We start from the raw sequence: 57,671 nt of genomic DNA on the forward strand, positions 1-57,671 counted from the left end.
ATATAGAACACATTCTTCTTACGACCGGCGCTACGTCTATACACAGTTCGGCGAAAGCAGTTGTTCCGTCCCGTATGACGTTCGAGTCGGAAGATCTGGAGGGGATGAACGAGCCTACGATGGAGACTTCCAAGGAAAACGTGGAAGCGCTCGTCCGTCGATTGCAGGATATGTAAAACTAAAAAGGAGAACTGCACAGTTCTCCTTTTTAGTTTATATTGTCCCGAACCTTACTTAGCTTCAGACGCTAATTTGTTCAAAATTTCATCGTTTTTTGTGATCTGGCTGTTTTTAGGCATTTTGCTTCTTGAGCCTAACTCGATATTACGGCCTAACTTTAAAAACTGTACTTCAACACGTGAAACAGTTTTATTTCTTCTATCTTTTCTTTTTAAACGTGTAACTCCCATTGTGATGTCTTTTTATTTGTCTATAAAACGAGGTCGGAAGCGGATTCGAACCGCTGTAGGAGGTTTTGCAGACCTCAGCCTAGCCACTCGGCCATCCGACCCATTATTCCCCGAAGGGAATGCAAAAATAAAATTTACTTTTGACATTTACAATAAAATTAAAAGGTAAAAAATAAAAAGTGAGCGTATTCTATTTAAGACGCTGATTCATAGTTAAATAGTACATTTTTGGATGAAGTTCGATTTTTTGGTCTAGATATTGTATCAAGGATAGTGGAAACAAATAAATACGATATGAAAAAGATTTTACTTTCATTAGGAGCTGCTGTGTTACTTGCAACGGGAGCACAAGCGCAGAGCGGTCTTGGTTACGGTATTAAAGCCGGTGTGAATTTCCCGTCTTACAGCTACGGAAATTCGAGTGACCTGTCTGATACAAAATCGACGACAAATTTTCATGTAACAGGATATCTGGACGCGCCTGTCACATCAAATTTTTACATTCAGCCTGGCGTATCCTTACAAGGAAAAGGGGCGAAGTTGATCGAATCGGATGCATTGGGCGGTTCTGAGGTTTCGCAAAATACAATGTGGTTGGAAGTTCCCGTTAACTTTGTCGGTAAGTTTCCAGCGGGAAGCGGTAACTTTTTTGTCGGTGCTGGCCCATACATAGGGTTCGGTTTGAGCGGAAAGAATAAGTATTCTGTGAGAGAGGGAAGCAACGTAACCGAGCGCGAGTTCAAGTTTGGTAAGGACGAAACGTTAAAAGGCACTGACTTCGGCGTTAACTTCCTGGCCGGATATAAGCTTGGGAATGGTCTTTTGATCAATGCAGGTTATGGGTTGGGGCTTACTAACATTGCTGGAGATGCTAACGGATGGTCGGACAACATCAAAAATAGAGTTTGGACCGTCGGCATTGGTTTTGAGCTGTAGCAGATACGATTTTTATTAAAATTAAAGGCTGCCGGTATTCCGGCAGCCTTTAATTTTTTAAAACTGAAATTCTATCACACTTTGATTTCTACTTCAACGCCTGAAGGCAATTCAAGTTTCATCAACGCGTCAACTGTTTTCGAGTTAGAAGAATAGATGTCTAATAACCTCTTGTACGCACACAGTTGGAACTGCTCGCGAGCTTTCTTGTTAACGTGTGGTGAACGTAAAACGGTATAGATCTTTTTCTCAGTAGGCAATGGAATAGGACCACTGACAACTGCACCTGTAGGTTTTACGGTTTTTACGATTTTTTCAGCAGACTTGTCGACCAAGTTGTAATCGTAAGATTTCAATTTAATTCTGATTCTTTGGCTCATGTTATATGATTTTAATAACCTCTGGTTAGAGCTATTTGCAACCAGAGGTCGGGTTAATTTTTAAAAATTATTCTACGGAACCTCTAACTCTACCTTTAGATTTAGCGATTACGTCGTCTGCTACGTTACGTGGAGCTTCTGCATAGTGATCAAATTCCATTGTAGACGTTGCACGACCTGAAGTGATTGTCCGTAATTGTGTTACGTAACCGAACATTTCAGAAAGTGGAACCAATGCTTTGATTACTTGTGCACCGTTACGTGAGTCCAAACCTTGCATTTGTCCACGACGACGGTTCAAGTCGCCCATAACATCACCCATGTTTTCTTCTGGAGTCAATACCTCAACTTTCATGATCGGCTCCATCAATACAGGCGAACATTTCGGCAATGCTTCACGGTAAGCCATTTTAGCCGCCAATTCGAACGACAATGAATCGGAGTCGACAGCGTGGAATGAACCATCGATCAAACGCACTTTCATGCCTGATAATGGATATCCGGCAAGGACACCGTTATTCATCGAAGACTCAAAGCCCTTCTGTACAGATGGAATGTATTCCTTTGGAATAGCTCCACCGACGATCTCGTTAACGAATTGAAGAGGCGACTTAACTACATCCCAGTCTTCGTCAACCGGAGAAACAACCACTTTGATATCTGCGAACTTACCGCGACCACCAGACTGTTTCTTGTACACTTCGCGGTGTTCAGTAGTACCGTTGATAGACTCTTTGTAAGCAACCTGTGGAGCACCTTGGTTAACTTCCACTTTAAACTCGCGTTTCAAGCGGTCGATCAAGATTTCCAAGTGAAGCTCACCCATACCGGAGATAACGGTCTGACCAGTTTCGTCATCTGACTTAACGACAAAAGTAGGGTCCTCTTCGGCCAATTTACCCAAGGCGATACCTAATTTATCAACGTCAGCTTGTGTTTTAGGTTCGATAGCTAAACCGATAACGGGCTCAGGGAATACCATTGACTCAAGAACGATAGGCGCTTTCTCGTCACATAGGGTATCACCTGTTTTGATGTCTTTGAAACCTACAACTGCACCAATGTCTCCTGCCTCAATCTGAGGGATAGGATTTTGTTTATTCGCGTGCATTTGGAAGATACGGGAAATACGCTCTTTATTTCCTGAACGGGTGTTCAATACATAAGAACCGGCTTCCAGTTTACCGGAATACGCGCGGATGAAACACAAGCGACCTACGAATGGGTCGGTTGCAATTTTGAAGCCTAATGCTGCAAACGGTTCGTCTACAGATGGTTTACGTGAAATTTCCTCGCCGGTGTTTGGATTTGTACCTTTTACAGCCTCTTGATCCAACGGTGAAGGCAATAGCTCCATCACAAGATCCAACATCGTCTGCACACCTTTGTTTTTGAAAGAGGAACCACATACCATAGGAACGATAGCGTTGTCCAATACAGCTTTACGTAAAGCGTCAAGGATTTCTCTTTCTGTCAATGAGTTCGGATCATCGAAGAATTTCTCCATTAATGACTCGTCGTACCCAGCAACGGCTTCCAATAGCTTTTCACGGTATTCGGCAACTTCGTCAACCATGTCGTCAGGGATTGGAACTTCAGTGAAGGTCATTCCTTTATCGTGTTCGTTCCAAACGATACCACGGTTATTGATCAAGTCGACAACACCTTTGAAAGAATCTTCTGCTCCGATAGGCAATTGCAATGCTACGGCGTCCGATCCTAACATATCTTTTACTTGCTTAACAACTTTTAGGAAATCAGCACCGGAACGGTCCATCTTGTTGACGAAACCGATACGGGGAACTTTGTAGTTGTCTGCCAAGCGCCAGTTTGTTTCTGACTGCGGTTCTACGCCGTCAACGGCCGAGAACAAAAATACCAACCCGTCAAGTACACGCAAAGAACGGTTTACTTCTACGGTGAAGTCAACGTGTCCCGGAGTGTCGATAACGTTGACTTGATATTTTTTACCACGGTAGTTCCAGAATACAGTTGTCGCAGCAGAGGTGATCGTGATACCACGTTCAGCTTCTTGCTCCATCCAGTCCATGGTTGAAGCACCTTCGTGTACCTCACCGATTTTGTGGTTTACTCCTGAGTAGTAAAGGATACGCTCAGTCGTCGTAGTTTTACCAGCATCGATGTGTGCGGCGATACCGATATTTCTTACTAATCTTAAATCTTTTGCCATAATATTTTATGCAGTTTGCCTTAAAAGCTTGTTTTTGTGCAATGTTGTTTGAAAGAAATAAGTACACCGACCACGATAGGGAAAGAAATTTCCTTTATCGGCAGTCGGTGTAGTCCTATTTGCTTCGTTGTGTTCAAAATTAGAATCTGAAGTGTGAGAACGCTTTGTTAGCTTCAGCCATCTTATGCGTATCTTCTTTCTTCTTCACTGCGGCACCTTCTCCCTTTGAAGCTGAAATGATTTCTCCTGCTAGTTTCTCAAACATGTTCTTTTCTCCACGTTTGCGGGCATAAGAGATTAACCATTTCATACCTAAAGCGATTTTACGCTCTGGACGAACTTCCATAGGAACCTGGAAGTTAGCACCACCTACACGGCGAGATTTAACTTCTACAGCAGGCATAACGTTGTTCAGCGCTTTTTTCCAAGTCTCTAAACCGTTCTCTTGTGTCTTTTGTTCTACCAACTCTACGGCGTCGTAAAAAATAGAGTACGCGATAGATTTTTTACCATCGACCATCATATTGTTTACGAAACGCGTTACCTGAACATCATTAAACTTTGGATCAGGTAAAATGATTCTCTTTTTTGGTTTTGCTTTTCTCATTTTCTTTCCCTCCGTTTAATTATTTCTTTTTACCTTTTGCAGGAGCAGCAGCTTGTCCTGGTTTAGGGCGTTTGGTTCCGTATTTAGAACGACGTTGGTTACGTCCTGCAACACCTGATGTATCCAAAGCTCCACGAATGATGTGGTAACGAACTCCTGGTAAGTCTTTCACACGACCACCGCGGATTAACACGATAGAGTGTTCCTGTAAGTTGTGGCCTTCACCCGGAATGTAGGCATTCACCTCTTTACCGTTTGTTAAGCGTACACGAGCCACTTTACGCATTGCTGAGTTTGGTTTTTTAGGGGTAGTAGTGTATACACGAGTACACACGCCTCTTCGCTGTGGACATGAGTCCAACGCTGGAGATTTACTCTTATCTTCCAGAGCTACTCTACCTTTTCTAACTAATTGTTGAATAGTAGGCATTTACCTGATTTTGTTTTTTTTAATTTGTTTAAAATTAATTTTTAAGTCCGCAAAGATAAGTATAAAAAAATGAACTGTAAAGAGTTGGATGTTAAATTTTTTTTATTCCGTATCTTTGCGGAAAATATAACATAGTGCGTATATGAACTTAACATTGACAGAGGATAACAAGCTAAAAAAGATCATTGTGGTGGGCGATCGGGTCTTGGTTAAGCCTATCGCTGGCGATGAACGTACAGAAAGCGGTCTGTACCTGCCGCCCGGCGTGCAGGAAAAGGAAAAGGTGCAGCGGGGATATGTCATCAAAACAGGGCCGGGGTATGTTATGCCGGCGGTTTCCGACGAGAGTGAAGACTGGAAGCCGCGGGAAGAACAGGTTAAATATATACCGCTGCAGGCGCGGGAGGGCGATCTGGCACTTTTTCAGGCCGGCATGGCAACCGAACTGCAGTATGGGGGTGAAAAGTACTATATTATGCCTCATCAGGCCATCTTGATGCTGGAAAGGGAAGAAGAGATATAGACGGCGCTGCGGCCGCCGTTTCCCCAGAAAAGTACGTAAAAGAAAGCTGATCCCTGGAAGGACGATAAGGTGCAGACCGAAGGGGCGGTTATGTCCCACTGCGCATGCGAATACACCGGCGTGCGCAGTGGGACAAACCTAATCGCGATCATCTATTTTAAGGAACGGCTTTTCCTGTTTAGAAGGCTCCTGCGTGTGGCGGCTTATGATAACAATGTGAAATCAATCTGTCTTTTCTCCAGGTCTACCTTTTTTACCTTGATTTGAACCTCGTCTCCAAGCTGATATTTCTTCTTCTTACGTTGTCCTATGATCGCATAGTTTTTCTCATCCAGTGTGTAGAAGTCGTCCGTAATATCCCGTAGCCGTACCATCCCTTCACATTTGTTTTGTTCTATTTCGACGTACATGCCCCATTCGGTGACGCCCGATACGATACCTGTGTATTCTACGCCGATCTGCTCCTGTAGGAATTCGGCTTGTTTGTATTTGATGGAGGCTCTTTCTGCCTCTGCGGCCTTTTTCTCCATTTGGGACGAGTGTTCTGCCATCTTTTCGTAGTGTTCGGCGTTAATTTTCTGACCTCCGTCGAGATAAAATTGTAGGAGGCGGTGCACCATCACATCCGGATAACGGCGGATAGGAGACGTGAAATGCGTATAATAGTCGAATGCCAGTCCATAATGGCTGGTGCTTTTTGTGGTGTAGATCGCTTTGGCCATGGATCGTACAGCGAGTGAGGTGAGTAGGTTCTGCTCCTTGCTGCCTTCAATCTTCGTCATCAATGCATTGAGTGATTTTGCTGTTTCCTTGTCGGTCTTGATGGATAGTTTGTGTCCAAAGCGGGATGCGAACTGAGAGAAAGTCGTTAAGGTCTCGGGGTTTGGTGTGTCGTGGAAGCGGTAGACAAATGTAAGTTTATTTTTTCCACGTCCCTGTTTTCCGATGTATTCAGCAACCTTCCGGTTGGCGAGCAGCATGAAGTCTTCAATCAGTTTATGTGCATCCTTTCTTACTTTGGTATACACGCCCAAAGGCTTACCATTTTCATCGAGGTGGAATTTAACCTCTTCACTCTCGAAACTGATTGCGCCATTTTTGAACTTCCGTTCGCGGAGAATGTATGCGAGCTCATTCAGTTTTAACAGGGCTTCCACGTGATCTCCCTCTCGGTTTTCTAAAACGTCCTGAGCTTCCTCATAAGTGAAGCGTCGGTCTGAGTTGATTATCGTTCTGCCGAACCATTGGTCAAGCACGTTGGCTTTATTGTCCATTTCGAAGACGGCTGAGAAGCACAATTTGTCTTCGTTCGGACGTAATGAGCAGACACCGTTGGATAGTCTCTCCGGAAGCATGGGTATAACGCGGTCCACCAGATATACGGACGTTCCCCGCTCGTATGCTTCCTTGTCCAGCAAAGAGTCCGGTGTCACATAATGAGAGACGTCGGCGATGTGCACGCCGATTTCGTAGTTTCCGTTGTCCAGCTGCTGGAAAGATATAGCGTCATCAAAGTCTTTGGCGTCGAAAGGGTCTATTGTAAATGTCAGGATGTCACGGAAGTCCCGCCTTTTGCTGATTTCCTCTGCGGGGATTTTGTCGGGGATGGCATTCGCTTCGTCTTCGACTTCTTTCGGGAACGAAAGTGGGAATCCGAAATCCGCAAGGATGGCGTTCATTTCGGTATTGTTCTCTCCCTTTTTGCCGAGAATGTCTTTTACGGTACCTATCGGGTTTTTTGCATTCTTTGGCCACTCGGTGATTGACACAACTACTTTCTCTCCGTTTTTAGCTCCGTTCAGGTTGTCGAGCGGAATGAAGATGTCGTGTATCATCTTTCGGTCGTCGGCCAAAAAGAAGGCGTAGGATTTGGAGATGTCTATGGTTCCTGTAAAATCCGTTTTGGCCCGCTGTACAATTTCGACAACTTCTCCTTCTCGTTTACGTCCTTTTTTTCGTTCGTATACGTGCACTTTTACGATGTCGTTGTGCAGCGCTTGCCGGAGCTTCCGTGGGGCTATATAGATGTCGGTTTCGAATTCGTCGTCAGGAACAACATAAGCGGAACCATCGGCGGTCATGTCTACTTTGCCTGTGATGTATACGTTAAGTTGGCGGAGCTTAAACTTTCCGCGTTCCACCTGCAGGAACTTGCCGGATTTAGATTCGTCTGTAAGAATGTCGGCTATGGCCACTTTGGAGTCCGCATCTGTTAGGTTCAGTTTCGCCGCCACCTGTTTGTAGTTTAATGGGGCGTTTTTGGATTTCTCAAATATGTCGACGATAAGCTGTGTTAATACGTCTTTGTAGGGATTTTCTTTTCGTTGTTTCATGTGTGTTCGTTTAACTTCCGGCGGCCGTATGGAGGACTGTATTAGCACATAAAAAATGTACAGGTCTTCCTGGCGGTCTAAAGAGGAGGGGAGCCAATGGTGCACCGCGCATCGGGTAACACCCTCCATATATAATTAACTAAGATACTAAAAAAATGTTCGATTCTGGCAGAAATCAACCCTTGCTCAGGTTATAAATGTAAATGGTCTATTTTTTATTTATTTTAGCTATTTTATTTATCTCATATACATTGATATATATTATTTATAGCTAAAATAGTATGAGGGGAAAAGGGGATTTAAAGTCCCAACGGTGCCATTTGGGCTTGTTTCGTTCTTTATGCTAAAATTATAAATATGTATCTTATGTTTTGTTTACTGTTGTTAATTTATTAATTATCAGATTTTTCTTTTTTTAAAGCTAAAATATGTATCGATTTTTGTATTGTTTTTTAGCGGGGTGAAATGCCAAAAAAAACGCTTCCTTGTGGGAAGCGTCGGGATGTAGATATCTTTAACGTATACCGCTTATTTTTGTGCCTTCTGGCAATGGGCGCATAGGCCAACAGCGTTAAGTGCGATGGCATGCAGTGTAAAATCAGGCGGTAGCCCGATCTTTGGCAAACTCACCTCATCGAGGCAATAGACGCTATTGCATACCGAGCAGATAAAATGTACGTGTTGATCGTGGTGATGATTTTCCGTACAGTCTGCCGTACAGATGGCATAGGTCGCCGTCCCATGCAAGTCGAAGATTTTGTGCACTATTCCCTTTTCCTCGAAACTCGAAAGTATCCTGTATAAAGTCACCCTGTCAATATCCTTTCCGACAATTTTCTCTAAATCCGGTTGGGATATGGCTGCATCTTTTTGCGTTATCTCTGTTAAAACACGCAGTCTGTGCGGCGTGACTTTTAGTCCGTTCTCCCGAAGTAGCTTACCGAAATCTCGGCTTTTCTGTAAAGTTTCGCTTACCATGATAGATGTAAAATTACGGAAAATTTAACAAAACTTCGAATTGGCAGGAAGCCTCTTTCTAGTAGCTACGTCCGGCGATCACTTCCACGGCGGCATAAAAAAACTCCTTAGCGATGAAGCTAAGGAGCGTTATTTACGTTCGGATTCTTTAGATTCCTATTTGCCCGCGGCCTTCGCGTGGTCGGCCAGGAATTGGGCAAGTCCGCTGTCAGTTAACGGATGTTTCAGCAAAGATAATATAGCCGATAGCGGACCTGTCATCACATCTGCTCCGATCTTGGCACAGCCTAAAATGTGGGCACTGTGACGAACGGATGCCGCCAAAATCTCTGTTTTAAACCCGTAATTGTCGTAAATCAAGCGGATTTCCTCGATCAGTCCGAGTCCGTCAACCGAGATGTCATCCAAACGGCCGATAAATGGAGACACATACGTTGCGCCAGCTTTCGCCGCCAACAGAGCTTGACCTGCCGAGAAGACGAGCGTGCAATTTGTCTTGATACCTTTTTGGCTAAAGTATTTAATAGCTTTTACGCCGTCTTTAACCATTGGAACTTTCACGACGATCCGTGGATGAAGCGCAGCCAGTGCTTCTCCTTCTTTTATAATGCCTTCGTAATCCGTCGAGATAACTTCGGCGCTCACATCTCCATCTACAATTTCGCAGATCGCTTTGTAATGGTTCAATACATTTTCGTCGCCGCTGATCCCCTCTTTAGCCATTAAACTGGGGTTAGTCGTAACGCCGTCGAGAACGCCTAGATCTTGTGCTTCTTTGATTTGAGCTAGGTTTGCTGTATCAATAAAAAATTTCATGTTTGATAGGGTGCTATATGGTAATTTAAAAAGATTTCTAAAACATAACATAGTTATTTCCGTTACAAAAGTAGCTATATTATTTTTATAAGTGAACTCGTAGTGCATTATAAGCGCTCAAATTGTTAGACGGTACGGCACGATCCGTGGGAGCGTGCTCGACGCGCTCGGTCCGATGACAACCATTGTTACAGCTTGTAATTCTGGAGCTTATATTTTTACGGAGCAGAATGAGGCAGGTCCACGGTAAGTGACATACGGACAGGTATGTATTGCGGGGAGTAAAAGTGTTCATTCATTAGGTTTATCATTGATAATCATATGGGATATTCGTTACTTTTGTTGTGGCAATCATTCGTGGTCTGCCCTTTTCATAAGTTCAATGGTCGGTTCAACCACGGATGTTTTATTCTTATCGAGTCTGATCAAAACATTTTGTCTTCCTGATGGATATATTCAGATCCCTTTCTTACCCCAACTTTCGTCTGCATGTCATCGGCCAGTCGATCTCGCTGTTGGGTACCTGGATGCAGAGGGTCGCGATTAGCTGGCTGGTCTATGAGATGACGGGATCGGTCTTCTGGCTTGGCTTTGTACAGTTCATCTCGCTCTTACCATCCTTGGTGCTTTCTCCTTTTATTGGGTCGTTTGTTGATCGCCATAAAAAATATAAGCTGGTTTTGGCTACGCAGATAGGGTTAATGATTCAGGCGGGTATTTTAACGTTAGTAGTCGGTCTAAGGTGGGAGAGCGTTCTGCTGCTTTCCCTTTTAGGGTTCCTCCAGGGTATAATTAACGCATTCGACGTGCTGGGGCGGCAGTCTTTACTCGTCTCGTTGGTAGACAAAAAAAGTGATCTTCCGAATGCCATCGCGCTCAATTCATCGATATTCAATGCCGCTAGAATGGTGGGGCCGGCAATCGGCGGCATCTTGTTAACAGCCTATGGTGAATTTGTCTGTTTTGGGGTGAATTTTATCAGTTTCATTCCTGTAATAATATGTCTTCTGTTGATGCGGGTAAAGGAGGACCGAGCTAAGCTGACGAAGGAGAGTAATTGGGATGGGCTTGTAGAAGGTTTTAGTTACCTACGGAGATCTCCTCATATTGCTTCGTTGGTGATTGTCCTTAGTTTTTCCAGTCTATTGGTGATCCCCTATACATCGCTGCTACCGGCCGTTGCGAAAGATCTTTTCTCGGGCGATGAATCTACGTTTTCCTGGTTCGAAAGCGCTGCGGGCCTTGGCGCGATGATCGGAGCTATTAACATGGCCAGCATTAAAACCGGACAAAATCTACGTTATCGGGTTTTGTTTTCAGCGTTTATGATGGGGGCGTCGCTGGTGCTGTTAGCGTATGCGCACTTCCTTCCTTCGGCGTTGCTGTTCACTGCAATGGTCTCCTTCTCCATGATGATGCAAAACTCGTCGATCAATACCTACATCCAGACGCATGCCGTTCCCAGCTATAGGGCGCGGGCTATGAGCTATTACGTGACGGCATTTCAGGGTGTAGCGCCGATAGGGGCCTTATTAACCGGTGCTTTAGCAGAGTCTATTGGTCTAAAAGCCACGCTGTATACCATGGGCGGATTGGGAATAGCAATCGCGCTTAGCTTCTATACGTACCTGCGGCTGCATATACACCGTCGTCTATTTAAGTTTTAGTGGTCTGTCCCGTAGGGTGAGGCTTTGTTTCCTATAGTCTATCCGTGCTCCAAAGGTATGGAGAATATCGCCGCCTAGCACGCCGACTACCGGTGCCAACTGCATCTGCTCATACGCATAGTTGATTGAGCTTAGGTCCAATACAGCAACAGGGTAATTCTGTCGTTGCCAACGTCCGATCTTTAACAGCGGAATATCTAATATGAAGCTCTGCATAGAATTGGTGCCGAGCCCGCTGGAGAGGATGTCGGTGCTTTGAAACTGTTCTTCGGGAATCCCGGCGTTTAGTAAGGTGTTTTTGTCGAGTACCGTTTTCGAGGCCCCTGTATCGACGACCATCTTAAAGTCGCGATCAAACAGGTTGGCCTCAATCAGGATGTGGTAACCATCACCTTGTAGGTTTAATACGTCAAAAGATATTTTTTGCATGGGTTCAAAGATAAGATAAACCCATGCAAAAAGTAGGCGCTAAATGATATTGCTGTCATTCAGCACTTGGTTCATATTGCGTACGGCTGCCGCACTGTTTTTGAAGAGCTCCTTTTCCTCATCCGACAACTCCAACGGTACAATACGATCCCATCCGTTCCTGTTGATGACAACGGGAACGCCAATATTGATGTCTTCTTCTCCGTATTCTCCTTCGAGATATATAGAGGCGGTAAATAGCTTGTTCTGGTCGCGGACGATGCTCTCCACCATCGCTGCTGCTGCCGCGCCGGGGGCGTACCACGCCGACGTTCCGATTAGGGCCGTCAACGTTGCGCCGCCCACCATTGTTTTTTTAACGACTTCCTGCTGTTCTTCTTCTGTCAGAAAATGAGCTACCGGGATACTGTTCCACGTGGCGTGCTTGATGAGCGGAATCATGGTGGTATCGCCGTGCCCGCCGATCACGATGGCTTGGAGATCGTTCGCCGACGCGTTAAGCTTCTGGGCAAGCTGATACTTAAAACGGGCCGAATCCAGCGCTCCGCCCATGCCAATGATGCGGTTTTTCGGGAGGCCGCTGGTTTTGAGTGTGAGGTAGGTCATGGTGTCCATCGGGTTGGAAACGATCAAAATAATGATGTCCGGAGAATACCTGATGAGATTTTCCACTACCGATTTCACAATGCCGGCGTTTGTACCTATTAACTCTTCGCGCGTCATTCCGGGTTTTCTGGGAATTCCAGAAGTAATGACCGCCACTGCTGAACCTGCGGTTTGTATATAGTCGTTCGTAACGCCTTTCACCGACGATTCGAAGCCCAGTAAAGCTGCGGTTTGCATCATGTCCTGCGCTTTCCCTTCAGCAACGCCTTCTTTGATGTCCAACAAAACGATTTCTTCCGCAATGTTTCTACGTACGAGGTTGTCTGCCGTAGTGGCGCCAACCGCGCCTGCACCGATGATCGTTATTTTCATATGTAAACAGTTATTAGGGTGTATGTATTGTATTCATTGGAAAAAATAAGCTTACTCGTTAGTTTCGGATAAAAGAACGGATGTTGTGTAGACGCCGACGGCCTACTCTCACTGTCAAGCATAACGTTGCAAATACAACGGAGCTGTGCCATTACCTTCTGCGGCTGAAAGCCAGCTTTCATAGAGGAAATATACTAAAAACTTATGGCAATAATGTTTTTAATGGTAAGATGTTTGTCATTTGTTCGAATTTGCAGCAGGGCTCGCATTGCAAGCCAACACTGTTTTGGGAAAGGTTCATTAGGTGGTAGCTTTTGAGGTGCTGGTAATGGGGCGGATGGTGGATGGCCCAGCCGTTTGCTGCGTCTTTCGACCGCGCCGGCTGGACGTCGTCGGAAGATGAAGAAACAGCCCGGCTGGGCCCGAACTTACGCTGGACTAGAATGGATAGCCGATAGCGAGGTTAAATACGAGATTGTTTCTACGCCAATCGCCGTCGCGGATATCGATGTACTTGAATACCCAGCGGTCGCCCGGTGCCCGGTAGGGGACCCGTAGCGGGGTGGCAAGGTCGGTACGCACCACCAGAAAATCCAGATCGACGCGCAGCCCCAAACCGGCACCAACGGCCAGCTCTTTGTAGAAATCTTTTGTCAGCCTGCCCCCGGGTTTGTTTTCGTCTCTCCGCTGTAGCCATACGTTCCCTGCATCTATGAAAGCCGCCCAGTGGAACATTCCGGATATCTGAGCGCGGTATTCGGTATTCAGCTCCAGTTTAAAGTCTCCGGTCTGATCCGCAAAGAAATTATTCTCGCCGATGTTCTCAGGGATAGTTGTGCCCGGCCCTACGGCGCGCGCGCGGAAAGCACGCAGACCGTTCGGTCCACCCGAAAAATATTGCTTCAGGTAGGGAAGGGACCGTGAATTTCCGTATGAGTAGCTCGTTCCAATCATCACGCGGGAGGCCAACTGGGAGGTGGATGACAGTTTCATGTAGTGACGGAAGTCGGCTTCTGCCTTTACGAACTGCGCATACGCGGTGCCGAATAATTTCTTAATATTATCGTCTTTATAGTTTGCTCCTTGGATGAGCCCGAGAACGTTTCCTGACGTATTTAGTCCTGTTTTTACAAAGAACGTATGCGTCCGTGCAGACTCCATGGTGTTGGTGAAGGTGTAGGAATAGTTAGGCCCGAATGAAAACTGAGGATCCACAATATGTCTTAATGTAGGAACGGTATCCATCTGCGCGCGATAGTCGTCGGAAATATTACGGGGCTGCACATAGATAATTTCCGCCACGGCCAGGTCGTGCTGCTTTTGTTCGTTCTCCTTCCAGTTGTACCCATAATTCATCGTCAAGGAGTTTAAGGTATATGCATTTCTTCTGTTCAGGAACTCATAGCCTACTTTTGCGTACGTCTTAGGGATGAAACGGCGTGAAGGCGCCCATTTATATGGTGATAATAGCCGCGGCCAAACGATACCCACCTCCGCCCCGTAGCGAATGTAGCTTGAGTTCAGATTGACGTTGCCTCCGGTTTGCGTTTCGTATCCTCCAAAGACAGATAGGTTTAATGTTTCGAACCCTCTAAAGGCATTACGTAATGTCCAGCTTACGTTGGCCTCTGTTCCATTGTAAACCGAGGCTGTCTTCCCTAATACTTCGAAGCGTATGGACTTTCGCTGCATTGGCGTAAGGTAGTAGTAAACATCCATAGTGTTCGCCGAGTCGGGGTTGTCCACGAAGTTGTTTTTCACAAACTTAAACGCGTTCAGATTGACCAGGTGACTGATGGTCATATTATGATCCGTCCGATTGTACGTGTCTCCTCTATGAAAAAAGATGTGGTTTGCGAGGACAGGCTTCCGGTAGGTGTTCGCGGGGTCGATGATATAGTAGTTATCCCTGAACAGCTGCGACGCCCGTGGCCTGGTCGTTCGGAATCCTTCTGACGTTTGCGTATAGTTTGGGTAAATGAATATATTTCCTATCTTTTGCGGAGATCTGGCTTTTTCGGCAGTTTCGGGTTTGACGGTTACATACATATCCACTTTGTCATTTCCTTTTGTACTGTCGACCTCCACGAGAATGTTGTCCGGTGAAAAATAATAGTATCCCTTGTTTTTCAGGTCGTTATCAATCCGATCCCGTTCGTTAAGGATAACATCGAGGTTATAGTTGCTTCCGATTTTGAGCAGTGTACTATCCTTGGTACTAAGAATGTCGCGGCCCAGGCTGCTGCTGGAGTCTACTTCGAAGTCTACTTTGGCGATGCGATAGATATTTCCGGGAAATGCATTATAATTTACTTCTGCAAACTTGCCATCGATGATGGTGTCGGACGTTACATAGGCATGAAAAAAGCCGAGGTTTTCCATGCGGTTGCGTAGGAGGTTTTCGTTATACTCGCGGTTTACATCTTCGAGCAGTACGGGTTCCTCGCCCCGCTTTTTCAGCCAGTTTTTTACAGCGCTATTCGTGCTATCTGGCCCGCCGCCCATATTCCATAGACCTAATTTGATGCGCATCCCGAGGAACTTCTTATTGGGTTTGGGCGTCAGCATGGTTTCGAGGTGATCCTCGAATGCTTCTTTTCGTTCCTTTGGAATACTGTCTTTGTGGATAATGACATTTCCGCCGTTGTATAGCTTTTCGTCTTCGGCCAGATATTTGGTCGGGTTACAGGCGGCCATGGCGACAATCAATAGGCCAGCCAATATAGGTTGCCGGTTAGTCTTCATAGCCACTCCTTTCTTCTTCATCATCTTCTCTTTGGACGGTCGGTGTCGCATCTAATTTACTTTTTGTAGAATCGTTTTTATCTCGTTCTTCCTGCTGTTGCTGGTTGGTTTTGAGTTCTTCTTCGCGGATATATCTAACGGAATCCTGCGTGTTGTTTTGCGTGCTGTCTGCATCCCTGCTTCGTTGTTCCTGTTCTTCACGTTGCCGTTCTTCCATGCGCTTGCGGAATTCAGGGCTGTGTCTCATAAGGCTGTCGCGAATTACGAGGCGCACACTATCGCGGTAGGCCGAGTCGGTTTCCATTCTTTCCACGTCGAAGCGACGGCGGAAACCTCTGCTGTCGGTATTATAGTATTGCTCGAGGGCTCGTGAGCTCATGAACAGCTCCTTGAACCTGTCGTAGCTCATGTTGATGATAAAACCTATCCCCGTTTCCACGAACTGTCCCTGAAGTGTCGCCTGGTATTGATTTTTCCGATAGACGCGGGCGAAGTACCTACCATCTTTAGATAACTGATATTCGAGCGAGATGTCTCCCGCGATGTTTGTCGCTTTTTCGCCCGGTCTTGTATTTCCTTCCACTTCAAAGTTGGAGCCGATTGTAACTTTCAGGCGGTCATCAAAGAGCATTTTCGAGACGCCCACGTTCAGGTCGGTTCTCGTCTGGGCATTTCCTGTAAGATAGTCCTCCTCCGATTGTAGGTTGAAGTCTAGTTCCACGCCCTTTATAAGGTCGGAGGCCAGGTTATTAAGCTGGCTGGTTAGAAACGAGCTCACGGTGCTGCGTGCCAAACCTTCTGCTCCTCCGCCACCGGAAAGGCTCTCGAATGGGTTGGAGGACATGAACCGTCCAAGGGCGATTAGGGAGAATACCTGTTTGTTCAGTTCTGCTGGGTCTGACCGGATATTTGCCAGAGCGATATTCACTTTGCTTACGACATCTTGTGAGGCAATGGCGTTGTTTTCATCTAGATCGATGTCAAAATTGATCTCCGGTTTGAAAAGCTCGCCCGTGAGGATCAGCTTCACATCAAAAGGAATACGCTGTTTGTACGGATTCTGGCTTTCCGAGCCGATTTGAGATTGTACAAGCTCTAACGTAGAAAACCGGTTTCTATAGATAGCCGTAATGTCGAGTCGGGCGTCCAGCGGATCGCCGTTCCACGTGATGGTGCTTCCTTTCTGGAAGATAAAAGGTCTTGAGATCGGGCCTAGGGAAAACGTATAATCTCCTTTTTCCACGGTGAACGTGCCCGACATGGTTATCTTGTCGCTGGCGTCGATCGTCGTGTTCAGTTCGGCTATCCCCTGAATATTTAGAGCGTCCTGCGTTCCTTCGTCGAGCACGACTCTAAATTTGGCGTCCCGATCTGTGGATAGGTTGAGTGCGATGTCGTAACCGGAGAGTTTGGTCGCTGTAGTCATGGAATCCAGGCGAGCAAAAACGTTAGCACGGGCGGTGTCGCTTCTGTTGACAAATTTAACGACGCCGTCGCGCTGGGCTATGCCAGGGTCGTCGTTGGGAACGATAAATACGAAGTCTGTTTTGTCATTCGCTTTTACGCTTCCGTCAACCCGCGGATTATCGAGGTTGCCCGTGATACGCAGGTTCGACGTCAGATAAAGTTTGCCAAAAAACAGGTCGTTATCCTCCCTGGTCGAGTTGACTGCGGCGAAATCATCCATGTTCAGGTTGAGGTTGAAGTCAAAATCGGTATAAGTTGCCGTCCGTATGGATCCGTTAAGCCGCGTGGTGTTGCCGCGCGAGTCTTTGATTTCAAACTGTCTGAACTGTATGCCTTGGTTATTAAACCGTATAGCCTGATTGTCCATCAGCAGGTCGGCATTGAGCATGGCAATGTTAAGCTTTCCGTTTCTGAATACCAATTCGCCGTTTATCCGAGGTGCGTCTGCGGTTCCGGAGATTTTTAAGTCGCCGACAAGGTCGCCGGCACAGTCTTCGAGATACCCAAAGCTGAATGCCTGTACCGTGGTTAGCTTCATCGGTTTTAGGGATAACGTAGCCTCCATGGACGAGGGCTCTCCAGGGGGGCTGATAAAATCGCCGATAAGCTGGACGTCATTGCCATTACCTGTAATCTTGATGTCGGCCGAGAATGTATTTTCTCTGATATTGTTGACGTTAATCAGGACGTCTCCGACGGTATCCTTTCCGAAGTAGAACTTCTCAATGCTTAAATCGGAGACGAAGACAGGCTTGCTTTCTAGGCGCGATACCGTGGCTGTCCCATTGATCCCTCCGCCGACCTGCAGCATTTCGGATTCCAGAATTTCTGTAAAAGTCTCTATACGGAAATTGTTAAAAGTGAGATCTAGGGGAGCATTCGCTGTAGAATCTTTTGACTGGATGAGGAACTCCTGGCCATCGTTGGTCAGGCGGAAGCTGTGTGCGAGGATCCCATCTGATCCAAAGTGAAGGCGATTGGCGGGGTCAATCTGCCACTTTTCGTAGTTTAACATGAGGCCGTCCTGATTGAGGTTCAGCACATAATTGTTTTCAGTCACCTGCATTTTTGCGCCTAGATGGTACTGTTCCTTATCAACTTTGTCCTTGATCCACAATCCGAAATCCAGATTGTTTTCAACGACGCTACCGCTGAAAACCGTGTTATTTAGTTCTATGTTGTTTACTTTGATCTTATTAATTAGGGCCGCGTAGTACAGCGTGCTGTCAGCTGTGGTCAGGTCGACACCCACATTCTCTATTAGTATACCGTCGTACAGCAACCGCGGCGCTATCAACTTGGCCATGATCGTTTTTGACTCACTATTGAACGTTCCATCCAATGTTATGTCGCGCATCTCCTGCAACTCGGGGACAAAGTCGCGGATAAAGCGGGAGTTGTTCAACGTCGCACTGAACTCAAAGTTCTGCGGTTCGTATGCAAGTGTCGTCGGAGGTGTGCCCTTGGGATTATAATACATGTGTACGATGTCCTGAATGGACGCGCCGAGCTCTGTCAGCCGGTATTTGCCCACGAGATGTGCCCGTAGAAACTCTGATCGTAAGATCAGCGTATTCCTTGACGTGTCCGCGCGGGCCGTCAGGGTTATGCTATCGAGCGTGTATCGTTGGTCGTTATAGGCGATGGAGGAATTGGACACGGCCAATGTCCCGTTTAGAAAGTCGGGGTCGGCGGTTTCAAAGTCGGCAACTATCTTACCATGGTACCGGAGGTCGTCGTCCATCAGCTTTAAGTTCTGCAGATTAACGCTGTCTATCATTAATGTCGCCTGAAGCTTGGGATAAGTGCCCCGCATGTCGGCGGCAAAATCCATGTTGAACTGTACGTTTGGATCCGGACTTGTCACCGTGCCGGCGATATCTCCTCCCGCCGCCTGCACGTCCAGACGTATATCATGATACCGATAGCCCAACGCGTCAAGCCGGTTAAGCGTGCCCTCTACGGAGGCGTTCATGTTTTTGGGATCCAATCCTGTACCTGTGACTTTCGCTTCCGCAGACAGTATCCCCAGAACGGAGTCCTGATTTAATATACTGCCGATATTGAAGTTGTCGATTGATACGTAGGCGTCATAGGTGGTGTCGCGCCCCATGGTCAGATTACCGTTGACGGTGGCATTCCCCTTCTCCGTAATCAAGCTTAAGTTGGCATCGAACCCCTGCATCCCGCCCTTAAACGTTCCCGACAGACTGATAGCGTTCGGCAGCTGTAAACTATCTGGAAGCAGCGATTTGGCAACGAGTCGCTCAATGTCTGCCCTTCCTGTTGTTAGTTTTCTGAGCTTGAGGTCGATATTGAATCTGTCCATATCCGGAAGTCCGCGTACGATGGCGCTGGCCAATAAATGCGTCCGTTGAAGTGTTTTGATCTCAAGGTTCGGAATAACAAGATTGTCCATACGCCCTTTTACGGTCCCATCGATGTAGAACGACCGTGCAAGTAGAGGTTTCATGACTTCCATTGTATCCAGAAATGGTGCGAAATATCGGATATCCCGCATATCTATGGTAGACTTGCGTATACGGGCGTCGACCTGCACGAGGGAAGGATTTTCCGATAGCGCGTTCAACGATGGATACGTTACTTTGATATGGTCGCGTATGGTCGTTAATGGCGTCTCTGCAAGGAGGTTCGTAAGCTCTACGCCGGTGTTGCCATATACAAAATCACCTTGCAGGGTCTTTAACGTAAAGCCAGAATGATCTTTGGCCGTCAGCTTTTTCAGCGATCCTGAAATAGAATCTGCAGCGTAATAAAAATCTTCCAGATGCCCCAAAAAGTCGGTAATATTAATGTTAAAGTAGTCGAACCCTTTCGTGCGAGGCTGGTTGTCGTCGCGAAAGGCTACGTTGGTCTTATTGACGATCAGCTTATCTGCGGAAACCACCCAGTTGACAGGTGTGCTGTCCCCGCTGCTTTCGGGAGCGCTTTTTTTCGATGTCTTTCCAAATAATACCTTGGCGTCGGTTTCGTCCAGGGCGACTTCATCGAGCCGTACAATTTCGTTGTTTAAGTCTAGCTCTTTGATGTTCGCGGTAAGCTTTTTGATGTCAAACCTCGTGTCCATGGCGGAGGATGCGTCCTGGTATTGCACCAGGATATTGGAAAGGTCTATGGTTCTGATATCCAGATCGGGCAGGAGGGACGTTTCCGCCGTGTCCGAGCCGGGAACGCCAAAGTCGGCAGCTGAAGGGATCTCCTCGTCCGATGCCGGCGCCCATTGCTTTATCACTGCAGTAAGCCCATCGACTTTCAGGTTGGGCATGGAAAAAGCCATGTTATTCGTCAGATCAAATTTCTTGACTTTCGTGTCGAAGTGTTGCAGACGGATGCTGGCATTCATGCCGATGACTTCATCGTTGTATTCGAAATGGATGCGCTTGAACCGGACGTCATCGATATCGAAGATTAAAGCTGATGCCGTATCTGTTGTCGGGGCGCTTTCTTTCTCGGAGGAAAATGCTGCGACGATATAATCAAAGTTAAACGCGCTGTCGGGGAGTGTTCGATTAATTTTTGCGGTAATTCCTTCTAATTCAAGCTCTTCGATCTCAACGGTGTTTTTTAACAGCTTGAACATGTTGATGTCTACGAGCAGCCTATCACCGGCTATCAAAGTGTCTTTGGACTGGTCTTCGAAATAGACGTCTTCAAGCACCAGCTTTTTAGGAAAGGTAATGTTGACATAGCCGATTCTGACCGGCGTTCCAATCTTCGTCTCGACATAGTTTGTTACTTTTCCTACGACGTAGTTCTGCACGGCCGGTATCCGGATTAGAAAGATGACAAGTAAAATAAGAGCGATGATGCTACCTATAATCCACAGTATGGTTTTTAAAGCTATTCGTCCAAATCGATTCAAAGCGCTTCTATTATATGATGACGTTATTCAATAAATAAATTTATAACTTAAAAACGTAAATAAAGTTCAAATGTTTAGTTTGATGGACATTATTTACATGATTAAATAAGAACAAAGATAGTATTTGCTGTCTAACAATATAATGGAATACGGTAAATAGGGGACGAGACGAAAGTGGATGGATTGTTAGGGACTTCTCGGCTCCTCAGTTAATATCGTGGTTGGTGCGACTTGTTTACCGTTATGAAATTTAATAATATAGATGAAATCGGTTCGGATTAGCTTTTTCCTCGTCCTGTGAACTTCCGGTAGTTTTTTTTCGTTCAGCTATTCCATCCCTAAATTGCATCAACGCCTTTCGTCTAACATGTTTCGCTGTATCAAAAACTTTTTTTTGTAGGCGGTAATTTTCTGTTTGCATATTTCAATGATTTTTTCTAAATTTGATTTACCGATTATTAATTGATATGAAATACTCATGTTTAAAAGACGAGCGCAACCGGCTCGTTGATTCCAGCGAAATCAAACGGTTAACTGTACACGTGACAGTGAATAAGCAGTACTTGACTATTTCCTGCAACCTTTAAAAAGCCGTTAAAATTTCATGAAATCTCTTTTTTTATCAGTCATACTTTTTTTACTGTCTTCCGGATTGTATGCGCAGGATTTCTCGTTCGGTAAGGTCAAACAAGAAGATTTTGCCACAGCAGGCCCGCTCGTCGACAGTACAACACGGGGCATCGTGCTGAATGAATACGGCTATGCGAATATAGAACTTAGTCCGATTGCCGATAAGGGCTTCGAAATAGAATATTATTACCACACGTTGATCAGAATTCTTAACAAAGACGGATACGAGCATGCTAATTTTACTGTCCCACTCTATATAGATAATACCAGAAAGGAAACCTTGGTAGAGATTAAAGGTATCACCTATAATCTTGAAGGAGGGAAAGTGGTCAGAACCGAGCTCGCTAAGGAGAACGTGATTCCCGAAAAAACATCAAAAAATCTGTCGCAGGTAAAGGTTGCCTTTCCGGGAGTGAAGGAAGGTTCCATCATTGAACTGCGTTACAAAACCAAGTCGCCTTTTCTGTTTAGTCTAAATGCGTGGACCTTCCAGACCGATATACCGAAATTAAGGAGTGAGTTCGTTACCCGCATTCCCGAAATCTGTACCTATCGGGTGAATTTGAAGGGCGTGCTTGCCTTGACTGATCGTAAGATCGACAACTACAATACGCAATTAAGCACAAGTGTGGGCGAGGTCAGAGGAGTTAAAACCTCTTATGTGATGACGGATATCCCAGCGTTTATTTCGGAAGATTACATGACGGCAGCGAAAAACTTCACTTCGGTACTCACATTCGAACTGGCCCGTTATGCCATTCCATTCGGCCCTAGCGAGACGTTTTCCTTAACGTGGGAAGACGTCTACAAGTCGTTGCTTGAGAACGAAGATTTCGGAGGGCAGCTGAAGAGGAAAGCGCTTTTAAAAGACTTTATTGATCCAATTGTACGGGAGGGCGGGACCGACTACGAAAAGGCACGCCGGATATATGCTTTCTTTAAGCAGTATTTTAAATGGAACGGGAAACATGGCATTTTCGCCGAGGCAGGAATTAAAAAGGTGGTTGAAGCACGGACAGGAAATAGCGCAGACCTGAATCTGGCGTTGATTAGCGCGTTGAGTTATTGTGGCATACCTACGGATCCGATTATTCTGTCCACCCGGGATAATGGCTATGCGGGCATTTATTCGGCGGCCATTTCAGAATTTAACCATGTTGTCGCCAGAGCCAAGATAGGCGACCAGTATTACTTTCTCGACGCAACGGGCACCTATGAACCTTTTGGAAGTTTACCGCTAAAGTGTATTAACCATCAGGGGCGTAGTATACCACTGAACGGCCTATCGGATTGGGTGCCTTTACAGTCAAATCTGATAGCATCTTTACATGCCGATTTCGTGGGCGATCTCCGCGAAGATGGAACGCTGGTGGGACAGCTCGTTTTAAGCAGAGGCGGGTATAACGCTTCCGCAATGAGAGCGGAGGTCAACAGCTATAATTCGCTCGAAGAATATTTAGAGGATAGGGAGAAAAAGCTGTCCCACATGACGATATCAGGGCATCAGCTCGAAAATAGGGAAGACTACGACCTGCTGCTGAAAGAATCTATGGACATCGAGGTCGCTAACTTTGCCACAGTGTCCGGTGACGAAATACATTTCAGCCCGCTCGTGTACGGCAGGACGGAGAGAAACCCTTTCAACCTGGTATCCAGAACTTATCCTGTAGATATCGGCTCCAAGCTACACGAAAACCTGTCTTTTTCGATCCGTGTTCCAAAGGGCTATACCCTGACCGACTCGCCCGGGAACAAGCTGAATATGGCGTTGCCGAATAGGGACGCGCGCTATGTATTTACGGTATCACAAAAAGACGACCTGATCAATTTACAGGCGATAACACAAGTTAATAAGCCTATCTTTCTCCCGGAAGAATATTTCGATCTGAAGGAGTTCTTCAACAGGATTATCCAATGTCAGAAGATGTCATTGACGTTACATAAAATCAATTAAAACCCGCGTTCGCACAAAAGCTTTACTTATATAATAATTTGGTTAACGTGCAGCTAGTCCGGTAATCGGCTAGCTGCCTTTTTTTCGCGCATAGGCTTATAACCTGAGCGATATTTTTAGACCGGGGATGGTTAATAGCACATGGTCACAGCTAACAGCCAAAAGCCAGTTCAGCCACTCTCCGTAGAGTTGGCGAAGCGGTCTGTATGGATGGGTCTATAAACAGAAGTAAGACTCCCTTTTATCGTAAGATCCTTCGTGGCACTCCGCTTCACACGAAGAATAGCGTTGTAAATCACATCTTAAGATCGCGTTGTCGTTCCTCCTGTCGACGACGCTGTTTACGCTTTTTGATCTGGCGGGGAAGTGACGATCACGGATTGCCAATAGCCTCTCTAAGGGGGCTTTTTTTATCGAGTTGAGAACCTACAGGAGCTCTAACGAGAAGCGGCCTCTATCTGTCTGGCTGACCGACCTTAAAAACTCCTGAAAAGAAGCGTACTGGGCAGGATCATAAACCCCTTGTTTTATGACGAGTGTTCGGCTGCATCGCAGGGTGTTCCCTTCAATCGCTGCGGTAAATCTATACTCCCCCATTGGGCAGCTAAATTCTTTCTCCGTCGGTACCATCTGTTTATTGATATCGTCCGGAAGCTCGATCTCAATGTGATCTTCATCCGTGAAGCCACGGTTGATATATACCTGTTGTTGGCGGTCGTCATACCGGGGAATCGTTGTAAACGTATTGAACAAGGAAGACGGAAGCATCAGCCTCTTATTCGAATGAAGACCGATATTGGATATTGACAGCGAAAGGTTTTCTACCAGGTGGGGAGAGTCGTCCTTAACTTCCTTATAGGCGATGTCGCTAAAGCTGATGTTGTTGATATCGTAGTGTTTTGCCAGCAATTTAGGTTTCTCCGTATTATTTGCATGTAAAACATCCGCATGGTTATTGTACTGGGTTCCATAGAATTTAGTAACCAGCCTCCCTTTCAGATCGGTGTTAACGAGTTTTAGTTTGCCTATTCTTACTTGTTTGTTCTCCAGATGGGTATAGGCAGGGGTACGCAGAACTTTTCCACCTTGTGGTGTGCATGCCAATACCAGGCGGTCGTCTGTAAAGTTTCCGAGGAAGCCAAATGGCATCTCCTGACTGGTACATTCAAGCCACGTCGTATCCTGCTCAAACGGAATACATAGAATGATGTGATTTCCGTCCTGTACATTTGCAAAGTCTGCTTTCAGGTCCTGTTTGAGGTTTCCCGCCTCAACGATGCAGTAATACGAGGGGATATCGACAAGCGCCAGCAGGTTTTGCATATAGTTTACCAGCGCTTTGCAGTCGCCGTAACCATAGCGGTCGACATCGCTGGCCTTAAAAGGCTCGAGGCCGCCGATACCAACCTGTATGCTGATATATCTTGTTTTTTCCTGTAAATAACGGTAAAGGACTTTTGCTTTCTCTTTGTCGGTCGTACAGTCTTTCGTTAACTGGAGCACGTTGTTCCGGACGGTTTCATTTAAGTCCTGTTTGCCCTGAAGTAGGTTTTCGTATACCCACTTTCCGAAGCCCTGCCAGTCGTCGAAAGCGCCCTTCCTTCCGTAGTAGGACACCTCTTGAGGTACGATATAGACCGATATGGAGCGTTCCCGGAAGTTGCGGGTGTAGGATTCTTCTTTGACAGCAGGAATATTAGTAGCTTCCCACTTGTGTAGAACAAATTTATCGGTATGGCTCACAGACGCTGCTGCGGGGACGTTTTGTGTATATGTACGCACGGCAGCGCCCGCAGGGGCAGCAAAGATATATGTACTTTGCTCTACCGATACTTCCGGACTGAAGTTTGGGTTCCAGGCTGGTATGGCGAGGTTTTGTTTGTGCTGAATCTCATATTCGACCTCAATAGTGTATGGATATGTTATTGCGTGATATTGATAATATTTTAAGCGGGTATCAGAAAACATAGAAAAGCCGTCTGCGGCGCTAACATCCGTGAAATCTTTGTGATTGATCTTTCTGATCGGCGATCCGTCTGCATCGTAGATCGTCCCTTTGACAGATTTAATGGTTGCGCTTTTATCGTAATATAATGGAATGTAGGCATAATTGTCGCCATTCCTGTTATAGACGGTGATTGCTCTTTTCACTTTCTGAAGGACATCATGGGCGGCGCGCATCTCTATGTAAACCGACTCGTTTCTGATCGTGACGGCCGCACGGGATTTCAGTGCCTGCGGTACCGATTCTACCGCATAATTTAAGGATTGTGCGCGGCTCATCAACGTTCCGAACAGCAAAAGGAATATCCATAGAAACTTCATAACAATTGGTTTTTTTTCATTACTAAGATAATAAAATCATGACATTAGCAGGAAATAAAATGTGCTTTTTTGGTCTGAAATGTCGATACATAAATCCGAAGGCGATGATTAGCAGGGAGTAGCTATCTGGTACCTGGCGAGCTGGGTTGCAGATGAAAGCGAATTTGCGTAAGTTTGGTTAATCAAGCTAAGTCATGGAAAGAAGAAAATTTTTAAGATCTGTAGCGGTGGCGGGTACATCGGCTACAATCATGCAGTCCTGCACGACAGTTTCCATCAACGAAGGAGGAGACGACCTGTCTGGTGGAATCATCGTTCATTCCGTTTATTTCTGGCTAAATGAAGGCATTACGGAAGACGAGGAGAAAGACTTTTTGAACTTTTTCGAAGCCCTCAAAAAAGTTCCGGGTATAAAGCGTTTTTATGTGGGCAAACCTGCCTCAACCACTCAACGTGATGTTGTCGACAATTCGTTCGACTACAGTCTGCTTGTCACATTTGCCAACATGGACGACATAAACACGTATGAGAAGCATCCGGACCACCTTGCTGCCGCGGAGAAGTACAGTAAATATTGGTCAAAAGTTGCTGTCAGAGATATGGAACTTATGTAGACGCCCCGACCCATTATCGTTTTAGAGCGGAAGCATTGCCCGGTTATCTTAGATAGTCGGGCGATGCATATTGCGTTCGAGCCGGCGGATACGCCTTTTGTTTTTGCCATCCACATGAGAAGCCACGGCCCAGATGGCAGCCGGTAACCAGCCGATCAGTGTGATCTGCAGAATCAAACATACGAAGCCGATCAGTATTTTGCCCCGGAGAAAAAAAGACAACCATGGGAAGAGTACTGCTATCAATGTCATTGTTTTTGTCGGTTTAGTGTGTGAAAAATATTACTTTATATCGATGATTCCGCTTTTGGAAGCAATGTCTTCCTTCGTCCGCTGAAAGGATACGTGCCATCCCAACAGTGTTCCGATAAGCAGTCCGAGGATAGAGAAAAACGGGAGAATAACAGCAATAACAATCGCGGCAATCAGCGGGAGGCTTACGTATTCTCGGCCGGTTTTCGATGAGATGGCGATTTTCGTCGTCCGCAACCAGTTAAATGCCTGCTGAAAGCCGCTGCTGATATTTTCACTGTTTAGCTGAAATGTTGTTTCTGATTGTGTTTTCATATTACCTTTTGTTGATGTTAAACCTTATTTGTTTTTTGTTTACACAAAGATAACACGATAACGGCTGCTGGCCGAGGCTTACTAGGCGAACTTCGCCGCATTTTCGGTGAATATAACCCATTGATCGGTGAATCTTATCTGATTACTCCGGAACATGGCGTGGGCGTCGAAGCTGGGGCGGGGAAACTCGCCACGTGAGAATATCGATTCACCTTACTATTTTTTATAGAGTTTTTCGTGGCGGAGTTCCTGGCTGATGTCCGAGTTGTCTACGACCGTATCAACAAATCTGTATTCTTCTTCCATGGATTCAAAATCAAATTCGCAAACCTGCTTTTTTAACTGTATGAGCTCAACCAAGAGAAAATCATTAAATGAGTGGAACAAAAGGTGCTTTCCAACAGGCTTTTTGGTAAACGTATAGATGGCCTGCGTGTCGATATGGAGGCAGATCGGCTCGCCTGTAACGGATTCTGAAATCACAACGTAGCCGGCGAGTGTATCGTCGGAAAATTGTTCGGCTAGAGCGGCTACATGCCTGCTCTGGTGCAGCCACTCCAACTCCGCCGGTTTCCGCAAGTAATACATAAACTCCGCGCTATCTGTCCGTCCAAAATGTTTGTAGTACAAGCGTATTTCACCCCCCCAATCCAAACGTAATTAAGCTTGTCTCTTCCTGTAGGGAGATGCCCTGTGCAATGATATCGTATTTATGGAGAAACTTTTTAAGATTGTCTGCCCAATGTATTTCACCGATCTTCTGTAGCGGTAGTACGTGTTTAGTTCCCATATTTTTTCCTCCTGGCGCAGATCCGAATTGATCTTATTATTCTTTAAAACATCTCTTTTTAGCTGTGGTTTCGTTTTTTTTGAAATAGAATTTCAAAAAACTTGTGCCGCGTTTCGCTTTTCATTCCGGAATCCTGTCGACGCTCCCTTTTTCTCCCAAAAGTATGCTGCTGCCCTCGGCCAACGCCTCCAGTCCTGTGCCGGCCGCTAATGCTATCCTAAACTGCGTAAGCTTTCTTCCAGAATGGCAATTTTTGCTTCTGCATCTGCCTTTTTGTTTTGTTCGTTCTGTACAATCTCCGGTTTGGCATTCTGAACAAACCGTTCGTTGGAAAGCTTCTTTTCTACTGATGCCAAAAAGCCCTTCAGGTAGGCGATCTCCTTCGTTATACGTTCTTTTTCGGCAGCCACATCTATGTTGCTTTCCAAGGCAACATAACATTCGTCTTTACCCGCCAGGAAGCTGACCGCGCCGTGGACTTTCTCGCTGACGAATGTAAGTTCAGCAATATTGGCTAGTTTGATAATGCTCTCCTGATATTTCTTGAAGTCGATAACTGTTGCATTAATGGCTAATGGTAAAGCGACCTTGGGCGAGATGCCTTTTGTATTGCGTATACTCCGTACCTCTGATATGACTTGCTGTACAACTTCAAATTCCTTGATGATTTGCTCGTCAAAAGGTTGTGTTATAGGATACGTTGCCACGATGGCACAATCACCCTTCTCCCGTGCGCCGAACAGCTCGTCGTGCCACAGTTCTTCCGTGAGGAACGGCATAAATGGATGGGCTAATGCGAGGACTTTCTCAAAGAAGGTTTTAACCGTCTCTAATGTCTCTGTCTCGATAGGCGCCTGATAAGCCGGTTTTACCAGTTCCAGATACCAAGCGCAGAAGTCGTCCCAGATGAGCTTGTATGTGCTCATTAGGGCGTCAGAGAGCCGGTAGTTTGCAAAATGCTCATCTATGTCGGCTACAGCTTGATTAAACCTGTTTTCAAACCATGTGGCCGCCGTCTTTTGGGCATCCGTAGCAGGTTGGTCAACCGTTTCCCAACCTTTCACCAGGCGGAAAGCATTCCAGATTTTGTTGGCAAAATTTCGGCCCTGCTCGCAATAAGAAACGTCGAACATGAGGTCGTTACCCGCAGGAGAGGAGAGAAGCATGCCAACACGTACACCATCGGTGCCGTACTGTTCCATCAATTCGATGGGGTCTGGCGAATTGCCGAGCGATTTGGACATCTTACGCCCCAGTTTGTCGCGAACGATCCCTGTGAGATATACATTTCGGAAGGGCGGCTTTTGCGTATAATCATGTCCCATAATAATCATACGGGCCACCCAGAAGAACAAAATTTCCGGCGCTGTTACCAGGTCGTTGGTCGGGTAATAATAATTGAACTCCGCATTATCCGGATGACGGACACCATCGAATACGGACATTGGCCATAGGCCGGAAGAAAACCATGTGTCCAACACATCGTCCTCTTGGCGTATCCCGTTTGTTGATTTCCCCAGGCTTTCAAATTCAGCCACTGCCTCAGCTTCCGTTTTGGCGACTACCCATTCATTGCGGTCGTTATACCAAGCCGGAATCCGTTGCCCCCACCATAGCTGTCTGGAGATACACCAATCTTTTACATTTTCCATCCAATGTTTATAGGATGCGAAGAATTTCTCGGGTATCAGCTTTATCGTGCCGTCTTCGACGTATTCTAGCGCGGGCTTGGCCAGCTGATCCATTTTGCAGAACCATTGCATCGATAGTTTGGGCTCGATAGCGGCATCCGTCCGTTCCGAGAAGCCTACCTGCGATTTGTAATCCTCTATTTTATCGATCTGTCCTGCTTCTTCCAGCATTTTGGCCACCTTCTTACGGGCAATGAAGCGATCTTCTCCCACCAGAATCTGCGCCTTTTCATTCAGTGTCCCGTCGTCATCGAGGATGTCGATAACTTCGAGGTTATGCTTCTGCCCAAGTTCGTAGTCGTTTAAGTCGTGCGCTGGGGTAACCTTCAGGCATCCGGTTCCAAATTCCATCTCCACGTACTCATCCGTGATGATCGGAATTTCGCGGTTTATCAGTGGCACCAGTGCCGTCCTGCCTTGTAAATGGCTATATCGTGTATCGTTTGGATTTATACATATAGCGGTGTCCGCCATAATCGTTTCCGGACGGGTGGTGGCAATGGTTACATATTCGTCGCTGTCTTTTATCTGGTACCGGATATAATATAGTTTCTGGTTTACTTCTTTGCGGATTACCTCTTCATCAGAAAGGGCTGTTTTTCCTTGCGGGTCCCAGTTCACCATACGCACCCCGCGGTATATATATCCTTCCTTATAAAACTTTATAAAGGTGTCGATGACGGCCTCGGAAAGGTCGGGATCCATCGTAAATTTCGTTCTGTCCCAGTCGCAGGAAGCGCCGAGCTTTTCCAATTGCTTTAAGATGATCCCGCCATATTTCTCCTTCCATTCCCAGGCATATTTTAAAAATTCCTCGCGCGTTATCGACTTTTTGTCAATTCCCTGTTCTTTTAACATAGCAACCACCTTTGCTTCCGTTGCGATCGAAGCATGGTCGGTACCTGGAACCCAACAGGCATTCTTGCCCTGCATGCGCGCCCGTCGGATCAGAACGTCCTGTATGGTGTTATTTAACATGTGCCCCATGTGCAGTACGCCGGTGACATTGGGCGGCGGCATCACGATGGTGTAGGGCTCTCGCTCGTCCGGTGTGGAACGGAAAAAACCGTTTTCCATCCAATAGGAATACCACTTTTCTTCTGCTTCTTTAGGATTGTATGTTTTTGCTATACTCATGTTCGATTTGGAAGTTCAAGACGCAAAAATAGACAATTACTCACATTTTACGGAATGCTCCGTGTAATAAAATGTTGCTGATATGACAGGTTTTTCACGAACTATTATGGAATAACTGTATTTTTGCGGGTTATTTTATTTTTAATAATTTGTTAGACGAATATTAACCATGGAGAGAAGGCCCGGCTGGCGCGCCAACCTGTCATTTTTTTTAGCCCTGTGTGGCTACTGGATGCTGTTATCCTTTTTGGACAGGATCGTTTTTGCGATAAGCGTATGGCATAAAATTGAGGATCCGATCGATGTACTCTATGCTTTCTGGCATGGGATAAAACTGGATCTGTCTTTAATGGGCTACTTGCAGGCACTGCCATTTTTGTTCTTTTTCATTCAGCAGCTGTGTTTGAAAATAAGTGTTTCTGCCTGGATTTTAAGAGGTTATGTATTTGTGCCCACGGTTCTTTTTGCAGCGGTGACGACGGCCAATCTACCGCTCTATGAAGCGTGGGGCGAAAAGATCAGTAAGCGGGCAATTACGCTGGGCATGGGCGCTATTGGTGGGGTGTCCAACTCTATCGATTTCGGAATGGTATGGCGGGGGGCGGTCGTACTGGCCGTCTTTTTCCTCTGCGCACACTATTTCTATCATCTCGTTGTTGTACGTTATGCCAAATATGCTGCGCTTCCCAACCGTTTCGTTCAAGCGGCGGCGCTCGTCGTCGGCGCGGCGTTGATTTTTTCGCTTATCCGGGGCGGATACGGAAGGGCAACATTGAATCAAAGTTCCGTGTATTTTTCCGATGATAACATCGCCAACCACGTTGCAGTAAATACGTACTGGTCGTTTTTAAAGGATTTAACCAAAAGCACAAAAAGGAACCCTTATAAGTTCATGAGCGAACAGGAAGCTTCACGGGTTGCCGAACAGGTATTACGGCCTGCAAACGACTTCGAAGAAGTTTTAACGACCAAGAGGCCCAACGTTATTCTGGTTTTACTGGAAGGCATGGTAGCGCAGGTTTTTGAAGATCTGGGCGGGGAAAAAGACGTGACCCCCAAGATGAAACAGCTCATGGACGAAGGGATTTCATTTCGTCGGGCCTATGCTGCTGCCGATCGATCCGACAAGGGAATGATAGCCGTCATGAGCGGTTTCCCCGCTCAAGGGCCGGAAAGTATTATCAAATATATCCCCAAACACGAGAAGCTACCGGCTGTAGGGCAGATCTTTGACTCTTTGGGCTATGCGACATCCTTCTACCACGGTGGGCAGAGCGAGTTTTACAACTTTAAATCGTTTATGTTTACCCATGGTGTTGAGCATGTCGTTGATGACGCCGACTTTCCGTTAGGCGCGCAGCGGAACTCGTGGGGGGTATACGACCATGTGGTTGCGCAGCGGATGTTGCATGATCTGGGCGCTGGCGAAAAGCCTTTTTTCAGCATCTTTTATACAATTGTAAATCATGAGCCTTTTCATCTTTCACCGGGCTATAAATTCGGAAACAGTAGTAAAGCTAATGCTTACAGGAGTACAGCGTACTACACGGATACGATGCTGTTTAATTTCATCGAAAAAGCAAAACAACAGCCATGGTACGAAGAATCGGTCGTTGTTGTCACCTCAGACCATGGGCATGTCTATCCGCAGGAGAAGTTTGGACTGGAGCGGCCGGAACGTTACCATATTCCCCTTTTCGTATTTGGAGGTGCGTTAAAAGATGAGTATAAAGGGAAGAAAGTTGATGAGGTGGTGAGCCAACTGGATGTGGCCAGTACGCTGGCCGGTTTTGTCGGTGCTCCGGCCGGCCGATTTCGGTATTCGCAGAATTTATTCGCCCGGAACCGGGCACATACGGCTTTTTTCAATGCTAACGGGACGTTTGGTGTGGTTAATAGCGAGGCTGTGGTCAGTTACGATATGTTGCGCCGCGACGTGGGGTATACGACAGTTCCAAAGAGCGACAAAGAAAGGCGGGACAGCCTATTGCACATCGCAAAAGGATACTACCAAAGGGTTTTTGAAGATTTTTTGGCGTATTAGATAGGAGTTAGAGAAGTTCTTCTGCCCCCTCTGACTATTTTAACTCTTCTAACAACGTCTTTTTGTTGCGGAATTTATAGCGTAATGTAAATGCTTGCTGGTTGCTGATCTGATCGGGGGCGAAATGAAAGGAGGCGGTGAACTTGCCTTCTAAGGGCCCCTTGCGAAACGGGATCCATCCCAAGTCAAGACGATTATACTTATCACGATGGTAGAAGGAGTCGCCCATCGGAAGGTGCTGTGCCTGGCCGAGATACAAGGTGTTCATCAGGAAGAAGCGCCGGAAACCGAGGTAAAGATTCGAAACAAAGCCCCTGGCGACACGGAGGTCATATCTGGTCCGTATGCGGTCGAATCCAACAGCAATGCCCGCGTCGAACGTCAGGGAGTCCAAAAAGCTCCGGTGGCTAAAATCTACTCCGGCGCGGACGATCACGACGCCGTTATCCTGAATGTGTTCCTCGATACTGTCATTACTGCTCAGTGCGTTATGATAGAGCAGTGCGTCGTCGGCAATGAAGAATCGTCCGATTTTATACTTGCCGGACAGGCCAACTACGAATCGCTCCCGAAAATGGTGACTTTGTTTACTCAGCCAATCGATAAACAAGGCTTGTTGTAACTGTTTGTTCTGAAAACCGAGGTACATCCCTTCGATGTTTGGACGGTCATAGAAAAGCGTATCAGAGAGTACCATACGCGGTACGTCTTTTAGACGTTCATAACGTGGCATATGCCCCAGCGCGAAATCGAACTTTTTATTCCTGAAATTATAATAGGCAATCGGCAGAACGCGATCTTTGTTTTCCCGATGCTTACCAAAATCTTGGTTATACTGGATTCCGCCAACAATGCGGTGGTTGCTATCGATGGCAAAAAAAAGACTTGGCGAGAGGAGCGTTCCCAAAATGGTTTTGTCTTCCGTATAGATTGATTTGTATTCCCTGTTGTCTACATAGCCAAAGAAGTCTACGGTCAAGCCGGTTTGTTGCGCAATGGCCGCCGGACAGATCCGAAAACATAGGAGTAAAAAGATAGCTACAACGCGTGTCGATTGTTTCATCAATAGTTGGTAAAAAAATACGTCATTGCGAGGTACGTAGCGACGCGGCAACCGAACGTAGTAAACTCCTGAATGCCATTAGAAATAAGTGCTAATGGATGATCTGTGTTTCCTATCGCCAGATTGCCACGTCGTCATTTTTCCTCCTCGCAATGACGGCGATGACTCAATTATAAATCATCGTATATGTTTACACTTCCAACAACAACCTCGCAGGGTCTTCCAGCAACTGTTTGACGCGTACCAGGAAACTGACAGATTCCCGTCCGTCGATGATGCGGTGGTCATAGGAGAGTGCAATGTACATCATCGGTCGGATAACGACCTGTCCATTTTCTGCTACAGGACGTTGAACGATATTGTGCATACCTAGGATCGCAGACTGAGGAGCGTTGATGATAGGTGTGGACATCATCGAGCCGAAGACACCGCCATTTGTAATTGTAAATGTACCACCAGTCATCTCATCGATTGTTAACTTATTATCACGGGCTTTGGTAGCCAGCGCGACAATTTCCTTCTCAATCTGATGTAAACTCATGGATTCTGCGTTTCTAATTACCGGAACTACGAGTCCTTTAGGAGCCGATACCGCGATCGAGATGTCGCAGAAGTCCGAGTAGACGATCTCGTTTTCTTCGATGCGCGCGTTTACGGCAGGCCATTCTTTTAAAGCCGTTGTTACGGCCTTCGTGAAGAAGGACATGAATCCGAGTCCGACGCCATGTTTTTCTTTAAAGGTGTCTTTATACTTCGAGCGAAGATCCATAATCGGCTGCATGTTTACCTCGTTAAAGGTAGTAAGCATGGCCGTTTCATTTTTAACGCTAACGAGGCGTTTCGCGATAGTTTTACGCAGGGAAGTCATCTTCTCACGACGCTCATTCCGCGCTCCGGCAACCGGAGCAGGAGCTGGGGCTGCAGCAGGCTTCGATTCCGCCGCTTTAGCTGTCGCAGAGGCCGCCTGCGCTTTCTCGGCATCTTCTTTCGTAATACGGCCGTCTTTACCGGTTCCTTTGATGGTGGACGGGTCAATGCCTTTTTCTCTTAAGATCTTAGCAGCGGCAGGTGAAGCCGTGCCTGCTGCGTATGATTCCGGGCTTTCCGGATCATTTTTGGCAGCTGGAGCAGCGGCGCCTTCAGCCGCTGCGGCAGGAGCTTCTTCTTTCTTTTCAGCACCACCGGCAGGAGCATCACCATCTTCGATAGTACATACTACTGCGCCAATTTCTAAAGTGTCTCCTTCTTGAGCTATAATCTTTAGAATTCCGGCTCTTTCAGCAGGTAGTTCAAAAGTAGCTTTGTCAGATTCCAATTCAGCGATATTCTCGTCCATTTCAACGTAATCGCCATCTTGTTTTAGCCATTGTGCCAAGGTCACCTCTGTGATGGATTCACCTACGGCTGGTACTTTGATTTCTAAGCTCATATTTTCTTTTTCTGGTATACCGAACAACAGTTAAGCTGCCGATATGTTTTATATTTGAAATGCTTTGTTAATTATCTCTGTCTGTTGTGCAACGTGCTGCTTCATATATCCTGTAGCAGGGGAACCGCTTTCCGGACGGGCAATATATTTCAGATTCAGTCCGGTGTCGCGGAGTTTGCGTGAGTAGTATGGCCATGCGCCCATATTCTCATTTTCTTCCTGCACCCATACAAATTCTGCTTTGGCGTATTTCTTCCGCAACGTTTCGAGTTGGTCGTATGCAATTGGGAATAGCTGTTCAATACGCACGATCGCCACATCCTTACGCTTATCCGCCTCTTGTTTTTCCAATAAGTCGTAGTACACTTTGCCGGAGCACAGAAGAACACGTTTTACGGATTTAGCCGTAACAGTTGTATCGTCGATGATTTCCTCAAATCCTTTTTCTGTAAAGTCGCTTAGCGCCGACACCGCTTTCGGATGACGTAGCAGGCTTTTCGGAGTCGCTACGATCAGAGGCTTGCGGAATTCGCGGTGCAGCTGTCTGCGCAACAAGTGGAAAAAGTTGGCTGGTGTTGTACAGTTGGCAACGATCATGTTGTTGTTGGCACACAGTTCGAGATAACGCTCGATGCGGCACGAAGAGTGCTCGGGGCCCTGTCCTTCCATACCATGGGGTAACAACATAACGAGCCCGTTGGAACGTTTCCATTTTGTTTCGCCCGACGAAATATATTGGTCGAACACGATTTGCGCGCCGTTGGCGAAGTCGCCGAACTGTGCTTCCCAGATGGTCAGCGAATTGGGGTTTACGGATGCATATCCGTATTCGAAGGCAAGCACGCCATACTCGGAAAGCAACGAGTTATAGATGTGGAATTTATCACCACCTTTCATTTTCGAAAGCGGCGTATACGTCTCGTCCGAATCTTCAAGCGTGACGACCGCATGGCGGTGTGAGAAAGTTCCGCGCTGTACGTCCTGACCGGAAATACGCACACGGTAGTCCTCGTTCAGCAAGGTCGCGTATGCCATCAGTTCTCCCATTGCCCAATCGTATTTATCTGTCTCGATCATTTTAAGGCGATCCTCAAATACCTTGGTGATCTTACGGAAGAATTTCTTGTCTTTTGGAAGCGTATTCATTTCCTTTGCCAAAGCGAGGAACAGCTCCTTCGACACTTTTGTATCTGCAGGTTGAAAGATATCGGCCTGCCTAGCCGGCCGAAGGCCCTTCCAGGCACCGGCAAACATAGGACGCTCGTCGCTGATCTTTTCTACTGCTTTAGCTTCGTCCAGACGTTCTTGCAGCAATGTGCGGAAGTCTTTTTCAAGCAGTTTCGCGAAATCGATATCGATGCTTCCCTGGTCTACCAGTTTTTTAACATAGATAGCCAACGTGTTTGGATGTTTCTCGATCAGTTTATACAGCGATGGCTGCGTAAACTTAGGTTCGTCCGCTTCGTTGTGTCCATAACGTCTGTAGCCCAGAAGATCTATGAACACGTCTGTCTTGTATTTCTGACGGTATTCTACCGCCAGATTGATCGCATATACCAATGCTTCCACGTCATCGCCGTTGACATGAAATACAGGAGATAGGGTTACTTTGGCAATATCTGTACAATAGGTGGATGAGCGGGCATCCTTATAGTTTGTCGTAAAACCAACCTGGTTGTTGATAACGATATGGATGGTTCCTCCCGTCTTATAGCCATCAAGTTTAGACATCTGGATGGTCTCATAGACGATACCTTGTGCGGCCACTGCCGCATCTCCGTGTATGAGGATAGGGGCTATCTTGGACGAGTCGCCTCCATATTTCATGTCGATTTTTGACCGCACCATACCTTCTGCAACGCCGTCAACTGTTTCCAGATGGGATGGGTTAGGAGCCAAGCTAAGGTGAATGTTTTTGCCGTCCTGGCTGGTGATGTCGGAAGAAAAACCAAGGTGATATTTTACATCGCCTCCAAACTGTATTTCCGGGTCGGCCTCGTACATCTTTCCTTCGAACTCGGAGAAAATTGTTTTATAGGATTTGCCCATGATGTTGGTCAATACGTTTAATCGACCGCGGTGAGCCATACCGATTACAAATTCTTCGATACCTAAAGATGATCCCTTTTGGATGACGGAGTCTAATGCCGGAATCAAAGATTCGGCACCTTCTAATGAGAACCGTTTTTGCCCCAAAAATTTAGTACCGAGGAAGCTTTCAAAAATAACAGCTTCGTTTAGTTTCTTTAAAATACGTTTTTTCTCCTCCAATGTAAATTTAGGCGTATTTCTTTCCGCCTCCATTTTATCCTGAAGGAATTTGATTTTCTCTGGATGACGGATGTACCGAAATTCCGCTCCGATAGAGCGACAGTACGTGTCTTCAATAAGTTGCCGGATATCCCTTAGCTTGGCGGGGCCCAGCCCCACTTCCACACCTGCATTAAACACGGTGTCGAGGTCGGCTTCAGAAAGGCCAAAGGTTTCCAGTTCTTTGCCCGGAAAATACCTGCGGCGTTCGCGGACAGGGTTGGTTTCTGTAAACAGATGTCCACGGTCCCGATACCCGTTGATCATGTTCAGCACGTTTATCTCTTTAAGCGCCTGTTCCGGCGTTTCTACGGCTACACCGCCGCCGCCGCTGCTCTGTCCAAAGTCAAAACCTTCAAAAAATTTCTGCCAGCTTACATCTACTGCGTTAGGGTCTTCCTTGTATGCTTGATATAACGAGTCAATATAGCCTGAATCTGCGTTACTCAAATATGTTAATTTATCCATGAGGAAATCTTACGTATAAAAATTTTGCCCAAAGTTAGCAAATAATAAATATTATGTCACGCTTTAAGTGAACAAAATACGCGTTATAACGGCATAAAATTCAAGAAATCGAAATTTTATGCCAAAATTCGAAACAAGCTCTTATTCAGCCCTGCCAAAAAGTTGAAAAGCTGTTAAACGGTCTCTTTTGGACGGTAGTGTTTTTTAACCAGATCCTGCCAGGACGCTTTCAGATTATCCTTGGTGCTGGTGCCTTTCTGTGCAAAATGCAGCCAGTAACCGTAAGTGGTCGAAGGGGCATAGTCGAGCAGGGATTCTTCGAAAAAGCTAGCCCCGGCAAGGTAATGAATGTTCTCCTCCTGCATGAAATACGCGGCTAGAATTTCCCGGTATTCGTAAGGCAGGTTGCCCTCTGTCTTCAATGCGGTGAGTAAGTCATCGATCACCGGATGTCTGCTTCCCTTGGAGACGCATTTTTGTAGCTGCCGTGCACTGGACACGAGGTCGTTATCGGGGTCGAGATTCTTGAAGAAGATATTCGGATACTTCTTGAGCATAAAACGGAAGTAGTCGCGCCATAGCAGACGCAGGATGAGCCGGTCGTATTTCTTCTTGTTTGAAGCCGTATACCGCTCTTTTATTCTGTGGTAATAATACGCCGGGGATACAGCGCCTAAGGCGATGTACGGGGATATGAGGTTGTAGTCGTCCATATCGTCGTAGTCTGGCGCTAACGTTGTTTCTATGGTCTGCAATGCAGAAGCCTCGCCTCCGGGTAGTAAAGACGCACCGCCCTGTGCGATGCTATCGGCTTCAGCGTCGCTATAGCCAAGCTCGCTCAGTGTTGGTATGTCCGTTGCCTCAAGGTGCGGGTGTGTAATAAACGGAGCAACCGGCGGTATAACAGGCCGGACAAAACTTTCTTTTTCGACCTTTTTCTTGAAGGCACTGAAAGCATCCGGAATGTCACGGATGGGAAAGGGAAGATCCTCTTTATGATAAAGCGTGTGTCCGATGAAGTGCTTTAGGTTGATTTTTTCCTGCCAAAGCACAGCCTCTACCAGTTCGGAAATTTTAGTCTCCCTGTTTGCGACTTCCCGATGATGGTAAACCTCTGTGACATCATATTTAGCACAGAGCGTGCCGATTAAGTCTTCAGGTTTACCCTGGAAAACCAGCAGATCGGCCCCCATATCCTGTAGTGTCTTCTTAAAGTGTCTTACGGATTCCAGGAGAAAGCGGGCTCGGAGTATGCCCGTGTTCTTAAATCCCAGCCGGTTTTCACCGAAATAACGTGGGTCAAAGAAGTAGACGGGAATAACAATGTCTCCTTTATTAACGGCCTCCGACAAAATTTCGTTGTCATGAATACGTAGATCATTTCGGAACCATACTAAAATCACCTTTTTCATTCAAATAATTTGTTTTTTAATGGTGATGAAACTTGCATAAATTATTTTATGCTTCTCTATAGGTTAATTTATACAGGCTTCATCAAAAAAACTTTCGCAGAGGCGTTAATAAATATCACAAATATAATGTAAACTATCCACTATCTGGGTTGGGGGAGACATGTTAGCCCTCTTTTGACAAAGTATAGACAATCGCCCCCGCCACCTACACCGGTCGGGGCTATGGGTCAGCTAAAGTATATCGCCGGTTGGCTTTTTTTCACTTCTCCATTGCCGATGCAATCCGAAGGTCCCTCATATTCTAGTTAGGTGATTGGGCTCTCGTTTGTAACAATTATATTTTCACCGAACATTCGGAAGAGTCTTCTGTTATTTGTTATTGAATTTCCTCTTATAAATAAGTCTTCAATAGTGGAGGAGAGCAAGAGGTCCATTTTATATTCATTACATTTTATATAAAATGAATTATTTAGGTTTGAATGCGACTGTGTGTTTATGAACGTATTAATTAGTGGGCTCAATAACTATGTCGGGCGGCGGAGCGTTAGTCTGATGGCGGAAAAGGGTTTTGGAGTGTTCGCAATAACGCGTAATCTTAAATTATTTGAATCCCGTCTATTCGAACCTTTGCGGGCGAAGGTGTATGAACTCGATCTTATCCGGGGTAGCGTAGATTATGATTTTTATATTCCTGATCTTCGGGCTTCTTTTTATTTCACACAGGTGCCTACGTTACAGGATGTCGTGAACCTGAAACTGGAGCTGTTGTCATTGAGGAATTTTATACAGCTGCTGTCTAGGATGAATTGCAGGCGTCTAGTCTATGTAGCAGGGCTGGTAGACCGGGACGAGATTCAACCGATTCTGGATCTGTTGGAGGAGTTCAATATGGACTACACTGTCGTGTTAAAGAATAGTGTCTTGGGAAGAGATGCGCTATTGGACAGAGTTTTTCGAAGTATCGCAGAGCGACGTTTTATATTGTACTCCAAGCAATATGCCGGCCGGTCGTTTCAGCCTATCGGCGTGCGCGATTTTGTGCGGTGGCTGAAGCGGATGTTGGATGTTCCCGCGTTTCACTATAAAGTGCTGGAGGTCGGCGGTGGCGAGATTATCTCGTTTATGAAGCTTTTTGATCTTTACCGTTCATTCCATCTTATCAAGTCGGGACAACGGATCATCAATGTGCCACGTTGGCTGGTTAAATTTCTGTATAGCCGTAAGCTCGATATCAGCAGTACAGACTATGCCGAGCTGACCACGGTAATCCGCTCGGACTATAGGGTCGAAAATGGATGGCAGACGGATATGCCTTTCGAGTTTTCGTCTATACAAACTGCACTGCTGGCCGACAATATGTCAAGGACATAGCGTCCTCTACGGGAGGCGCGTCTTCTCGTGGTCGGCGGTTAGAATTCAGGCTAGCATCGTCTAACGTTCTAACTTATCTCACCATACAAGAAGCGCTCAACAACTTAACGTTTTCACACCGGTACGGATATACAACTTTACGTCTTCACAACTTTCGGCCGTTATTAAGTACATCTGAAAGGTTATAATAATATATGTGTTCTACGGTCCGGCTCCGACGGGAAGGCGGCGACCGTCTCCAGAATTTGTCGGAGATCCTTTTATACCAGACTAATTCTCCTATTTTTGTGGTTGGTATAGCCTATTGTGCGTTGGGCCTCAAAAACCATCCGTGTAATCTGCGTTTGGCACCGCCTGTGCTATTCTTAGCCCGCGCGGGAGGACAGTCGGGGTGCGCAGGATCGTAGCCCGACGCCGTGATACGCAATGGCTGGATAGTATAATATTTTTTTAAGCATGGGATACAAAAGTTTGGCGGCCTGTGTGGCTGACCTTGAGCGGCATGGCCATCTGGTACGTATTAAGGAGGAGGTCGACCCTTATCTGGAGATGGCTGCAATACATATGCGGGTGTTTGATGTGGAAGGGCCGGCATTGTTTTTTGAAAATATTAAAGGCTCCAGGTTTCCGGCAGTTTCGAATCTCTTCGGAACGCTCGACCGTTCAAAGTTCATGTTCCGGGATACGTTAGATCATGTCAAGCGATTGGTGGATGTTAAGATGGATCCATTGTCTGTGCTTAAAAAGCCGTTGACGTATGCCGGATCCTCTATGGTTGCGTTAGGTGCGCTGCCTTGGCGAAGGAAAGCCGGAGCGCCTATTCTATATGGGAGAACGAAAATATCGGAACTGCCTCAGATTGTGAACTGGCCCATGGACGGTGGTGCTTTTGTGACTATGCCACAGGTGTATACGGAAGATGTGACGCGTCCTGGAATTATGAAGGCGAACCTTGGAATGTACCGTATCCAGCTTTCGGGAAACGATTACGTGCAGAACGAAGAAATAGGGCTGCACTACCAGCTACATCGGGGGATCGGTGTACACCAGACGCGGGCGAACGCCGCCGGAAAGCCGTTGAAAGTGAGTGTCTTCGTGGGAGGTCCGCCGGCACACCCCTTGTCGGCAGTGATGCCGCTCCCCGAGGGGCTGTCGGAAGCTATTTTCGCCGGCGCGTTGGGAAATCGGCGTTTCCGTTATTTCTATGATGAAGAGGGGTTCTGTATATCGGCGGATGCAGATTTTGTTATTACGGGCACGGTCTATCCGCAAGAAAACAAACCGGAAGGTCCGTTCGGAGATCATATAGGGTACTATAGCTTGGTGCATCCCTTTCCGCTGATGAAAGTCCACAAGGTATATCACCGCAAAGACCCGATCTGGTCGTTTACCGTGGTGGGACGTCCGCCGCAGGAAGATACCAGTTTTGGAGCTCTCATTCATGAGATTACCGGAAGTGCGATCCCCCAGCAGATCAACGGTCTTCACTCGGTCCACGCTGTTGACGCGGCAGGAGTGCATCCTCTACTTTTTGCGATCGGGAGCGAGCGCTATACGCCATATCAGCGGATAAGCAGGCCACAGGAGGTGTTAACAATTGCTAACCAGATCCTGGGTACCAATCAGCTGAGTTTAGCGAAATACTTGTTCATTTCGGCTTATCAGGATGATCCGTCGCTTGATATTCACGACATTCCTGCTTTTCTTACACATATCCTTGAGCGGATAGATCTGTCAAGGGATCTGCATTTTATGACGAATACGACGATCGACACGTTAGACTACTCCGGCGATGGGCTCAATACGGGGTCTAAGGTAGTGTTGGCAGCCGTCGGTGACAAGAAGCGGGAGCTAAGACGGGAGCTTTCCGGCGGGTGGGCATTGCCGCGGCCGTTTGCGCAAGGGAAGTTAATATTGCCGGGGATCGTTGTTGTGGATGGGCGGCCGTTTACTGGCTACGACGAAGAGGCGTCTGTCATCGCTTCGTGGGCAGCGTCTTTAGATAAGGGTGCCTTGGACGGGTTGCAGATGATCGTGCTGGTGGACGACGCGCATTTCGCTGCGGCGTCGATCAATAATTTTGTGTGGGTTACTTTTACACGGAGCAACCCTTCGCACGATATACATGGCGTGGATAGTTTTATCACCTTTAAACACTGGGGCTGCAACGGGCCGCTCATCATCGATGCCCGTCGTAAACCTCATCACGCGCCCGACCTTGTCAAGGACGAAAGCGTGGAACGTAAGGTTGACCGACTGGGCGCAAAGGGAGGGTCGTTATACGGCATCATATAAGAGACGGCCGCGCTGTCGGGCTGGGTAGGGGCGAACCGCGGTGGTTGGGCTTGTCTTGTTTAATGAATTTTTGTTTTTGATGTTGAAATGTTAACTTAATGTTTCTTTTGTTGTTTTTTTTGCAACAAAAATTGTAAAAAATTATGAATTTAATTTTTTAATACCTTTCTTTGTTTAGTAATTGATATTAAACGTAGAGAACAGTATTAAAATTTAAATTTATGTGTGGAATTGTCGGTGCTTTTGAATTGAAGCCCTCCTCCCCGGAGACCCTAAGGCTACAGGTTTTGGAGATGTCTAAACGTATTAGACATCGAGGACCGGACTGGTCGGGTATTTTTACAAGTGAGAAATCTATTTTAGCACATGAGCGTCTGGCGATCGTCGATCCTAAATCCGGAAGCCAGCCACTTTTTAGTCCGGACGGGAAAGTGGTGCTGGCCGTTAATGGCGAGGTGTATAATCATCAACAATTAAGAAATACATTACCTAACTACCAATTTGCTACCCAATCGGATTCCGAAGTTATTCTCGCCTTGTATTTAGAAAAAGGGCCATCGTTCATTGAGGATTTGAACGGTATTTTTGGCTTTGCATTATACGACGGCAGAGATGACACTTTTCTGGTTGCGCGGGACCATATGGGGATTATCCCTCTTTATTATGGAAAAGACGAGCATGGTCAATTCTTCGTCGCGTCGGAGTTGAAGTCTCTAGAAGGCTTTTGTGTCGACATTGAACAGTTTCCTCCGGGGCACTACGTGTATAGTAAAGGGGGACTTACGCCGCAAAGGTGGTATACGCGCGACTGGGAGTCGTACGATGTTGTAAAAGATGCGGAAACCGATATCGCTAAGTTGCGGCAAGCGTTGGAAGAAGCTGTGCAGCGGCAGCTGATGTCGGATGTGCCGTACGGCGTGCTGCTGTCGGGTGGACTTGACTCGTCGGTGATTGCTGCTGTTACCAAAAAATTCGCATCTAAACGTATAGAAAGCGGAGGAAAGGAAGAGGCGTGGTATCCGCAGCTACATTCCTTTGCGGTAGGGTTAAAAGGGGCGCCCGACCTGATCGCAGCGAAGAAGGCTGCCGACCATATCGGTACGATCCATCACGAGATCAACTTTACGATTCAGGAGGGGTTGGATGCTGTCCGTGATGTTATTTATCACCTGGAGACCTACGATGTTACCACTGTCCGGGCGTCTACGCCGATGTATTTACTGGCGCGTGTCATCAAGTCGATGGGAATCAAGATGGTGTTGTCGGGCGAGGGGTCGGACGAGCTATTTGGGGGGTATCTTTACTTTCATAAAGCGCCAAATGCACAGGAATTTCATGAAGAGACCGTCCGTAAGCTAAAGAAGCTATATCTGTACGATTGTTTGCGTGCGAATAAATCATTGGCCGCGTGGGGAGTCGAGGGACGAGTGCCTTTTCTGGATAAAGAGTTCATGGATGTGGCGATGACCATCAATCCCGCTGACAAGATGATCAAAGATGGACGTATGGAGAAGTGGGTCGTTCGGAAGGCTTTCGAAGATTATCTACCTGAAAGTATAGCCTGGCGACAAAAAGAGCAGTTTTCGGATGGTGTAGGGTATAGCTGGATTGATACGCTGAAGGAGCAGGCTGAGAACCGCGTGTCTGATGTCGAATTTGAGACTGCGGCCGCCCGTTTTCCAGTTAATACACCCAAGAACAAGGAAGAGTTCTATTACCGGACAATTTTTGAGTCGTATTTTCCGTCGGACGCGGCTGCCCGGACCGTACCTTCCGTTAAGTCGGTGGCCTGCAGTACACCCGAGGCGCTGGCCTGGGACGCTTCTTTCCAGAATCTGAATGACCCTTCTGGCCGTGCCGTGGCCAGCGTGCACAACGAAAGCTACGAAAAAGCGAAAGAGACGACCGTTTAGATTGTAGTATCCGGTAAAGCCGACAGTGAATGCCGGTACCGGTCAGTAATAGGCCTATCATGGCGAGCGTGGGCGGACCATGATAGGCTCCATTGTTCCTTCAGGTGTGAAGTATCCTGATCGGGCCGAAGGATGGATAGAGGAGCTAAGGCTCCTTTTTTAGTTATATCCGCAGCGCCCCGACGGAGTGCTATAGACTTTAGTGCCTCATACATTACAGCGGTCTGATCCATATGCGGCGGAAGTCTACCAAATCGCCATGGTCCTGTAAAACAATAGGTCCGGCCCCGTGTGCCTTCATCTTCGGTAATCCTATGTATTCTGTTGTTCCTTCGATCTGGGTGTTGTTCTGTACGAGGACGCCGTTATGTAATACCGTAACCGTGCCCTTGCTGATCAGCATGCCGTCTTTATTAAAGCGCGGCGCTCTGTAGATAATATCATAGCGGTGCCACTTGTCCTCGCCGGCTCTAACCTCTACAAGTGGTGGACGCTGTTTATATATACTTCCTGCCTGCCCGTTTACGTATGTGGGGTTGTCGTTGTTGTCTAGAACCTGGATTTCGTACAGCCCCTGCAGAAAGATGCCGCTGTTTCCGCGGCCTTGTCCTTCACCTTTAACGACCTCGGGGCTTCTCCATTCGACGTGCAGCTGAAAGTCCTCAAACTGCTGTTTGGTCTGTATGGCGCCTGTGCCTGGCTTCACGGTTAGGATGTTGTCCCGGACGGTCCAAGGGGCTGCCTGCTCAGGGTGTTCGCTGCTTACCCATTGCTGTAGTCCGCTGCCGTCAAAAAGGATGAGCGCGTCGCTTGGTATTTCGTTACGGAGCATCACCACGGGCGGCTTAGGCGAGTAAAACTCCGTGTCCTCCGGTTTGAATGTAGTCTGTGCCGTTCCTGCCAGAGATAAGGCTAGGAGGGCGGCTATACTTCCTAGTTGTTTCTTCATATGTAGTGTGTTTGATCTTCGCTTGTTTGTCGTCAGCAATTTACTAATATTATAAGTAAAATTGAGCATTCCTATTTTGTGATTTGGCCTTTCCGTATTTAGATTTGATCAGACCCGGATATTTCCTATGTTTGTGTATGGGTACAATCACGCAGGAGATCGCGCTTCGCGATGTTCGTTTTTTTTCGCCTATAGGTTATTTCGAGGAAGAACGGATTTTGGGGAATGAGTTTTACGTGGATGTGTATGTCCGTTTCCCTTTTCGTCATGTTGATACGGAAGAGCTGTCGAATACCATCAATTATGGGGAGCTCTACAGTTTGCTGTGCGACGTGATGCAGAAAGAACGCAAACTTTTAGAATCTGCTGCCCAGGAGATTCTTTCTAAGATTCAGGGTAAGTACTCTTTCATTGATGAAGCGCGGGTGGCTATCCGCAAGACGACGCCTCCTTTTGGTCATGATCAGGTTCATGCGGAGGTTTCCCTTAGCTATAAGCGATAGTGGACTGTCATTTTGTCTTTATATCCCGATTTTTAGCGACAGTTTGTCTTGTTTTTATTTGTATTACATTCCGGTACGCCGTTTGATTAATGGCAAGTGTACGTAACAATAGAAAAATAGGAGGATATAGATATGACATTAATCAAATTTCCAAGCAGAACTATCAATTCAGATGCGGTTAACCCGTATGTTAACAGCTTCTTTGACAACTTCTTCAACGATTCTTTTATAACGGATCGTCTGATAACCCGTGTCCCAGCGGTCAATATCGCGGAAACGGATAAAGCATTTAAAATTGAGCTTGCGGCTCCCGGGCTGCAGAAATCAGATTTTAAAATCAACGTCGACAAAAACATGATTACGATTTCTGCTGAAAAGAAAGAGGAGAAGAATGAAGAAGATAAGCTGTACAGCAAGAAAGAGTTTAGTTACAGCTCGTTTACACGTTCGTTCTCGCTTCCGGATACGGTCAACTACAACGACATCGAAGCTGAATACGTAGATGGCGTATTGCTGGTGACAGTCGGCAAGAAAGAGGAAGCCATTGTGGCCAAGCGACTTATTGAGGTTAAATAAGAAAAGAGCGTGTATTGGTTTAAAGTGGATAAAGCGTCCCTGCACTTCTGCGGGGGCGCTTTATCTTTTTATTGACCGGTTATTGCGGCCTGGGCAAATACATCACCAAACTTAGCAAATGTCTCGTTGGCTACCTCGGCAGCACGGGAATGGGTTGCCGGATCTTCACCGTACCTGTTCAGCACGTCCGTGAAGACAGTCCACATTTTCCCGGTTTCTTCCCCGTAGCCGGAAAAAAAAGAGGTGCCCGCACTGATGCCGTATTTGTTAAGCATCTGCACAATGTAAGGACCGCCCATAATAGAGCCTTCCAGGACATATAGGGCGCTTAACGCTTCTAAGATGTTGTTTACAGCCGGTACGGCCGGTTCTGGCAGATCCTCCACCTGTCCGCCAAGCTCCTCGATGTCCGTTTTAATATACGATGAATTGCGACGGTTGGCGTAATCGGGCAGTACATCCGCACTAATATAAGGAGCGACGTTTCTTTCTACCGCGCGGAAATAAGCGTAAAAGTTTTTTAATACAGCGGCGTAGTCTGCATTTGAGCGGATCGACTTTAATTGCCGCACGACCACACCTTCTAAGGTTTGGTGTGCCTCTTTTGTGTTTTCTTTAATATATTGACTTAACATCATGTGTGTTCTATTTTATTTTTAAAACGGTTATTTACAAAGATTCTTATTTATCACGGAATTTGTATGCTGCGTTTCGCTCTTTCGTATATGAAAAACGATATTTTTTCATTGTCCCACGGCGCATAATTTGAAATCGCCGAACTGGATCTTATATTTGCCGTACTGATTTATTATATAGACGTCTCGGCACGACTATTCACAAAAGCCTCCTCGGGTAGATCCGAAGGAGGCTTTTTATTGCGTTAAGTCTGGCGCTACCACATGGGGCTCTGGACTGCTCAGTGCGTTCAGAAATGCGACTATGGCCTGCTGCTCATCCGAGGTTAGTTGTAACGGACGTATATGTGGGGAAAGCCTGCCGTTTATTCTTTGGCGTCCCGTGTGGGGCATGCCGCGGTTAAGCAGATCGATGACCTCTTCGAGCGTACCAATCTCGCCATTGTGCCAGTAGGGCGCCGTATTGGCAACATTCCGTAACCCCGGCGTACGGAATTTTCCTTTGTCGGCTTCTAAGCCCGTGGCTTCTTGGCAACCATTGTCCAGGCTTCCTCGATAATTGGTTGCATAACCTAGATTATGGTAGTCCAAATCCGTAAAGAACGGCCCATTGTGGCAGTTGATACACTTGGCTTTGGTGCGGAAGAGATGCAGGCCCTCGATCTGCTGATCGGTCAGCGCGTTATAGTCGCCACGCACGAAACGGTCGAAGGCGGTCTCGCTGCTATGAATACTTTTGATATACACCTCCAATGCATCCAAGATGCGTTCTCTGGTGATGGTGCTGCTGCCATAAGCAGCCTCAAACAAAGCTATATAGCCGGGAATCTGCGATAGCCGCCACGGAATGATGTTCAGGTCGCCATCCATCTCAATAGGCGATTCAATGGCTTCCGTAATCTGATCGGCATAGGTCGTTGCCCTGCCGTCATGAAAAAGATGGCCTTTTAAATACCAGGCATTTTCTATGGAGGGCGTATTGCGCACCCCACCACCAAGAGCTACTTTACGGCCATCTGTCCAGAACTTCGCGGGGTTGTGGCAGGACGAACAGGAATTTTGTATGCTGCCCATACGCTTCTCAAAAAACAGTGTCTTGCCGAGTTGGAGTACGGAAGAGGACGGACCGGTATGCGGGTTGGCGGGCAGCTCTGCCAATTCCCTTTTTATGATGCCGGTGTACCACTCCGCCTCCGGACATTCGGTGATGGCTGTGCTGTATTTCTCCCGGGTACTGCGTAGATCCACGGGTACTGGTTCCGGTGCAGGCTCTTCCCGGTCGGCTACGGGCGACTTGGAGCAGCTGCCCAACAGCAGTAGCAGAATGTATAAGCCATATCTGTTTTTGGTATACTTCACGAACCTTTATTTCAACCCGTGCTTATTCGATGGTCATTTGTTGTCCTATGACGGACTTGTTACCGGCCGTTAGGTTAAACCAAACAGATCCGGTATTTATGCCGGCAGGGATCGTGATCTGTATTTCCGCTGCATTCACAAACTTAACGTTTGGATCGAACTCAACGGCACTATTGTCACTATAATAAAACATCTGAGCCGTAAAGTCGGCATTCTGGTAAAATTTTAAGGCTTGCTCCTCGGTGAAGTAAAGCGACAAGACCTGTCCTGGGGTAAGCGTCGACGGTAGCCTTGTTTTGTCTAACAGCGCGGCTAGGTTGGGAGCATTTAAGTGCATCCGTTCTGGAGCCGTCAGTGTATACCTGCCCGTCACGACTTTGAGTTCGTAGTAGCCGGTGTCCAATGGGGTCGATAGTGGAATAAAGGGCTGAATGACGGAATTCGTTAATTGACGAAACTCCGTTAATTCGTGTTCTTGGCCGTTTGCGATTATGTAGACTTTCGTACGCTCGGCATCGGGTACAAAGTAATCGCCTAATATGCTAAACGTGCTGTTGATATAAATCTCGGTACTCGGGATGTGTAGGTATGGAATAGGCTGTCCGCCTTCAGGACGCAGCGTATAGGTCTTTTTGCTGCCGTCCTGCGCTGTTACGGTATAGGCGGTTGCCGCGCTATAAGGCACAGCTTCGCCCGATGCAGGAGATATGGTTGCACCCTCGGACAGGGTGATAACAGGACGGATGGTTTCGGGTTCTTCTTCCAGGGGTGTCCAGTAGATGATAATCTCCGCATCTTTAATAACTGCCCGTAGTGGTTGGCCGTGCGCATCTTCGATGGTGAACGTTTCTATTTCGGCATAAGGTAAGTCGGGATACTCTGTTTTGCATGCGCTAAACAGTATTGTGCAGCCAATCGCTATAGCCAAATATGTTTTGTATAATGTATTCATATTTATGGTTCTCAAAAAATCGATAATAAGTAGAGGATTTCCTCCGCGGTCTGCCAACGTGCTTCGCGGAGGAAATCCTCAATTCACTTTATAGTTGGTTCACGTTAATCGTAACGGTACCTTGTATGGTTAATGGATTTTGGGTGACAATAGAAGCTGTCGCCGAACCCAAGGTAAATGCCCATACGGTGTTACCACCGTCATTGCTGACCAGCATCACCACACCTGGAATCGGAGTTGCTACTTGATTCTCATAGGTATACCATACATCTTCCCCTACGGCACCGCTTAGCGGCGTTGCATTACCCCAATTTGAAGCCGTAACTGAACAAATATCAGCACCGGTCAGTATTCTTAATTCAGCATTGCCGTTGGCAGCTACGGCGGCATTGGCATGCTCGGTGAAGATAAGTTGCCCACTCGGAATACTGCTCTGTGATGCCGATCCGTTCCCCAGAGTTACGTAAACATTTCCAAAGGAGGAAGGGTTAAAAGGGCTGCCGACATTGCCGGTGACACTGTATGAGTAGCCACAGGAAATAGCGGTTACTTTAGCAGGTGTTAACGGTTGAATAACGGCTGGGTTGTTGTCTTTCGCATATGAAGATAAGCTGAGCAAGGCTGCCGCTGCGACAGCCAGGCTTGATTTGAGGATGTTTTTCATACTCGTTTTTTTAATTTTTGTGTTATCAAATACTAATTTATTATATAGACATCTCTTATCGGAGATAAGCACGTGGCTATTTGGGGCTGACATTCATGTATGTCCTTTCGGAAGTTGCCGGCCAGTCCTTATACATCGTTTCAAAGATCAAAATGGAGGTCGGCATTCCCACCGGAAAGTCGTCGGGTATTTTTAGGGTAATGCTCTCCATGTCGTATTTCACGATCGATAAATCATAGACCTTTCCGGTCTCGGTGTCTGTCGCCTTGACCGATGTAGGGTCTAATATCAGATACTGTGGTGTCGCCTTAAAAACGACCTCTCCGCCTTGTTGCGCTGCCGTACCAGCCGCATAGTTGATCCTGGGCGCCCGGTATTGTATATTGACTGGATCTGCCAGCGTGGCCCGATGGCCCAGAAAATCGATCTGTACATCGTTGTATCCGGTGTCAACGTCCTTCGGAATCGGGATGCTGGATAAACTGTATTTATAATTCTCGCCAGTGACCGGACTAAGAGCGGCTCTTTCAGCGCGGGTATTGAGCTGTACCTCTTTCCCGGTACGACGGGAAGTCAGCCTAACATCTACTAACGCTATATTATTGCTGTAAAAATTTCCATAAATCGTCGGCAAGACCTGCAGCGGATAAGCGCTCGGCTGCGTTGCAGGGTAGTTGTATATGCCCCAGACGACTTCCAGTTGTGGTGTATTCTGCGGAACGATCTGCAGCTTATACGTATTGGTGGTGCCGTCTGCCGCAATCACGGTATAGGTTTGACCTTTGGTGTCCACCGGGATGGGTTGGATGGCTTCCTGTAGTTTCGCTCCGGGAGATACTTTGATGTCGGCATCTATCAGTTCCAGTCCTAGGTAAAATGGTACATAGAGTGTAATGGTTCCTTCGTTTTGGTCGATAGCTCCGTAAAGGCTGGTTCCCGTGGGTACGTTGTCTACCCGGTATTCCAATATTTTGTCCTGCGGAAGAGGAGCGAGATCTTCCTCTTTGGTACAGGAAGCCAATACGAGCCCGATAAACAGGATGCTGAGGTAAGTAAATGTTTTATTCATCATGGGTCTATTGTTTTTTTCTGCATTAAGATTTTTATTGTTTACTGTGTCACTTCAAACTTGGTGCTTCCTTTTTTAGCCAGCACATAATCGAAAGAGAAGTAAGGTTTCTCGTCGTTCCGCTTCCACGTATCGCGCTCCAGTTTATTTTTATAAAGGCTACGCATCCGTACTTTGGCATAGTTGCCGCGAGCGGTGCGGACAATCACTGTACGTGGGCTAACGGTTTTCTTTTCGCCGTTGGGCAGCGTGATGTCGAGCGGTTCGTCAAGTGCGTAGGCAATATGCGCGTTGTCATATGCGCCGTCGCGTACCCGCGTGCCGCCAAAATCGTACAGATACCAGCCTATGGCATCAGACATATCGCCGTTGATATCAGGGCCAACGACATTACGCTGGATCTTGAACTCCGCGTCCGCGGGGATATCCACCACCTCATCAAAACTTTTTTCGACGATCATAATACCGCCTACGCCAGGGCCATTCAGTCCATAATTGGGAGAAACCCCGGTGCCGTTTCCATTGTTCCCGGCGAGGTAGGATCGGTATATACCAGCGAAGGACAGATCCCAGCGGTTGGTTCTGCGGTGAGAAACATCGGCAGGCTTATTTTCTTCCATACTATAATAAATTGGATCCTGATCGCTGTCAGGCGCGCTTCCGACTGGCAGATCCTCGCCGAAGTTGCGGACTTCAATCAAGCGGTTAAACATAGTTTCGGGGATAGCTGGTTCTGGCTCCGGTGCAGGATCACTTTTGCTACATCTGCCGAAGACTACGACAAAGAGCAAGGATAAAGCAATCATCAATAGTTTTTTCATTTTCAATATGATTACGGTGTTGTTATTTAAATTGATTCTAAACAAAGTTAAGATGGGAGTCTATTAAGTCGTGTATGCAAAACGGTAAATCATGTCTGCAAAGTGTTTTTTATCTATACTTATTCTAAAGTCTAGCGGGTATACAGGATTTTCCTTGCTCTAACTCTATTTAAATCCCTGATAATCAACAGAGTAGTATACATAGTTATCGGAAGCAGATTCTTTATTAGGTGTCTCATTCGAATAGATGCTATTGATACGGAATTTAAATAGCAGTGCACCGTCCTTGGAGACGATAAGGGTGCGGTTAGCTATAGGCAAGATATGGTGTACGGACATGTCGTAATTAGACCATCCAATGGTTCCCTCTGGTGAAAATGGGGTTACTATTCCTACTTTGTTATCGGGGGCCGCTGTAAAGTTATCAGCTGCAGTAACAGATTCGAAGGCTTTATCGATGTACGAAAGGGTGTATCCCCTGCTGGTATTGGAAACAACGTCCATATTGCGCTGCGTGGCGTTAAGCGTTAACATCGCATCTTCTGCCGACACCCCATCATTCTCTTTGAAATTAAAATAAAACTGCGGAGCTACGTTTTCAGTTACCGCCCCATCTTCGCCAATGATAAATTGCCTGAAATTACGGAGGGAGTATACCGCTCCATGTCGGGATATTGTTCCTTCGGTGTTTATGCTGACGGAGACGTCAGCGAGTTTTTTTGTTTCGCCGTCTTTAACCATCACGCGCGCTTGATATTCCTGGTCTACCGGCGCCTCGTCCTTGTCGCAGGAAGTAAATCCAACAATTAGTGTGTATGCCAGTGCGGCAATTTTAAATAGCTTGTTCATGTGAATTTTGAAAATTAAAGGTGTTGACATTATTGTGTTTTCAGATTTTTACTACCGTCCGGCTGCACATAGTAGCGGAAGGTGAAGTAAGGTGCTGGCCAGTTCATATTGGTAACGGCTTCGGGATTGCCTTTATAAGCGTTGATGAGTTGCAGCTTGGCGTATTTACCATCCGGTAGGCGTATGGCGTAAGTGCGGTTGGGTAATGCCTGCATAATATGGGTTTGCAGGCTGTAGCGGAACCAGCCGGACGAGCTTTCGGTACCAGCCCATCCGATTTTGTTTACATCACTGCCATCAAAATCTGCATCCGACGGCGCCTGTGCCACAGTTTCATAAGCCTGACGAAGGAGAACGACGGCCGTGTTTTCTGCTTCCCCCCCATAGCCGGGGTTAAATTCGTGAAATGCGTTGTTTACAAAAATCTCCGAATTGTAGGGGCCGGTGAAGGCTAAATCCCAATCCTTGGTTTTGAGCCATTGCGCTGAATCGGTGGCGTTCCTGATCCATATCTGCCGTTGATCCCTGAACCGGAAAAGAAAAATGTGAAAATTTCGTCTTTCTTTTCCGTCAATGCCGTCGCCCATGGATGCTTCCGTGTCGCCCGCCAGATCATAGATAACGCTACTCTTGCCGTCTTCATACAGGGGTTGGGCATTTTCTTCTTTCCCACAGGAAGCCAGCACCAACACCAGTCCGGGAATTATTTTGCCTAGCAAAATAAAGCTCCGGCATTCATTGATGATTATTTTTAATGTATTCATATCTATATTGTTATTCGTGTGTGTTTATCTTTAGCGACATTCATAAATGGGCCACATTTTTTTGCCTGCTAAGCCAGGTTATCGTGGATGGGGCGCGAGCCGGATTTTCATTCCCGTTTATGGACTTTGCCTATTTTTCGCTGCTTCAAATGAGCTATCTTCCTAGTCCTTCATCCACCGATAGCTTAACCCTCCAAGGATGACCCTTCCTGGCTGTCCGAGCATATACCGGTGGGTGAAATCCAATAGGTTATCTGCGATCAGCCGCAGGGATATTTTTTTGTTCAATAAAGCCTTTTCCAGCGTAACATTGATCAGGGTATGGTAGGGGACAAACCTGTCGCCGTCATCGATAAATTGGTTGCCATTGGTTTCCTGGAAAGGGTATTTCCCACGGATGTTCGCGCGGACGTTGATGCTCGTTTGCCAAGGCCGGTATTCATACATCAATTTCAGATTCGCCATATGGCGAGATCGATCTTCGATGCCCCAATAGTCGGACGGCCTGCTCTGCCGGTATTCCCCGGTACCGGCGTTGTTGTATTGGTTGTAAGGATAATTGCCCGCCCGGATGCTATCTAGGACTCCCAGATCTTTGGCAATGAGGTACTGATAGCCTGCCGACAATTGCAGGTCGCGCGTAGCCTGATAGCTGAAAGAAATCTCTATACCTTTGTTAACTGCTTTCGGCAGATTTCGGTAGGTATATATCTGCGAAATACGCGTTCCCGTTGCGATGTTGACGGAGTTGATCTGGTTGTTGATACGGTGATAGAATACTGAAGCTTCTGCCTGAATTTTCGGTATAGGGTTCCAGATCAGCCCGATATGGTTTGACCAGCTTTTCTCGGCTAAAAGGTTGCCGGCCAGCTGGTTTAACATATAACTGTTCTTATAACTGAGTTCTCCAGCGGCCTCCAGACCATTGACGACTTCTTCAAGACGGTCGTTGCCAACAACAAGATAGTTTGCAGAAGGATTGAAGAACACCTGATAACGCATCTTATAGTCGGGAGCTTTAAATCCGGCGCCTGTCCCGGCTTTTAACAATAGTTTTTCGTTGAGGTGATATTGCAGTCCGAGGCTGGGGCTCACCCGTCCGGGATATACATTTGTCAGATCGTAGCGTAATCCAAGGGTGGCCAAGATGCGGTCCTTAGGACGCCACTCGGTCTGTATATAGGCAAACGCTGTTTGTAGGGAGCGTTTATCGTCGAGGTTCTGGTTGTCCATCAGCTCCATGCTGCCGCCCAAACCGCCAGTAAGTTTCAGGTTGCTGAGTGGGTTGTATGCAAATTGCTGCTCGATACGGTGGTCGTATTGGCCAAAAGCCTCCTCACCTGCTAATACTCCCTGATTAAACCATTGTGCCTGTAGCTCGGTATGAAAACGCGTGAGGTAGTAACGTGTCATACTGCGCAGTCCACTGGCAAAGCTGCGATCATAACTAACACCCATGTTGATGTCCTGATCTTTCTGCCCGTCTTCCAGTGTAAGATCGTTCGACCAGGCATTGTACATTTTGGAATTTCTTGCAGCGTAACGCGCCGTGAGACCTATTGTACCATCCTTGCTTGTACGGTAGCGGAGGCGTCCTTGAAAACTGTAGTTTTCATAAGGAGGAAATGTGGTACTCCCCGTCATGAGATACCCCTTGTCTGTATTGAACCCGTCGGTACGGTAGTAATTGCCCGATACCACCACCGATCCACGTTGGTTTGCAAATGCTGTTTCGCCTTCCAGCGTAGCATCTACGGTATTCAGTGTTCCGTATAGCAGGGACGCTTGCGCCTGTGGGGTTATAGCACCGTGACGCGTCACGATATTGATGGCTCCGCCTAATGCATCGCTGCCGTAAAGACAAGATGAAGCGCCTTTAATAATTTCGATGCGCTCGATGTTGGTAACGGAAATCCGCGAGAGGTCGAAGTTGCCATTATTGCGGCCCAGCATCGGCTGCCCGTCGATGAGCACCATAATATAGTTGCTGCTGAAGCCCTGTATCTGTACGCCGACCGCCCGTGACCCTCCAGCGATATCGTTGACGACTGCCACACCGGTCTGCTCCTTCATTACCTCATCAAGCCGACGACTTCCCATCAGCTCGATCTCGCGGCGGGTGATGATCTTCACCGGCATAGCGGCCTGCTCCACCTGAACAAGATTGTCGACGGCCGTTACTTTGCCCTGCACTTCCACCTGTTCTATCGCATGACCTGTGGCTTCCAACCGGATAGAGAGGACTGTATCGATGCGAGGCACGACTGCCTCCAGATGTTTGGTGGTATATCCCATATGGCGGATCTCCAATTGATAGACTCCTTCGTAAAGTCCGCTGAATTCGAAATAACCATACTGATCCGTTTTATAAACCTTGTTGTCTGGTTTTAGTATAACGGTGGCATGGACGATAGGAAGCTCCATCGCATCACGGACATGGCCTCTTAATTCATGCTCCTGCGCGTTGGTAAAAAATGTAATACAGTTGATGAAAATGACTAACAATATAGTTTTTTGCCGATAATACACAACGCTGTTTATTTGTATTCGTTCTAAATAAGCTACAAATGACGGTAATCCTACTCACTTTTTTTCTATGAAAAATGGCAATTCATATCTGCAAATTGGCTTTTCTAGCCTTCGGTAATTGTTTTTGCGTAATGTAATGTGTTGTTTTTCAGTGTTTTTGTGCTGTTTTGTCAACATGACAAGTGACGGCTTTAATTTGTATTTAGATTGATTATTGATTTGTTTTGTATGAGAATAGGACAGGTAAGAAATAGAAAATCGAGCATGAAAAACAGAAGAAATAAGTTTAGTGGATTAAAATGGGCGGTGGTGCTAGTCTTAGTTGGTGTACGCTGTAGCATGGCGCAGCAATTGCGTGTAGTAACCTTGAACAGCGCTATTACTGAGACGGTGTTCGCATTGGGAATGGGGGACAATATTGTCGCCACCGATGTAACCAGCATATCGCCGAAAGCGGCCGCAGATCTTCCACGTGTTAGCCGGAACCGCTCCATATCGGCTGAAGGAGTGATGGCTTTTCACCCGCACATTGTCTTAGCGCCTGAAAAAGACGTTCCCCCCGCTGTGGCGCAGCACCTGCGGCAATCCGGTATTCGGTTCATAGCAATCCGGCAGGAGTTTTCTGAAAAAGGAGCCTATCGGTTTATTCAGGAAGTAGCCAATGCGCTCGATATACCGAAAAAGGGGAAAGAGGCCGTTCTTCGGACAAAGTTGGCCATGGACAGGGTAAGAGCGGTGGTCGAGGAACAAACAGCTGGTCGGACAAAACCGAAGGTACTTTTTATTTATGCCCGCGGTGCGGGGGCAATGAGTGTCGCCGGCAGAGGCAGCAGCCTTGATGCTTTGATTGAACTGTCGGGAGGGAGAAATGCCGTGCAGGAATTTTCGGATTTTAAACCTTATACGACGGAAGCACTGGTTAAGGCAGATCCTGATGTTATTCTGATGTTTGACTTTGGCGTCAGCAGCCTCGGAGGAAAGCGGTCTATTCTGAAGATGCCGGGAATGAATATGACGACCGCGGGACGACATGGGCGTATTCTTGCCCTGAATGCGTCGTTGCTGGTGAATTTCAGCACGCGCCTTCCCGAAGCCGTGGCATCCTTGCACCGGGAGCTGATGCAGTCTCCACAGGAGTAAGGAAGAAAACACCGGAACCGTTTTACAGGGATTAAAAAAGTCGGTATATGGATTAGTCCGCTGGATTTGCCTTCG

At 46.8% G+C, this 57,671-nt stretch carries 45 protein-coding genes and 1 tRNA gene (1 of these 46 only partly in view); 13 read left to right on the forward strand and 33 right to left on the reverse strand.

The features are described from left to right. Positions 1–176 carry the 3' portion of a copper homeostasis protein CutC gene (locus BC792_RS01890; protein ID WP_148907299.1) on the forward strand. 577 nt of this gene lie to the left of the window's left edge, so 176 of the gene's 753 nt are visible here — the last part of the coding sequence; its start codon lies off the left edge, out of view; it ends in the stop codon at positions 174–176. A gap of 54 nt (positions 177–230) precedes the next feature. Here BC792_RS01890 and BC792_RS01895 read toward each other — a convergent pair whose 3' ends face one another. After that, a complete protein-coding gene (locus tag BC792_RS01895) occupies positions 231–410 on the reverse strand; it encodes a spore protein (protein ID WP_148907300.1) in 180 nt (59 codons plus the stop codon). A 30-nt stretch (positions 411–440) separates the two neighbouring features. Then, positions 441–511, reverse strand: a tRNA-Cys gene (locus BC792_RS01900). Between the two features lie 193 nt (positions 512–704). Between BC792_RS01900 and BC792_RS01905 the strand changes: the two genes are divergently transcribed. After that, complete coding sequence (locus BC792_RS01905; protein WP_148907301.1) at positions 705–1,346, forward strand: porin family protein; 642 nt, start codon at positions 705–707, stop codon at positions 1,344–1,346. Positions 1,347–1,420: 74 nt separating this feature from the next. Here the strand turns inward: BC792_RS01905 and rpsJ are convergent, their stop codons facing one another. From rpsJ to rpsL, 4 genes are all read right to left on the reverse strand, one after another. Beyond that, positions 1,421–1,726, reverse strand: a complete 306-nt coding sequence (rpsJ, locus tag BC792_RS01910) for a 30S ribosomal protein S10 (RefSeq protein WP_002993539.1) — start codon at positions 1,724–1,726, stop codon at positions 1,421–1,423. Positions 1,727–1,793: 67 nt separating this feature from the next. Then, the gene (gene fusA, locus BC792_RS01915; protein WP_148907302.1) at positions 1,794–3,917 is read right to left on the reverse strand and encodes an elongation factor G; all 2,124 of its coding nucleotides are present in this window, start codon (positions 3,915–3,917) and stop codon (positions 1,794–1,796) included. A gap of 139 nt (positions 3,918–4,056) precedes the next feature. Next, positions 4,057–4,524 (reverse strand): 30S ribosomal protein S7, encoded by a 468-nt coding sequence (gene rpsG / locus BC792_RS01920; protein ID WP_148907303.1) that lies wholly within the window; start codon positions 4,522–4,524, stop codon positions 4,057–4,059. 19 nt (positions 4,525–4,543) lie between these two features. Continuing rightward, positions 4,544–4,954: a 30S ribosomal protein S12 gene (gene rpsL / locus BC792_RS01925; protein ID WP_148907304.1), complete on the reverse strand. Its 411-nt coding sequence runs from the start codon at positions 4,952–4,954 to the stop codon at positions 4,544–4,546. Between the two features lie 142 nt (positions 4,955–5,096). On the opposite strand from rpsL, the gene BC792_RS01930 reads away from it, so the two are divergent. Further along, the gene (locus tag BC792_RS01930; RefSeq protein ID WP_148907305.1) at positions 5,097–5,477 is read left to right on the forward strand and encodes a co-chaperone GroES; all 381 of its coding nucleotides are present in this window, start codon (positions 5,097–5,099) and stop codon (positions 5,475–5,477) included. A gap of 203 nt (positions 5,478–5,680) precedes the next feature. Here the strand turns inward: BC792_RS01930 and rnr are convergent, their stop codons facing one another. From rnr to fsa, 3 genes are all read right to left on the reverse strand, one after another. Beyond that, positions 5,681–7,810 (reverse strand): ribonuclease R, encoded by a 2,130-nt coding sequence (rnr, locus tag BC792_RS01935; protein WP_148907306.1) that lies wholly within the window; start codon positions 7,808–7,810, stop codon positions 5,681–5,683. A gap of 528 nt (positions 7,811–8,338) precedes the next feature. After that, complete coding sequence (locus BC792_RS01940; protein ID WP_148907307.1) at positions 8,339–8,788, reverse strand: Fur family transcriptional regulator; 450 nt, start codon at positions 8,786–8,788, stop codon at positions 8,339–8,341. Positions 8,789–8,944: 156 nt separating this feature from the next. Beyond that, positions 8,945–9,604 carry a fructose-6-phosphate aldolase gene (fsa, locus tag BC792_RS01945; RefSeq protein WP_148907308.1) on the reverse strand — a complete coding sequence of 220 codons (660 nt, stop codon included), beginning with the start codon at positions 9,602–9,604 and terminating at the stop codon, positions 8,945–8,947. A gap of 446 nt (positions 9,605–10,050) precedes the next feature. Here fsa and BC792_RS01950 point away from each other — a divergent pair, with 446 nt between their 5' ends. Further along, entirely contained in the window at positions 10,051–11,271 is a 1,221-nt protein-coding gene (locus BC792_RS01950) for an MFS transporter (RefSeq protein WP_148907309.1), read from the forward strand. Here the strand turns inward: BC792_RS01950 and BC792_RS01955 are convergent. From BC792_RS01955 to BC792_RS01970, 4 genes are all read right to left on the reverse strand, one after another. After that, entirely contained in the window at positions 11,257–11,700 is a 444-nt protein-coding gene (locus BC792_RS01955; RefSeq protein ID WP_148907310.1) for an aspartyl protease family protein, read from the reverse strand. The genes BC792_RS01950 and BC792_RS01955 overlap by 15 nt on opposite strands. A gap of 39 nt (positions 11,701–11,739) precedes the next feature. After that, positions 11,740–12,678 (reverse strand): malate dehydrogenase, encoded by a 939-nt coding sequence (locus BC792_RS01960; protein WP_148907311.1) that lies wholly within the window; start codon positions 12,676–12,678, stop codon positions 11,740–11,742. Positions 12,679–13,116: 438 nt separating this feature from the next. Continuing rightward, entirely contained in the window at positions 13,117–15,474 is a 2,358-nt protein-coding gene (tamL, locus tag BC792_RS01965) for a translocation and assembly module lipoprotein TamL (RefSeq protein ID WP_246154775.1), read from the reverse strand. After that, positions 15,413–20,773, reverse strand: a complete 5,361-nt coding sequence (locus tag BC792_RS01970) for a translocation/assembly module TamB domain-containing protein (protein ID WP_148907312.1) — start codon at positions 20,771–20,773, stop codon at positions 15,413–15,415. The genes tamL and BC792_RS01970 overlap by 62 nt, the downstream gene beginning before the upstream one ends. A gap of 604 nt (positions 20,774–21,377) precedes the next feature. Here BC792_RS01970 and BC792_RS01975 point away from each other — a divergent pair. Then, the gene (locus tag BC792_RS01975) at positions 21,378–23,357 is read left to right on the forward strand and encodes a transglutaminase family protein (protein WP_148907313.1); all 1,980 of its coding nucleotides are present in this window, start codon (positions 21,378–21,380) and stop codon (positions 23,355–23,357) included. 426 nt (positions 23,358–23,783) lie between these two features. Here BC792_RS01975 and BC792_RS01980 read toward each other — a convergent pair whose 3' ends face one another. Continuing rightward, complete coding sequence (locus tag BC792_RS01980; protein ID WP_148907314.1) at positions 23,784–25,682, reverse strand: DUF3857 domain-containing protein; 1,899 nt, start codon at positions 25,680–25,682, stop codon at positions 23,784–23,786. 194 nt (positions 25,683–25,876) lie between these two features. On the opposite strand from BC792_RS01980, the gene BC792_RS01985 reads away from it, so the two are divergent. Continuing rightward, entirely contained in the window at positions 25,877–26,296 is a 420-nt protein-coding gene (locus tag BC792_RS01985; protein WP_148907315.1) for a Dabb family protein, read from the forward strand. A 48-nt stretch (positions 26,297–26,344) separates the two neighbouring features. On the opposite strand, the gene BC792_RS01990 is transcribed toward BC792_RS01985, so the two are convergent. The 5 genes from BC792_RS01990 to BC792_RS02005 all read right to left on the reverse strand — a co-directional run bounded on the left by BC792_RS01990 (position 26,345) and on the right by BC792_RS02005 (position 30,481). Beyond that, positions 26,345–26,548, reverse strand: coding sequence for a YqaE/Pmp3 family membrane protein (locus BC792_RS01990; RefSeq protein ID WP_148907316.1), 204 nt, complete (start codon positions 26,546–26,548; stop codon positions 26,345–26,347). Between the two features lie 30 nt (positions 26,549–26,578). Continuing rightward, a complete protein-coding gene (locus BC792_RS01995) occupies positions 26,579–26,863 on the reverse strand; it encodes a hypothetical protein (protein ID WP_148907317.1) in 285 nt (94 codons plus the stop codon). 216 nt (positions 26,864–27,079) lie between these two features. Continuing rightward, the gene (locus BC792_RS02000; protein WP_148907318.1) at positions 27,080–27,493 is read right to left on the reverse strand and encodes a hypothetical protein; all 414 of its coding nucleotides are present in this window, start codon (positions 27,491–27,493) and stop codon (positions 27,080–27,082) included. A 7-nt stretch (positions 27,494–27,500) separates the two neighbouring features. Then, positions 27,501–27,653, reverse strand: a complete 153-nt coding sequence (locus tag BC792_RS18250; protein ID WP_170249929.1) for a hypothetical protein — start codon at positions 27,651–27,653, stop codon at positions 27,501–27,503. 212 nt (positions 27,654–27,865) lie between these two features. After that, on the reverse strand, positions 27,866–30,481 hold the full coding sequence (locus BC792_RS02005; protein ID WP_148907319.1) for a valine--tRNA ligase: 2,616 nt from the start codon (positions 30,479–30,481) through the stop codon (positions 27,866–27,868). Positions 30,482–30,650: 169 nt separating this feature from the next. Here BC792_RS02005 and BC792_RS02010 point away from each other — a divergent pair, with 169 nt between their 5' ends. Continuing rightward, positions 30,651–32,525 (forward strand): LTA synthase family protein, encoded by a 1,875-nt coding sequence (locus BC792_RS02010; protein WP_148907320.1) that lies wholly within the window; start codon positions 30,651–30,653, stop codon positions 32,523–32,525. A gap of 34 nt (positions 32,526–32,559) precedes the next feature. Here the strand turns inward: BC792_RS02010 and BC792_RS02015 are convergent, their stop codons facing one another. The 4 genes from BC792_RS02015 to BC792_RS02030 all read right to left on the reverse strand — a co-directional run bounded on the left by BC792_RS02015 (position 32,560) and on the right by BC792_RS02030 (position 39,207). Continuing rightward, complete coding sequence (locus tag BC792_RS02015; RefSeq protein WP_148907321.1) at positions 32,560–33,588, reverse strand: hypothetical protein; 1,029 nt, start codon at positions 33,586–33,588, stop codon at positions 32,560–32,562. A gap of 190 nt (positions 33,589–33,778) precedes the next feature. Next, entirely contained in the window at positions 33,779–35,017 is a 1,239-nt protein-coding gene (gene odhB, locus BC792_RS02020) for a 2-oxoglutarate dehydrogenase complex dihydrolipoyllysine-residue succinyltransferase (protein ID WP_148907322.1), read from the reverse strand. Between the two features lie 48 nt (positions 35,018–35,065). Further along, positions 35,066–37,795 (reverse strand): 2-oxoglutarate dehydrogenase E1 component, encoded by a 2,730-nt coding sequence (locus tag BC792_RS02025; protein WP_148907323.1) that lies wholly within the window; start codon positions 37,793–37,795, stop codon positions 35,066–35,068. Positions 37,796–37,968: 173 nt separating this feature from the next. Then, on the reverse strand, positions 37,969–39,207 hold the full coding sequence (locus tag BC792_RS02030) for a deoxyribodipyrimidine photo-lyase (RefSeq protein WP_148907324.1): 1,239 nt from the start codon (positions 39,205–39,207) through the stop codon (positions 37,969–37,971). Positions 39,208–39,702: 495 nt separating this feature from the next. Here BC792_RS02030 and BC792_RS02035 point away from each other — a divergent pair, with 495 nt between their 5' ends. The 3 genes from BC792_RS02035 to asnB all read left to right on the forward strand — a co-directional run bounded on the left by BC792_RS02035 (position 39,703) and on the right by asnB (position 44,786). Then, positions 39,703–40,578, forward strand: coding sequence for an SDR family oxidoreductase (locus tag BC792_RS02035; RefSeq protein WP_148907325.1), 876 nt, complete (start codon positions 39,703–39,705; stop codon positions 40,576–40,578). Positions 40,579–41,034: 456 nt separating this feature from the next. Continuing rightward, positions 41,035–42,873: a UbiD family decarboxylase gene (locus BC792_RS02040; protein ID WP_148907326.1), complete on the forward strand. Its 1,839-nt coding sequence runs from the start codon at positions 41,035–41,037 to the stop codon at positions 42,871–42,873. Positions 42,874–43,094: 221 nt separating this feature from the next. After that, positions 43,095–44,786: an asparagine synthase B gene (gene asnB, locus BC792_RS02045; RefSeq protein WP_148907327.1), complete on the forward strand. Its 1,692-nt coding sequence runs from the start codon at positions 43,095–43,097 to the stop codon at positions 44,784–44,786. Between the two features lie 214 nt (positions 44,787–45,000). Here the strand turns inward: asnB and BC792_RS02050 are convergent, their stop codons facing one another. Beyond that, entirely contained in the window at positions 45,001–45,735 is a 735-nt protein-coding gene (locus BC792_RS02050; protein WP_148907328.1) for a 3-keto-disaccharide hydrolase, read from the reverse strand. Between the two features lie 137 nt (positions 45,736–45,872). Here BC792_RS02050 and folB point away from each other — a divergent pair, with 137 nt between their 5' ends. Further along, positions 45,873–46,238 carry a dihydroneopterin aldolase gene (gene folB / locus BC792_RS02055; protein ID WP_148907329.1) on the forward strand — a complete coding sequence of 122 codons (366 nt, stop codon included), beginning with the start codon at positions 45,873–45,875 and terminating at the stop codon, positions 46,236–46,238. 132 nt (positions 46,239–46,370) lie between these two features. Further along, entirely contained in the window at positions 46,371–46,814 is a 444-nt protein-coding gene (locus BC792_RS02060) for an Hsp20/alpha crystallin family protein (protein ID WP_148907330.1), read from the forward strand. A gap of 68 nt (positions 46,815–46,882) precedes the next feature. Here BC792_RS02060 and BC792_RS02065 read toward each other — a convergent pair whose 3' ends face one another. The 9 genes from BC792_RS02065 to BC792_RS02105 form a co-directional block, all read right to left on the reverse strand. Further along, positions 46,883–47,452 carry a biliverdin-producing heme oxygenase gene (locus BC792_RS02065; protein ID WP_246154778.1) on the reverse strand — a complete coding sequence of 190 codons (570 nt, stop codon included), beginning with the start codon at positions 47,450–47,452 and terminating at the stop codon, positions 46,883–46,885. Between the two features lie 234 nt (positions 47,453–47,686). Beyond that, positions 47,687–48,808 (reverse strand): cytochrome-c peroxidase, encoded by a 1,122-nt coding sequence (locus tag BC792_RS02070; protein ID WP_246154781.1) that lies wholly within the window; start codon positions 48,806–48,808, stop codon positions 47,687–47,689. Between the two features lie 22 nt (positions 48,809–48,830). Then, positions 48,831–49,760, reverse strand: coding sequence for a hypothetical protein (locus BC792_RS02075; RefSeq protein WP_148907331.1), 930 nt, complete (start codon positions 49,758–49,760; stop codon positions 48,831–48,833). Between the two features lie 88 nt (positions 49,761–49,848). Beyond that, the gene (locus BC792_RS02080) at positions 49,849–50,424 is read right to left on the reverse strand and encodes a hypothetical protein (protein ID WP_148907332.1); all 576 of its coding nucleotides are present in this window, start codon (positions 50,422–50,424) and stop codon (positions 49,849–49,851) included. A gap of 76 nt (positions 50,425–50,500) precedes the next feature. Next, positions 50,501–51,496: a hypothetical protein gene (locus tag BC792_RS02085; protein WP_148907333.1), complete on the reverse strand. Its 996-nt coding sequence runs from the start codon at positions 51,494–51,496 to the stop codon at positions 50,501–50,503. A gap of 38 nt (positions 51,497–51,534) precedes the next feature. Beyond that, positions 51,535–52,314, reverse strand: coding sequence for an HmuY family protein (locus BC792_RS02090; protein WP_148907334.1), 780 nt, complete (start codon positions 52,312–52,314; stop codon positions 51,535–51,537). 165 nt (positions 52,315–52,479) lie between these two features. Continuing rightward, the gene (locus tag BC792_RS02095) at positions 52,480–53,163 is read right to left on the reverse strand and encodes a hypothetical protein (protein WP_148907335.1); all 684 of its coding nucleotides are present in this window, start codon (positions 53,161–53,163) and stop codon (positions 52,480–52,482) included. Positions 53,164–53,192: 29 nt separating this feature from the next. Beyond that, on the reverse strand, positions 53,193–53,927 hold the full coding sequence (locus tag BC792_RS02100) for an HmuY family protein (protein ID WP_246154786.1): 735 nt from the start codon (positions 53,925–53,927) through the stop codon (positions 53,193–53,195). Positions 53,928–54,089: 162 nt separating this feature from the next. Further along, entirely contained in the window at positions 54,090–56,432 is a 2,343-nt protein-coding gene (locus BC792_RS02105; protein WP_246154787.1) for a TonB-dependent receptor, read from the reverse strand. A gap of 288 nt (positions 56,433–56,720) precedes the next feature. Between BC792_RS02105 and BC792_RS02110 the strand changes: the two genes are divergently transcribed. Continuing rightward, positions 56,721–57,596, forward strand: coding sequence for a heme/hemin ABC transporter substrate-binding protein (locus BC792_RS02110; RefSeq protein ID WP_246154788.1), 876 nt, complete (start codon positions 56,721–56,723; stop codon positions 57,594–57,596). The last annotated feature ends 75 nt before the right edge of the window (positions 57,597–57,671 follow it).

Source organism: Sphingobacterium allocomposti (assembly GCF_008124885.1).
GTDB lineage: Bacteria > Bacteroidota > Bacteroidia > Sphingobacteriales > Sphingobacteriaceae > Sphingobacterium > Sphingobacterium allocomposti.

What these genes read in the sequence shown, in the direction of transcription:
- BC792_RS01895 (WP_148907300.1), bottom strand. Translation starts at nt 410, where the DNA reads ATGGGAGTTACACGTTTAAAAAGAAAAGATAGAAGAAATAAAACTGTT.
- BC792_RS01905 (WP_148907301.1), top strand. Translation starts at nt 705, where the DNA reads ATGAAAAAGATTTTACTTTCATTAGGAGCTGCTGTGTTACTTGCAACG.
- rpsJ (WP_002993539.1), bottom strand. Translation starts at nt 1,726, where the DNA reads ATGAGCCAAAGAATCAGAATTAAATTGAAATCTTACGATTACAACTTG.
- fusA (WP_148907302.1), bottom strand. Translation starts at nt 3,917, where the DNA reads ATGGCAAAAGATTTAAGATTAGTAAGAAATATCGGTATCGCCGCACAC.
- rpsG (WP_148907303.1), bottom strand. Translation starts at nt 4,524, where the DNA reads ATGAGAAAAGCAAAACCAAAAAAGAGAATCATTTTACCTGATCCAAAG.
- rpsL (WP_148907304.1), bottom strand. Translation starts at nt 4,954, where the DNA reads ATGCCTACTATTCAACAATTAGTTAGAAAAGGTAGAGTAGCTCTGGAA.
- BC792_RS01930 (WP_148907305.1), top strand. Translation starts at nt 5,097, where the DNA reads ATGAACTTAACATTGACAGAGGATAACAAGCTAAAAAAGATCATTGTG.
- rnr (WP_148907306.1), bottom strand. Translation starts at nt 7,810, where the DNA reads ATGAAACAACGAAAAGAAAATCCCTACAAAGACGTATTAACACAGCTT.
- BC792_RS01940 (WP_148907307.1), bottom strand. Translation starts at nt 8,788, where the DNA reads ATGGTAAGCGAAACTTTACAGAAAAGCCGAGATTTCGGTAAGCTACTT.
- fsa (WP_148907308.1), bottom strand. Translation starts at nt 9,604, where the DNA reads ATGAAATTTTTTATTGATACAGCAAACCTAGCTCAAATCAAAGAAGCA.
- BC792_RS01950 (WP_148907309.1), top strand. Translation starts at nt 10,051, where the DNA reads ATGGATATATTCAGATCCCTTTCTTACCCCAACTTTCGTCTGCATGTC.
- BC792_RS01955 (WP_148907310.1), bottom strand. Translation starts at nt 11,700, where the DNA reads ATGCAAAAAATATCTTTTGACGTATTAAACCTACAAGGTGATGGTTAC.
- BC792_RS01960 (WP_148907311.1), bottom strand. Translation starts at nt 12,678, where the DNA reads ATGAAAATAACGATCATCGGTGCAGGCGCGGTTGGCGCCACTACGGCA.
- tamL (WP_246154775.1), bottom strand. Translation starts at nt 15,474, where the DNA reads ATGCGACACCGACCGTCCAAAGAGAAGATGATGAAGAAGAAAGGAGTG.
- BC792_RS01975 (WP_148907313.1), top strand. Translation starts at nt 21,378, where the DNA reads ATGAAATCTCTTTTTTTATCAGTCATACTTTTTTTACTGTCTTCCGGA.
- BC792_RS01980 (WP_148907314.1), bottom strand. Translation starts at nt 25,682, where the DNA reads ATGAAGTTTCTATGGATATTCCTTTTGCTGTTCGGAACGTTGATGAGC.
- BC792_RS01985 (WP_148907315.1), top strand. Translation starts at nt 25,877, where the DNA reads ATGGAAAGAAGAAAATTTTTAAGATCTGTAGCGGTGGCGGGTACATCG.
- BC792_RS01990 (WP_148907316.1), bottom strand. Translation starts at nt 26,548, where the DNA reads ATGACATTGATAGCAGTACTCTTCCCATGGTTGTCTTTTTTTCTCCGG.
- BC792_RS01995 (WP_148907317.1), bottom strand. Translation starts at nt 26,863, where the DNA reads ATGAAAACACAATCAGAAACAACATTTCAGCTAAACAGTGAAAATATC.
- BC792_RS18250 (WP_170249929.1), bottom strand. Translation starts at nt 27,653, where the DNA reads ATGGGAACTAAACACGTACTACCGCTACAGAAGATCGGTGAAATACAT.
- BC792_RS02005 (WP_148907319.1), bottom strand. Translation starts at nt 30,481, where the DNA reads ATGAGTATAGCAAAAACATACAATCCTAAAGAAGCAGAAGAAAAGTGG.
- BC792_RS02010 (WP_148907320.1), top strand. Translation starts at nt 30,651, where the DNA reads ATGGAGAGAAGGCCCGGCTGGCGCGCCAACCTGTCATTTTTTTTAGCC.
- BC792_RS02015 (WP_148907321.1), bottom strand. Translation starts at nt 33,588, where the DNA reads ATGAAACAATCGACACGCGTTGTAGCTATCTTTTTACTCCTATGTTTT.
- odhB (WP_148907322.1), bottom strand. Translation starts at nt 35,017, where the DNA reads ATGAGCTTAGAAATCAAAGTACCAGCCGTAGGTGAATCCATCACAGAG.
- BC792_RS02025 (WP_148907323.1), bottom strand. Translation starts at nt 37,795, where the DNA reads ATGGATAAATTAACATATTTGAGTAACGCAGATTCAGGCTATATTGAC.
- BC792_RS02030 (WP_148907324.1), bottom strand. Translation starts at nt 39,207, where the DNA reads ATGAAAAAGGTGATTTTAGTATGGTTCCGAAATGATCTACGTATTCAT.
- BC792_RS02035 (WP_148907325.1), top strand. Translation starts at nt 39,703, where the DNA reads ATGAACGTATTAATTAGTGGGCTCAATAACTATGTCGGGCGGCGGAGC.
- BC792_RS02040 (WP_148907326.1), top strand. Translation starts at nt 41,035, where the DNA reads ATGGGATACAAAAGTTTGGCGGCCTGTGTGGCTGACCTTGAGCGGCAT.
- asnB (WP_148907327.1), top strand. Translation starts at nt 43,095, where the DNA reads ATGTGTGGAATTGTCGGTGCTTTTGAATTGAAGCCCTCCTCCCCGGAG.
- BC792_RS02050 (WP_148907328.1), bottom strand. Translation starts at nt 45,735, where the DNA reads ATGAAGAAACAACTAGGAAGTATAGCCGCCCTCCTAGCCTTATCTCTG.
- folB (WP_148907329.1), top strand. Translation starts at nt 45,873, where the DNA reads ATGGGTACAATCACGCAGGAGATCGCGCTTCGCGATGTTCGTTTTTTT.
- BC792_RS02060 (WP_148907330.1), top strand. Translation starts at nt 46,371, where the DNA reads ATGACATTAATCAAATTTCCAAGCAGAACTATCAATTCAGATGCGGTT.
- BC792_RS02065 (WP_246154778.1), bottom strand. Translation starts at nt 47,452, where the DNA reads ATGATGTTAAGTCAATATATTAAAGAAAACACAAAAGAGGCACACCAA.
- BC792_RS02075 (WP_148907331.1), bottom strand. Translation starts at nt 49,760, where the DNA reads ATGAATACATTATACAAAACATATTTGGCTATAGCGATTGGCTGCACA.
- BC792_RS02080 (WP_148907332.1), bottom strand. Translation starts at nt 50,424, where the DNA reads ATGAAAAACATCCTCAAATCAAGCCTGGCTGTCGCAGCGGCAGCCTTG.
- BC792_RS02085 (WP_148907333.1), bottom strand. Translation starts at nt 51,496, where the DNA reads ATGATGAATAAAACATTTACTTACCTCAGCATCCTGTTTATCGGGCTC.
- BC792_RS02090 (WP_148907334.1), bottom strand. Translation starts at nt 52,314, where the DNA reads ATGAAAAAACTATTGATGATTGCTTTATCCTTGCTCTTTGTCGTAGTC.
- BC792_RS02095 (WP_148907335.1), bottom strand. Translation starts at nt 53,163, where the DNA reads ATGAACAAGCTATTTAAAATTGCCGCACTGGCATACACACTAATTGTT.
- BC792_RS02100 (WP_246154786.1), bottom strand. Translation starts at nt 53,927, where the DNA reads ATGAATACATTAAAAATAATCATCAATGAATGCCGGAGCTTTATTTTG.
- BC792_RS02110 (WP_246154788.1), top strand. Translation starts at nt 56,721, where the DNA reads ATGAAAAACAGAAGAAATAAGTTTAGTGGATTAAAATGGGCGGTGGTG.